Source organism: Cupriavidus nantongensis (genome assembly GCF_041726985.1).
Classification (GTDB): domain Bacteria; phylum Pseudomonadota; class Gammaproteobacteria; order Burkholderiales; family Burkholderiaceae; genus Cupriavidus; species Cupriavidus nantongensis_A.
The window spans coordinates 2086098-2143553 of sequence record NZ_CP168303.1 but is presented as its reverse complement, the minus strand read 5'-3'; the positions used below and the strand labels follow the sequence as shown (position 1 = coordinate 2143553).

The following is a 57456-nucleotide window of genomic DNA, read 5'->3' as shown; positions in this document are numbered from 1 at the left end:
TGCGATGGTCCCAGTATTTCCACGCCGCCAACCACAAGCTCGATACGCTGTGCGAACACCTGCATATCTTCCGTCCCCGGCCTCAGGTGGCTCTGGATGACTGCCTGGCGCTGTCCAAGCTGCTGTTCCGGCCGATCGGCGCCACCCAGCAGGCGACGCCGATGGGCTTCCTGCTGGCAGAAGCCGATTTCGCGATGAGCGCCGCCCCGCACCCGGGCAGCGCGCCGGCTCCGCCGCTCCTGGCGCCGCCGCAGGCCCCGCCTTCCTGGATGCCGCAAGTCGAAGCCAGCCAGCATGGCCCCGGTCGGGGGCTGGTGATGGCGGCCGTGATACTGATGCTGTGCGCCGGCGCGGTGATCTGGCCGGACTTGTTCCCGTGGTGAGAGGCCGTTGCAGGCGCCACATGGGTGCCGTTGCGCAAGCGGGCCGGCAAAGAAAAACGGCCCGGATCTCCCGATCCAGGCCGTTGTTTCCGTTGGGTATTTCTGGTCGGAGCGATAGGATTCGAACCTACGACCCTCTGATCCCAAATCAGATGCGCTACCAGGCTGCGCTACGCTCCGAAGCCGGCCATTGTAGCCGCGTCGGCGAGCCACGGTCAATCGGCGCTGATGTCGCCGGTTCCGAGCCGGGCGGGTGCGCCGCGATGCTCCCCCTTCTGGCGGGGGCGCTTTGTCTTGACTTGGGTTTGCGCGCTGCGATAATCCGCACACCGCTCCAGTCCGACCGGCGTGCTGTTGGGAACGCCCGGTTTCGCGTATTTCCTTCCGGACTGACCTGATCACCACAACAAGAACGGCGCTCCCCGCCCTGGGCGAGCGGCTCGGTCTGTCTGCGTCCGCCCAATGGCGGCACGGGCGGCCTGAAACAGGAAATGCGGCATTCGATCACAACGATCCGGCACAGGATCGGCAAAACATGCAGGGAAGCGCGGTGGCACGCGGAGCGCCGCTGCTTGCCTTGGACGGGAATAAAGATGTTTCAGTCGCACGTGGTTGTGCTCATCGCGGGGCTGTTTGCCTTGCAGATGGCGGTGGTTTGCGTGGTGTTGCGCCGGTCGTCGGGCATGGAGCGCAGCGGCCTGACATCCTGGGCGCTGGGCAGCGTGCTGGCGGCCTTTGCCGCGGCGCTGGCGGCGGTGCAGGCATTGCGGCCGATGTGGCTGGTGCCGGAGTCGACCGACCTGGCGCTGCTCGCCGCGCTGTCGGTGATGGCGGTGGGCGCGCGGCACTTTGCGCAACGGCCCGGCCGCGCCGCGGGCCTGCTGGGGCTGAACCTTGCGGCCGCGGCAGCGGTAGCCTGGGGCGACCTGGCACCGCGCTACCTGGCCACGGCGGTGGCATTGCCCGATCTGGCGCCGGTCCTGAGCGCCTGCCATATCGTGCTGCTGCTGGACCTCGCGCTCAGCGTGGTGCCGTCGGTGCCGGCCACGCGAGGCACCGGCCGGCTGGCGGCGTGGTCGCTGGCGGCGATCACCATCGCCGCGGCGGCCATCAATGCCTGGATCGTGCTGCGGCCGCTGGCAGCGATGGCGCAGGGCGGCGCGTGGCCGCGGCCGATGCCGTGGGACGGCGAGCTGGCCGTGTTCAACGTCTTTGCGCTGGTCGGGGTGTCGGTCAGCTTTGCACTGATGGCGCACGACCGGCTGCGCCGCATGCTGGAGCGGCGCGCGCGCCATGACGACCTGACCGATGTGCTATTGCGCGGCGCTTTCTGGGAGGAACTGGAGGCCGCCTGCCTGCAGGCCGAGCGGCAGCGCAAGCCGATGACGGTCGCGTTTGTCGACCTCGATCACTTCAAGGCCATCAACGATGTCTATGGCCACCTGGCCGGCGACAGCGTGCTGCGGCACTTTGCCGGCCTGCTGCGCAAGACGCTCGGCCATGGCGACCTGGCGGGGCGCCTGGGTGGGGAGGAATTCGCCATCGTGATGCCGGACACCCCGCTGGAGACCGGGCGGCTTGCGTGCCTGCGGCTCGCCACGGCGGTGCGTGCCACGCCGTGCCCGTCGGAACCCGATCCGATTGCCTATACCGTCAGCATCGGCGTGGCCGCGCACCAGCCAGGCGAAGGCGCCGATGCGCTGATGCGTCGTGCGGACCGCGCGCTGTATGACGCCAAGCTGACGGGGCGCAACTGCGTGTCGCTGCACCCGGCCGGCAGCGATGCCGCGGAACCGGCCTCAGACTCTGCCGGCGCCGGCCGCTACGTCACGCGCGGCCAGCCCCGCGCGGCGTCTTGAGGCGCATCGCTTGTCACCGCCTCCGGGCGCTGCGGTAGAATGCACGCCTTCGCGTCCTTAGCTCAGTTGGATAGAGCACTCGCCTTCTAAGCGAGCGGTCAGAGGTTCGAATCCTCTAGGACGCGCCAAAGCCCAGGGATTCGGGTCACCAAATCGTCCCGGATCCAGTCCCTGCCGCTTCGCCGGCATCATCCCGGCGCCATCCTGCGGTTTCCCATGGGTTGTCCAAGGCCAGTCGCCAAGCCATATCGCAACGCATGGATGCCATGTAGCGATAGGCATACCTTTTGAGGTTGTCCGGGCCTCACCCCTCATCTAGACTGGATTTCATTCGTCCAAGCGGTCAGTACTTAACCTGACCTGCCGAATGCGCGGCGGCGAGGTTGCCGGTCCTGGGTCTTGGTGATGATCTGCAGGGAGACAAGCGATGATGCCTACGCCCACTTCGGAACGCATGCTGTCGCGCGGACTACTCGATGTGCTGATCCGCGCGGGGCTGATCGCGGTGCTGGCGATCTTCTGCTTCCAGATATTCCGGCCCTTTCTCGACCTCATTGTCTGGTCGGTGATCCTGGCCGTGACCATCTATCCGCTGCAGCTCAGGCTCAGGCGCAGGCTGGGCAACAAGGACGGACGCGCCGCCACGCTGATTGTCCTGGTCGCCATTGCCATCATCGCGCTGCCGGCATACCTGTTGGGCGCCGCCATGGTCGACTCGATTGCCAGTGCCATGGACATGGTCAAGAAAGAGGGCTTGCATATCCCGCCACCGGCCGAATCCGTCGCCAGCTGGCCGCTGGTAGGTCAGCGCCTCTACGACGTCTGGCTGCAGGCCGCCTCCGATCTGACCGGCGTCATCCAGGCCCATGCGCCCCAGGTCAGGGAAATCAGCCTGGGCGTGCTCGGCGCCGCCGCGGGCGTCGGCAAGGGGCTGCTGATATTCATCTTCGCGTTGATTATCGGGGGCATCTTCATGGCCTACGGCGAGGCCGGCAACCGCAGCGCCGTGCAGATTGCCGCGCGTGTGTTTGGCCCGGAGCGGGGCCAGCGCATTGCCTCGCTGTGCACGGCGACCATACGCGCGGTGGCCCAGGGCGTGGTCGGCATCGCCTTTATCCAGATGCTGCTGATCGGCGTTGCCTTCGTGATCAAGGGCGTCCCGGCCGCGGGCGTGCTGGCCATGGCCGTGCTGCTGCTGGGCATCGCACAGCTGCCGGCCACGCTGATCACCGTGCCGGTGATCATCTATGTATTTGCCAGCGAAGGTGCCAGCGTGGCTACCATCGTCTTCTCCATCTATGTCTTCGTGGCCGGGCTGGCCGATAACGTGCTCAAGCCGCTGTTGCTCGGTCGTGGCGTCGACGTGCCGATGCCGGTGGTGTTGATCGGTGCGCTGGGCGGAATGGTGACCGGCGGCGTGATCGGCCTGTTCATCGGCCCGGTGGTGCTGGCGGTCGGCTATCAGCTGTTCTGGCAATGGGTGGAAGATCCGCCGCCGCAGACCGAGCCTGGCGGCCAGCAACAGATCTGAAGCCATCCGGGCCGCCCATGACGCGCCGGCACCGTCCTCTGCGCGCAATGCTGGTCGCCGCCTGCTGCGTGGGGGGCTGCGCGCGCCTCGGGCCGGATTTCCAGCCACAGCAGCAGCCGTGGACGCAGCAGTGGCGCAGCCCGGCGCTCGAGCAGGCTACGCTGCAGCGAGCCCTGCCCGACGTCCGCGCGTGGTGGCAGGTCTTCGGTGACCCGGCGCTAGAACGGCTGATCGCCGAAGCCGATGCGCACAATGCCGGCCTGAAGATCGCCGGCCTGCGCGTGATGGAAGCGCGGGCCCAACTGGGCATTGCGCGCAGCGGGCGCTTCCCGCAATTGCAGCAGGCGAGCGCCGATGTCCTGTACACGGAGCGCCGGCAGTCCGGTGGCCGCAATCCGCAGAACAGTCGCTTCTGGCAATACAGCGCCGGGTTCGACATCGGCTGGGAGCTGGATTTCTGGGGGCGCTTCGGCCGCGCCATCGAGTCCGCCGATGCCGCTTACTTTGCGGCCCGCGCCAACCGCGAGGATGTGCTGGTGCTGCTGCGCGCCCAGGTGGCGGAGACCTACTTTGCCTTGCGCACGGCCGAGGCGCGCCTGCGCATCGCCCGCGACAACGCGGCGCTGCAGCGGCGCAGCCTTGAAATCACCGAGCGCCTGTTCAAGAGCGGCGAGACCGACGAGCTCGACCTGCAACAAGCGAAGACGCAGTACCTGGGCACCCTCAGCACGATCCCGGAATTTGAAAGCCAGATCACGCGCACCCGCAATGCCCTGGCGGTGCTGATCGGCCACCCGCCGGGAGCCTTGCCGGAATTGCCGGAGTTGGCCGGCCAGGAAGGCGCGATTCCGCTGATCGATCGCGCCGTGCTGCAGGACGTGCCAGCCAGCCTGCTGCAGCGCCGTCCGGATATCCGCGCCGCCGAGCTGCAGATCGCCGCGCAATCGGCGCTGATCGGTGTGGCCGAGGCCGATCTCTATCCGTCGCTGACGCTGCTGGGCAGCATTGTCTGGTCCGCCAGCACACTGGCGGGCACGCCCAACAGCCTGGCGCTGGTCGGCGGGCCGAGCCTGCGCTGGAATGTGTTCGACTATGGCCGCATCAAGAACACCGTGCGCGTGCAGGACGCCAGGCTGCAGCAGCTGATCGTCGCCTACCAGGATGCCGTGCGGCAGGCGGCGCGCGAAGCCGACGACGCCGCGAGCGCGCTGATCAAGGCACTAGAGCGCGAGCAGATCCTGCGCGACAGCGCGCAGGCCGCGAGGCGTTCGCTGACGCTGGCCAACGCGCTTTACCGCGAGGGCTATTCGGACTTCCAGCGCGTGCTGGATGCGCAGCGCGCGCTGGCGGCCCAGCAGGATGCCTACGTGGTCAACCGCAGCAATGCCGTCAGCGACCTGATCGCCGTGTACAAGGCGCTCGGGGGCGGCTGGTCTAGCGAGCAGCCGCTGCTCGACGCCGCCACGCGCGAGCAGATGCGGCAACGTACTGACTGGGGCACCCTGCTGGATGAGCCAGGTCCGGCGCCAGTTTCCCTGTCAGGTAGCAGTAACCCCTGAGCGAGTGCCGATGAACGACACCCCGCAACCCTCCGCAGCGCCCGCGGTCTCGCCCACCCCCGCACCAGCGCCGCCAGCGCCGCCGGCGCCCGCGGCCGACACGTCAAAGAAGGGCGTGCGCTGGGTGCTGCTGGTGATCGTGATCAGTCTCGCCTGGTACCTGCTGGCTGACCGCCTGACCCCGTACACGCAACAAGCGCGGGTGCAGGCCTTCGTGGTGCCGGTGGCCGCGGAAGTGTCCGGCCGCGTGACCAAGGTGCACGTGCGCAACAACCAGGACGTTGCGGCGGGCACGGTGCTGTTCGAGGTGGATGTCCAGCACTACCGCATCGCCGTGGACCGCGCCCGCGCCGAACTGGAGTCGACGCGCCGGCAGATCGGGGCCAGCACGGCAGGCATCGACTCGGCGCAGGCATCGTTGCGCGCGGCCCGTGCCAACGAAGTCAAGGCGCGACAGGATAGCGAGCGCCTCGAGCGGCTGTACCGCGAGGACCCCGGCACCATTTCGCTGCGGCGCCTGGAGGTGGCGCGGGCCAGCCTGGAGCAGGCCGTCAGCCAGGTCGCCGCCGCCAGGGCCGAGGTTCAGCGTGCGCGCGAGCAGGAGGGCGGCAGCGACGCAGACAACGCCAAGCTGCGCAGCGCCGCCTCGGCGCTGGAAAAGGCCGAGCTGGACCTGGCCAATACGCAGGTGCGGGCGCGCGCCGCCGGGCTGGTCACCGACCTGCGCACCGATGTTGGCCAGTTTGCCGCGGCCGGCAATCCGGTCATGACGCTGATCGCCATCCACGATGTGTGGGTCAGCGCCGAAATGACCGAAAACAACCTCGGCCGCGTCGAGCCCGGCACGCCGGTTGCCATCGTGCTGGATGCCTTGCCGGGCAGAGTCTTCGAAGGCCGGGTGCGCAGTGTCGGCTACGGCGTCAATGTCGGGCCGAGCGCACCGCCAGGCAGCTTGCCGACGGTTCAGAACAGTCGTGACTGGCTGCGCCCGGCGCAACGCTTCCCGGTCGTTGTCGAGTTCGACCGCGGCGAGCTTGCCGCGCTGCACGGCATTCGCGTGGGCGGGCAGGCCGAGGTCATGGCGTTTCCCACCGAGGGCAACCCGCTCAATCCGCTTGGTCGGTTGTTCCTGTACCTGATGGGTTGGCTTTCCTATGTCTACTGACAGCCAGGCGCCGCCATGGTCCGCACGCGATCCACGCAGCCGACGTTGCCTGCGCCTGGCCAGCGGCACCGCGCTGTGCCTGGCGACCAGCTTCGGACTGGCCCTGCCGGTCCCCATGGTCGCGCCGGTGCTCGGCGTGTTCCTGCTGGCGACGCTCAACCGGCCGATGTCGCTCGGAGCGGGGCTGGCACTGGCACTGGTGGTGATGCTGACCACCGGCATCGGCCTGCTGCTGATCCCCATGCTGAGCTATTACCCTGCCAGTGGCGTGCTGCTGGTCGGCCTGTGCCTGTTCCTGGCCTTTCGCTACGGATTGCGCGGCGGCAACGGGCTGGTGTCGACGTTCCTGGTGGTGGGCCTGACCATGATTTCGGCGGCAGGGACCTTCGATTTCGGACTGGCGGTCACGGTGATCGAAGCGCTGGTCAAGGGGTTGCTGGTCGCCCTGATGGCGCTGGGGCTTGGCCACTGGCTGTTTCCAGAACCGGCTGGCGCGAGCGCGCCGCCTGCACCGGCGGACCTGCCGGAAGACCAGGCCGCCCGGATCGCGCTGCGCGCCGCGCTGGTGGTCATGCCGGCATTCCTGCTCGCGCTGAACGATCCGGCGGCGTACCTGCCGGTCATCATGAAGGCGGCCACGCTGGGCCGGCAAGCCTGCACCACCTCAGCGCGCGGCGCGGGGCGGGAACTGCTGGGCTCGACCCTGCTTGGCGGTGTGCTGGCGATCCTGTTCTGGAGCGCGCTCAGCCTGTTCGTGCATTTGTGGATGTACTTCCTGTGGATGCTGCTGTTCGGCCTGCTGGTGGGGCGCAAGCTGTATGGCCTGAGCCCGTCGCGGTACTCGCCAGGTTTCTGGGTCAATACCCTCGTGACGCTGATTATCCTGCTGGGGCAGTCCGTGCAGGACAGCGCCGTCGGGAAGGACGTCTATACCGCCTTTGCGGTGCGCATGGGCCTGTTTGTCGGCGTCACGCTGTATGCCTGGCTGATGGTCGCATGGCTCGATCAGCCCCGCGGCGCGCGGCAATTGTCTGGGTGAAGGCGCGATCATGCTGCGCAACCTGGCGGTCGGCCTTCCCGTGATGCTGGTCTGCCTGCTGTTGCAGGCGGTGTTTGTGGCCGTCTGCCTGCGCTACTACGCGCGCTCCAGGCATGGGCGGCACGGGCGCATGTCGCTGGGCCAGGAGATACTGCTGCTGTCGGTGGTGATGGTGCTGACGCTGATCGGCAACTTCGTCCAGATGGCGATCTGGGCCATCCTCTTCATGCTGCTGGGCGAGTTCGCGGATTTCGCCACCGCGCTGTATCACTCGGGCGTCAACTTTGCCACGCTGGGCTATGGGGACATCGTCATGTCGCCCGCATGGCGCCTGCTGGGTCCGCTGGAGGCGGCCAACGGCATCCTGATGTTCGGGGTCTCCAGTTCCGTGATGACGGCGGCGGTGCTGGAGGTGATCAAGCACAACATGGCTAGCCTGGGCGGGGACGCCGAGCCATAGCGCAAGGTTGCCGCGCCCTGGTCCGGGCGCGTCGCGGTGCTGCCATGGTGCCGTGCCGGCGCCGGCAGGATTCGCGGTTTTGCCGCACAATACGGCCTGCGCGCCGCACAGGAGCACGCTGGATCGATCAGAGGCGAGGACTACCTCGCCCGTCAGCGGGCGGCATTTCGTTGAACCCTGCAAATCCTGTACATGGCCGCCCCACATGCACAATCCGCCGCGGATCCCGACCGCGACGCCGACGCTTCCCTGTCTTCCCACGATCCCAAGCCATCCGGCCGGCTGCCACTGCTGGCACTCGGCGTCGGCAGCTTTGCCATCGGCACCGGCGAGTTCGTCATCATGGGCCTGCTGCCCGATGCCGCGACCGACCTCGGCATCTCGATCCCGCAAGCCGGCCACCTGATCAGCGCCTATGCGCTCGGCGTGGTGGTCGGCGCGCCGCTGCTGGCGGTGCTGGGCGCGCGCTGGCCGCGGCGCAACCTGCTGATCGCCCTGATGGCGGTGTTTGCCGCCGGCAATATCGCCAGCGCGCTGGCGCCGTCGTACCTGTCGATGATGGTGGCGCGCCTGCTCACGGGCTTTCCGCATGGCACGTACTTCGGCGTCGCGGCGCTGGTCGCGGCCAGCCTGGTGCCGCGCGAGCGGCGCGCGCAGGCGGTGGGGCTGGTGATGCTGGGCCTGACTACCGCCACGCTGGTCGGCGTGCCGATCGCGGCCGCGGTCGGCACCTGGCTGGGCTGGCGTTCGGCCTTCGTGATCGTGGGCGCGCTCGGCGCGCTGACGGCGCTGCTGGTCTGGCGCTGGGTGCCGTTCGTGCCGGCCGACCGGCGTGCCAGCCCGCTGCGCGAGCTGTCCGCACTCGGGCGCAAGCAAGTGTGGCTGACGCTGGGCATCGGTGCGATCGGGTTTGGCGGCATGTTTTCGGTGTTCAGCTATATCAAGCCGACCATGCTGGAACTGGCGCATATGCCGGCGGCCGGCATCCCGGTGGTGCTGGCGCTGTTCGGCATCGGCATGGTGGCGGGCAACCTGGCCGGCGCCAGGCTCGCCGACAAGGCGCTGATGCCTACGGTGGGCGGCGTGCTGGTCTGGACCGCGCTGGTGCTGGGCGCCTTTACGCTTACCGCGTCGCATGCCTGGCTCGCGGCCTTCAATGTGCTGCTGGTGGGCACCGCCGTGGCGCTCGGCCCGGCGCTTCAGATCCGGCTGATGGACGTTGCCGGCGATGCACAAACGCTGGCGGCGGCGCTCAACCATTCGGCCTTCAACCTGGCCAATGCGCTGGGCGCCTGGCTGGGCGGGCTGACCATTGCCGCCGGCTTCGGCTGGGAATCGACCGGCTGGGTCGGCCTGCTGCTGGCCCTTGGCGGGCTGGTGATCTATGCCTGGTCGATGCTGAGCATGGAGCGGCGCGTACCCGCCGCGGCGTAGCACGCTGGCGTGCGCGCCTCGTCGGAATCCCGAAGCAAAAAAGGGGTGCCAAATCGGCACCCCCTTCTTATTTGCGCATGTTGCCAGCGCCGGATTTACTCCGCGTCGGCCACGCTTGCCCCAACCACGTTGAAGCCGCCGTCGACATAAGTGATCTCACCGGTCACGCCGCTGGCCAGGTCCGACAGCAGGAAGGCGGCGACGTTGCCGACCTCTTCGATGGTGACATTGCGGCGCAGCGGCGCGGCTTGCTCGAAATGGCCGAGCAGCTTGCCAAAGCCCTTGATGCCCGAAGCGGCCAGGGTCTTGATCGGGCCGGCCGAGATGCCGTTGGCACGGATGCCGCGCGGGCCGACCGACGAGGCCAGGTAGCGCACGCTGGCTTCGAGCGATGCCTTGGCCAGGCCCATGGTGTTGTAGTTGGGGACCACGCGCTCGGCGCCGAGGTAAGTCAGCGTCAGCAGCGAGGCCTTGTCCGACAGCAGCGGCAGGGCGGCCTTGGCCAGTGCCGGGAAGCTGTACGCGGAAATGTCGTGGGCGATGCGAAAGCCTTCGCGCGACAGGCCGTCGAGGAAATCGCCGGCGATCGCTTCACGCGGCGCGAAGCCGATAGAATGCACCAGGCCGTCGAACTTTTCCCAGCGCTGGCCCAGCGCGGCGAAGGTGGCGGCAATCTGCTCGTCGCTGCCGACGTCGCATTCGAAAATCAGGTCGCTGCCGAATTCCTTGGCAAAGTCGCTGATCCGGTCCTTGAACCGTTCGCCGACGTAGGTGAAGGCCAGTTCGGCGCCTTCGCGCTTGCACGCCGAGGCAATGCCGTAGGCGATCGAGCGGTTCGAAAGCAAGCCAGTGATCAGGATCCGCTTACCTGCCAGAAATCCCATAAATTCTCCAAGGTGGTGTATCAGGCACGCTTCGTGCGTCCGCCGTGCGGCCGTGCGGGTGCCGGGCTGTCTTGCGGCCCTTTTATTGCGCCGCGCAGAGGGAATGTCCGGATGGCTGGGGCCACCCCGGACGCATGTAAAATTGTCTCATACTTGGCCCGGCCGCAGAACGCCGGGCCTCACAGGTGACAGTGGAGGAATCCAACAGGATGCCTATTCAAGCACGTTGGCCGCTTCAGGCGGCATGGCAGTGCTTCCGGCGGGATGCAGTACTGCGTGGTTGGGCGGCAATGAAGCTGGCGCTGACGCTGGCGGCGGGGGTCTCGCTCTTTTCCGATCCGGCATGGGCGGCGCATGGCTTTGCGCTGCATGGGGACCTGAAGTACCAGCCGAATTTCTCGCACTTCGAATACGCCAATCCCAACGCGCCGGTCGGCGGCACGCTGACGCTCGCCAATCCTGACCGGCGCACCAGTTTCGACAAGTTCAATCCGTTCACGCTGAAGGGGACCTCCGCGCCCGGCCTGAACGCGCTGATGTTCGAGTCGCTGCTGATCAGCAGCGCCGACGAAAGCGCCAGTGCCTACGGCTTGCTGGCCGAGGACGTCACGGTGGCGCCCGACGAGTTGTCGGTCACCTTCACGATCCGTCCGCAGGCGCGCTTTTCCAATGGCGATCCGGTGCTGGCCTCGGACGTCAAGTACTCCTACGACATGCTGATGAGCAAGGCCTCGAGCCCCGGCTATCGCAGCATGTGCACCGACGTGAAGGCGGTGGTCGTGACCGGCGAGCGCACCGTGAAGGCGGCTCGCTGCCGGTGTTCTCGCGCAAGTGGACGTGGTTCCGTTCGACGGCGAGCGCACCGTGCGCTTCGATTTCAAGCAGCGCAACCGCGAGCTGCCGCTGATCGTCGGCTCGCTGCCGGTGTTCTCGCGCAAGTGGACCGCCAAGGTTCCGTTCGAGAAGCTAACCTTCGAGCCGCCGGTGGCCAGCGGTCCCTACCTGATCGAACGCTTCGACGCAGGCCGCGGCATCATCTTCCAGCGCGACCCGAAGTACTGGGGCAGGGATCTCGCGGTGCGGCGCGGCACCTTCAACTTCGCGCGCGTGGTCTACCGCCTGTACAAGGACGAGACCGCCCGGCTCGAGGCCTTCAAGGCCGGCGAGTTCGACGCCATCGTCGAATACAAGGCCAAGAACTGGGCCAAGAGCTACCAGGGCACGCGCTTTCGCAACGGTGAACTGCTCAAGACCGAGTTCCCGCATCGCAACGGCGCCGGCATGCAGGGCTATGTCATGAACCTGCGCAAGCCGGTGTTCCAGGACGTGCGCGTACGCCAGGCGCTGATCCTGGCGCTGGATTTCGAGTGGCTCAATCGGCAGCTGTTCTACGGCGCCTACAAGCGCCTGGACAGCTGGTTCTCCAACAGCGAACTGTCGGCCAGCTCCACCTTCGACGGCCGTCCCGGTCCCGGCGAACTGCTGCTGCTTGAACCGCTGCGCGCGCAGCTGCCGCCGGAGGTGTTCGGCCCGGACGTGGTCCAGCCCAGCACCGCGCCGCCGCGCTCGCTGCGCGACAACCTGCGCCTGGCGCGGCGCTTGCTGGCCCAGGCCGGCTGGACCTATACCGACGGCGCGCTGCGCAACGCCAAGGGCGAGCCGCTGGTGTTCGAGTTCCTCGACGACGGCGGCGCCATGAGCCGGGTGATCACCACCTACGTGCGCAACCTCGAGAAGCTCGGCATCCAGGTGCACCAGCGCACCACGGATTTCGCGCTGTACCAGAAGCGGCTCGAAGACTTCGACTTCGACATGGTGTCGATCCGCTTCCCCGATTCGCAAAGCCCGGGCAATGAACTGCGCGACCGCTTCTCCAGCGAGGCCGCCGGCACGCCGGGCTCGGACAACCTGTTCGGGCTGAAGTCGCCGGTGGTCGACAAGCTGGTGGACAACGTGCTGCGCGCCGATACCCGGCAGGAGCTGATCACCGCCGGCCGCGCGCTCGACAGGGTGCTGATGCATGGCTATTACATCGTGCCGAACTGGTACAGCGCGTCGCACCGGGTCGCCTACCGCAAGACACTGGCGTATCCGGAGCGGCTGCCGTATTTCTACACGGCGGAAGGCTGGATCCTCAGCCACTGGTGGCGCACCGACGTGCAGGCGCAAGCCCGCTGAGGCGCTCAGGCGCTGGCAGCTTCAGCGCGGACAAGAAAAGAGACGGCCCCCATGCTTGCCTATCTGCTCAAACGCATTCTGCTGATGATTCCGACGCTGGTCGGCGTCATCACGCTGACCTTTGTCGTGATCCAGTTCGTGCCGGGCGGTCCGGTCGAACAGATGATGATGGAGTTGAAAGGGCGCGGCGGCGCTGGCGAAGCCAGCGGCGGTGGCGCCGAATACCGCGGGCGGCGCGGCGTCGACCCCGACAAGATCAAGGAGATCCAGGCCCTCTACGGCTTCGACAAGCCGCCGCTGGAGCGCTACTTGCTGATGCTCAAGCGCTTTGCCCAGTTTGACCTGGGGCAGAGCTATTTCCAGCACCGCAGCGTGTGGGAGCTGGTCAAGTCCAAGTTGCCGGTATCGGTCAGCCTCGGCCTGTGGACCTTCTTCCTGACCTACCTGATATCGGTGCCGCTCGGCATCTCCAAGGCGATCCGGGCGGGCAGCCGCTTCGACGTCGTGACCAGCGTCATCGTGCTGGTGGGCTATGCCATTCCCGGCTTCGTGCTCGGGGTGCTGCTGCTGGTGGTGTTCGGCGGCGGCACCTTCGTGCAGTGGTTCCCGCTGCGCGGGCTGACTTCCGACAACTGGGAGCAGCTGTCGCTGATGGGCAAGGTGATGGACTACCTGTGGCACCTGGTGCTGCCGATCACGGCGTCGGTGGTGGGCAGCTTCGCGGTGGTGACCATGCTGACCAAGAACGCCTTCCTCGAGGAAATCCGCAAGCAGTACGTGCTGACCGCGCGCGCCAAGGGCCTGGGCGAGCGCCGCGTGCTGTGGAAGCATGTGTTCCGCAATGCCCTGATTCCGCTGGTGACCGGCTTCCCGGCGGCGTTCATCGGCGCCTTCTTCACCGGCTCGCTGCTGATCGAAACGCTGTTCTCGCTCGACGGGCTGGGCCTGCTGTCATATGAAGCGGTGCTGCGGCGCGACTATCCGGTGGTGCTCGGCACGCTCTACCTGTTCACGCTGATCGGGCTGGTCACGCGCCTGATCTCCGACGTCTGCTACGTGCTGGTGGACCCGCGCATCCATTTCGAGGGCTTGCACCGATGAAACCGTTCTCGCACGCGGCGCCCAATGGCCTGCCGCATTCGCCGTCGCCGCGCCAGCGTGCCTGGCAGCGTTTTCGCCGCAACCGGCGCGGCTACTGGAGCCTGGTGATCTTCGTCGTCATCTTCGTGCTCAGCCTGGGCGCGGAGCTGCTGTCGAGCAACCGGCCGCTGGTGGTGCATTACAAGGGCGAATGGTATTTCCCCATCGTCAAGGTCTATCCGGAAACCACCTTCGACGGCGATTTCGCCACGCCGGCCGATTACCTGGACCCGTATATCCGCGACCGCATCACCACCAATGGCAATTTCGCGGTGTTTCCGCTGAACCGGTATTCCTACGACTCGCTCAACTACTTCGCCAAGGAACCGAACCCGGCGCCGCCCTCGGCCGAGAACTGGCTCGGCACCGACGACCGGGGCCGCGACGTGCTGGCGCGGCTGCTGTATGGCTTCCGCGTGTCGGTGCTGTTCGCGCTGGCGCTGACCGTGATCGGGGTGCTGGTCGGCACGCTGACCGGGGCGCTGATGGGCTTCTTCGGCGGGCGCTTCGACCTGTTCTCGCAACGCGCCATCGAGATCTGGAGCTCGATGCCTGAGCTCTACCTGCTGATCATCTTCGCCTCGATCTTCGAGCCCAGCCTGGCGCTGCTGATCATCCTGCTGTCGCTGTTCGGCTGGATGGGCCTGTCCGACTACGTGCGCGCCGAGTTCTACCGCAACCGCTCGCTCGACTACGTCAAGGCCGCGCGCGCGCTGGGCTTGTCCAACGTGCAGATCATGTGGCGCCATATCCTGCCCAACAGCCTGACCCCGGTGATCACCTTCCTGCCATTCCGCATGAGCGCGGCCATCCTGGCGCTGACCAGCCTCGACTTCCTCGGCCTGGGCGTGCCGCCCACCACGCCGAGCCTGGGCGAGCTGCTGGCGCAGGGCAAGGCCAACCTCGATGCGTGGTGGATTTCGCTGTCGACCTTCGCGGTGCTGGTGGTGACGCTGCTGCTGCTGACCTTCATGGGCGACGCACTGCGCGATGCCTTCGATACCCGGCTGGGCCTGGCCGCGCTGCGCGGCCGCGTCGAGCCCAAGGTGCCCGCAGGCGCGCCCACCGGCGCGGCACCGGAGGCCACGCCATGACCGCGGTGTCGCCGATGACCTTGCCGGACGTGGAGCCGGCGCCGATGCCCGCGCCGGGATCGATGCTGATGTGCGTCGACAAGCTGTCGGTCACCTTCGGCCATGGCGAGCATGCCACCCGTGCCGTGCGCGACGTCAGCTTCGACCTGCGCGCCGGCGAGCGCTATGCGCTGGTGGGCGAGTCGGGTTCGGGCAAGACCGTGACGGCGCTGGCCATGCTGCGGCTGGTGGAAGATGCCTACTACGATGGCGCGATCCGTTTCGAGGGCAAGAACCTGCTCGAGGTCTCCGACCGCGAGATGCGGGCGATCCGCGGCGCCGAGATCGCGATGATCTTCCAGGAGCCGATGACGGCGCTGAACCCGCTGTACACCATCGGCAACCAGATCGTCGAGACCCTGGCGCTGCACGAAGGCCTGGACCGCCGCGCCGCGCGCGAGCGCGCCATCGCGCTGCTGGAGCGCACCGGCATCAGCGACGCCGCGCATCGCTTCGACAGCTTCCCGCACCAGCTGTCAGGCGGCCAGCGCCAGCGCGCCATGATCGCCATGGCGCTGGCGTGCCGGCCCAAGCTGCTGCTGGCCGATGAGCCGACCACGGCGCTGGACGTCACCATCCGCGCCCAGATCCTCGACCTGCTGCGCGACCTGCAGGCCGAGTTCGGCATGGCGGTGATGCTGATCACCCATGACCTCAACCTGGTGCGCGCCTTCGCGCAACGGGTCGGCGTGATGGAGAAGGGCGTGCTGGTGGAAACCGGCGAGACTGCCAGCGTATTCGCGTCGCCGCAGCATCCCTATACCCGCAAGCTGATCGACAGCCGCCCACGGCGCGAGGTGCTGCCGCTGGTGCCGCTGGCGCCGGTGCTGCTCGAGGCGAACAAGCTCGGCGTCAGTTATGCGCGCAAGCGCCGCGGCCTGGCAGGGTGGTTTGGCAAGGACCAGTTCGCGGCGGTCAAGGATGTCGACTTCCAGCTGCGCGAGGGCGAGACCCTGGGCATCGTCGGCGAGTCCGGCTCGGGCAAGACCACGCTGGCGCATACCGTGCTGGCCCTGCAGCGCAAGAGCGCGGGCACCATCCATTTCCTGGGCCGCAGCTTCGACAACGCCACGCGCGAAGACCGCCGCAAGCTGCGCGCGCGCATGCAGGTGGTGTTCCAGGACCCGTTCGGCTCGCTGGCGCCGCGCATGACCATCGAGCAGATCGTCGGCGAAGGCCTGGCGCTGCACCAGCCCGGCCTGTCGCGCGAGGCCACGCGCCAGCGCGTGATCGAGGCGCTGCGCGAGGTCGGCCTCGACCGTACTGCGCTGGGCCGCTATCCGCACGAGTTCTCGGGCGGGCAGCGCCAGCGCATCGCCATCGCCCGCGTGCTGATCCTCAAGCCCCAGATACTGGTGCTGGACGAGCCGACCTCGGCGCTGGACGTGTCTATCCAGCAGCAGGTGCTGGCGCTGCTGTCCCAGCTGCAGCACAAGTACAACCTCAGCTATCTGTTTATCAGCCATGACCTGGCGGTGATCCGCGCCATGGCGCACCGGGTCATCGTGATGAAGGCGGGCGAGGTGGTCGAGGCCGGCGATACCGAAGTGGTGCTCGGCGCACCGCAGCATCCCTATACGCGCAAGCTGATGGCGGCAGCGCAGGTCGGTGCGGCGTGATTCGGCAGGGTTTTCTGTTGCAATGCGATGACAGTGCTGACCGCGCCGGCTAGCATCGAACCATGGGATTAATCCGATAAAGAAGATGCGAAAAACGGTCTATATCGTTGATTCGGAAGCCAAATCCGCCGAATTTGTAACGAACTTTGACATGTGAATGACAACCCTTTACCATCCCGCCAGAACTAGTTTTGGGGGTGGTGCGTCCGGCGCATTTGCGCATGCCGTGCACGCTTGCGGTGCGGCGGTCGAAACAATGGCCTGGCGCGGAGGTTGCGTAAGGTTTCCCCCCTGAGTTCACATGATGATCGCCCGACATCACTGAAATGTTCGCGCGACATCCACCCAATACCCAGCTGCCCCGGACCTTGTGCCGGGGCTTGCTTTGGAACGATCAACAGGAGAGCCAATGCAGCGATCGGTGCTTCATTCCCTGGCGCGCGCCGCCGTCGGATTTGCCCTTGCCTGCGGTGCGACTGTGTCGAATGGAGTGCTGGCGGATACGGTATTCAAGGATCCCGACACCCGTATCGAGTCCGCGGCCCAGGCCGTGGATGCGCATCCGGAAGGCAAGCGCGGCTTGCTGTCGTCGGTGGTGAATTCCACCAGCAACGTTGCCAGCAAGGCTGGCGACCTGGTCATGAATGCGCTGGGCCTGATCGGCGTGCGTTACCGCTTCGGCGGCAACACGCCCGAGTCCGGCCTGGACTGCAGCGGCTTCGTCCGCTACGTGTTCCATGACACCTTCGGCTTCATGCTGCCGCGCCGCTCCGTCGAAATCAGCCGCGTCGGCACCACCGTGGCCACCAGCGACCTGCGTCCGGGCGACCTGGTGTTCTTCAACACCATGCGCCAGACCTTCTCGCATGTCGGCATCTATATCGGCGACAACAAGTTCGTGCATGCGCCGTCCACCGGCAGCAAGATCCGCGTCGACGACATGCGTGCGGCCTATTGGGTGACCCGCTACAACGGTGCCCGCCGCATCGACGAAGGCAAGGAGCGCAGTGCCGAGGGCCTGGGCGACATGGTCGAGACGCTCAAGCGCTACGATCCCAAGGCGGCGCGCGCGTCGATGTACGGCGGCTGATGGCTGGCGACGCGTCAAACAAAAAGGACTGCTGCGGCAGTCCTTTTTGTTTTCCGAGGCAGCTGTGGGTGCGGCTACTGCGCCGCGACCTTGCCGGCCGGCGCCAGCCGGACCTGTTCCAGCCGCTGCCGCAACGTTGCCATGACTGCCGCGGTCGCCTGTTCGCCCGCCAGCACGGCGCGGTTGCGCGCGTTGAAGTCGCTGCCGCCCATGTCGGGCAGCTCCGGCCGGATCACCACGTCGGCGCGCGCCAGCGCCATCTTGTTGATCGACTGGCCCATGATCGCGGTGGTCTGCAGCAGCACGCCGCTCTGGCCGGCGTGCTGCTGCGCCGACGGGTCGGCCGAGATATTGACCGCAATGACAAAGTCCGCGCCCATGCTGCGCGCGGAATCCACCGGCACCGGTTCGACCAGGCCGCCGTCGACATAGTCGTGCCCCTGGATCGATACCGGCTGGAACACGCCTGGCACGCTGCTGGAAGCGCGCACGGCCTGGCCCGTGTTGCCGCGGCGGAACAGGATCTTGTCGCCGCTCTTGAGATCGGTGGCGACAATGCCCAGCGGCAGCTTCATGGCTTCGATGGGGCGGTTCTGCACCAGGCGGTTGACGTAGTTCTGCAGCGCCTCGCCCTTGAGCCAGCCGCCGAAGCGGGTGCCGAACGGTAGCGCCCAGTCGGCAATCGCGGCCTCGTCCATGGTCAAAGCCAGCTTGTTCAGCTCGAAGCCATTGAGCCCGCTCGCGTACAGCGCCGCCACCACCGCGCCGGCGCTGGTGCCGGTGACCAGGTCGGCGCGGATGCCCTGGGCCTCGAGCGCCTTGATCACGCCGATATGGGCAAAGCCGCGCGCGGCGCCGCCGCCCAGCGCCAGGCCGATCTTGACGGGCCGCGGCGTGGGTGGGGAGGGCGGTGTGGTCGCGACCGGTGGCGCGGGGCGCGGGCCGAAGGCGCAGCCAGCCAGCAGGGCGGCGGAGATGCCGAGAAAATGACGTCGTTGCATGCAGCGGGGATACGTAACAAGGTGGGACCGGCGGCGGCGATGTGATGCGGGCGTTTCTCCGTCCATGTTCGCATCGCGGGTGTGTACACCGGCCACACCTCAGACCGGCGCAAGCATAAATGATTCTGCCCGGCGCCGGTGCGCGCAGCGGGGTCGGGCGAGGGCGCTGAGGCCAGGCAATACGCGTTGGTATAATGCAGGGCCTGCACATACACCAGCCTGCGCGCCGCCGCGCGCGGGCTTTCTTGTTTTCCCCTGACCATGACCCAACGCGTCCGCACCCGCTTTGCGCCGAGCCCGACCGGCTTTATCCATCTCGGCAACATCCGCTCCGCGCTCTATCCCTGGGCCTTTGCCCGCCGCATGCAGGGCGACTTCATCCTGCGCATCGAGGACACCGATGTCGAGCGCTCGTCGCAGGAAGCGGTCGACGTGATCCTCGAAAGCATGGCGTGGCTGGAGCTGGATATCGACGAAGGGCCGTTCTACCAGATGCAGCGCATGGACCGCTATCGCGAGGTGGTGGCGCAGATGGTCGAGGCCGGGCTGGCCTACCGCTGCTACATGAGCACGGCAGAACTGGACGCGTTGCGCGAAGCCCAGCGCGAGCGCGGTGAGAAGCCGCGCTACAACGGCTTCTGGCGGCCGGAGCCGGGCAAGGTGCTGCCCGAACCGCCGGCCGGCGTGGACCCGGTGATCCGCTTCAAGAACCCCATCGGCGGCAGCGTGGCGTGGGACGACGCGGTCAAGGGCCGCATCGAGATCGCCAATGACGAACTCGACGACCTGGTGATCGCGCGCCCCGACGGCACGCCCACCTACAACTTCTGCGTGGTGGTGGACGATCTCGACATGCGCATCACCCACGTGATCCGCGGCGACGACCACGTCAACAACACGCCGCGCCAGATCAACATCATCCGCGCGCTGGGCGGCACGCCGCCGGTCTATGCGCACTTGCCTACCGTGCTGAACGAGCAGGGCGAGAAGATGAGCAAGCGCCATGGCGCGATGAGCGTGACCGGATACCGCGACGAAGGCTATTTGCCGGAAGCCGTGCTGAACTACCTGGCGCGGCTGGGCTGGGCCCACGGCGATGCCGAGATCTTCTCGCGCGAGCAGTTCGTCGAATGGTTCGACCTGGAGCACCTCGGCAAGTCGCCGGCCCAATACAACCCCGAGAAGCTCGCCTGGCTCAACAACCACTACATCAAGGTGGGTGACAACCAGCGCCTGGCCACGCTGACGCAGCCCTTTATCGAGGCGCTGGGCGGCAAGGTGGAAGGGGTCGACCTGGTCGGCGTGATCGCGCTGGTGAAGGACCGCGCCAACACGCTGAAGGAAGTCGCGCAGGCCGCGCTGCTGTTCTATCGCGGCGAGCCGCAGGCCGACGCCGCGCTCAAGGCGGAACATCTCACCCCGGAGATCCAGCCCGCGCTGGCGGCACTGTCGGCCCGGCTGGCCGCGCTGCCGGCATGGACCCGCGCAGAGATCAGCGCCGCGTTCAAGGCCGTGCTGGCCGAGTTCGGGCTGAAGATGCCGAAGCTGGCCATGCCGGTACGGCTGTTGGTGGCGGGGCAACTGCAGACGCCGAGCATCGACGCGGTACTCGAACTGTTCGGCCGCGACACGGTGCTGCGCCGCCTGGCCGCCGCGGCCTGAGCGCTGCCTGAAAAGACGCAAAAAAAGTCCGCGCCGGGGCTTGCGCTTCGGCCAGGACTTGCGCATAATCTCGTTCTCCCTGCAGCGCGGCAGCTACAAAGCAACCAAGCGGGCCGGCGGATCCGCAAGGATCTTCGTTATCTCTGGACGGATTATTTGAAGTGCAGAGCAGGCGAAAAAGCTGAAACGGGAACTTGCAAAGATTAATGATTGATATATAATCTTGGCTTCGCTTGAAACGGAGTTAATTCAAGCGAAAATGCAGCAAGTGGCAGTAAATGGAAGTACCATGGGGCTATAGCTCAGCTGGGAGAGCGCTTGCATGGCATGCAAGAGGTCAGCGGTTCGATCCCGCTTAGCTCCACCAAGATTCAGGTTCCAGTCATGCAGTAGCGGTTGGTGCCAGACGGAACGTGTTGAAAGACAAGTTTCTGTCCCCTTCGTCTAGAGGCCTAGGACATCACCCTTTCACGGTGAGTACAGGGGTTCGAATCCCCTAGGGGACGCCAAAACAGCCGGGCGTAATCAGACGTCCAGCATGTCGTCTCAAGCAGTAGCTTGAGCCGGCAGCCGACTAAGGAGTGGTAGTTCAGTCGGTTAGAATACCGGCCTGTCACGCCGGGGGTCGCGGGTTCGAGTCCCGTCCACTCCGCCAAAACTAAACCCGCATGGTGTATCCGCCATGCGGGTTTTTCTTTTGGGTGAGGGATTATGTTTTGAATCGTGGTAAATGCAACAAGATATGTTGCATTCGTTGCCGAAATCGCTATATAATCCTGTCTTCGCTGCAAACGCAGAGCAAGCGGCGGCGAAAGAATCCAGCAGTAACCGTCCAGAATACCGGATACGGGGCTATAGCTCAGCTGGGAGAGCGCTTGCATGGCATGCAAGAGGTCAGCGGTTCGATCCCGCTTAGCTCCACCAGAATCCGGGAAGCGTCTGAAAAGAAGCTTCCCAAGCGCGAAAAAGCCTGCTATGATGGCGGACTTTCCAGCGCAAGACAGAAAACGCGTTGAATAACAAGTTTCTGTCCCCTTCGTCTAGAGGCCTAGGACATCACCCTTTCACGGTGAGTACAGGGGTTCGAATCCCCTAGGGGACGCCAAAACAGCCGGGCGTAATCAGACGTCCAGCATGTCGTCTCAAGCAGTAGCTTGAGCCGGCAGCCGACTAAGGAGTGGTAGTTCAGTCGGTTAGAATACCGGCCTGTCACGCCGGGGGTCGCGGGTTCGAGTCCCGTCCACTCCGCCAATTTGAAAAGCCCGCGCAAGCGGGCTTTTTCTTTTCCACGCCTCGACTCAGCTTTCCGGATCCCTGCTGACCCGGCTGAAATACCGCACCAGCAGCACGCCTGCAATGGCCAGGCTGATGCTGTTGGCGAGCCAGAAGCCGCTTGCACCTCGCGTGAAGGCGGGCATGCCGTCGATCAGGCCAAAGCCCAGCACGTAACCGCCGCCCAGCCCGATGCCCCACAGCGAGCCGGCGTAGATCACGGTCGGGATCAGCGCGATCTTGTACGCGCGCAGGATAAAGGCGGTCATCACCTGCACCGCGTCGAAGGCCTGGTAGAACGCCACGAACAGCACCAGCGGCAGCGCCGCGGCGACCACCGCGGGATCGCTGGCATAGGCGTCCAGCAACGGCTTGCGCAGCAACCACAGCAGGGCGCCGGTCAGCACCGCGAGCAGCACCGCCATGCGGATGCCGCGCCAGGCGAGGCGGCTGGCGCCGGCCCGGTCGCGCGCGCCGAGATGCTGCGCCACCAGCGTCGAGGTGGCAATGCCGAGCGACAGCGGCAGCATATAGGCCACCGCGCCCAGGTTGGCGATGATCTGGTGACCGGCGAGCGTCACCGTGCCCAGGCGCGTGATAAAGATCGACATCAGCGTGAACGACGTGATCTCGATCAGGTAGGTCAGCCCCATTGGCACGCCTAGCCGCAGCAGCGCGCGCAGCGGCGCGGCGGCGGGCCAGCTCCAGGTATCGAAGATGCGCAGCGGGTGATAGGCGCTGCCATGGCGCAGGATCAGCAGCCCGGCGATGCACCAGGCCCAGCTGATCAGCGTCGAGGCCAGGCCGCAGCCGGGACCGCCCATCGCCGGCACGCCCAGGCCGCCGTGGATGAACCAGGCGTTGAGCGGTACCTTCAGCCCCAGCCCCGCGACCTGCAGCACCGTCACCATGATCGGCCGGGACAGCGCATTGTTCAGCGCCGAGTAGATGCGGAAGGCCAGTGCCGCCGGCAAGCCGAAGGCGCCGAAATGCAGGTAGGCGGTGGCCTTCTCGACCAGTTCCGGCGGCGCCTTGGCGAAGGCCAGAAGCGGGCCGGGAAACGCCAGCAGCAGCACCCCGGGCAGTGCCAGCGCCGCGCCCAGCCAGGCGGCCTGCCGTACTTCCGCGCCGATGGCCTCGAGGCGGCCGGCGCCATAGAGCTGGCCGGCGATGGGCGACAGTGCCTGCAGCACGCCCATCAGGCTGATATAGATGGTCACGTAGATCGACCCGCCCAGGCCCACGGCGGCGAGGTCGGTGGCGGACGCGCGTCCGGCCATCACGGTATCGATCACGCCGAAGGCGATCACGGCGAGTTGCCCGGCCAGCACGGGTGCGGCCAGGGCGGCAATGCGGCGAAGGTCTTGGAACAGTGTCATTCAGGGCTCGGCAGGAGCGGGCTGGAAGTCCAGCCCCGCAGCCGCCTGCGGCCGGAATGGTTCATGGGCGCGTCAGGCGCTGCGGTGAAGGGTGGGAGCGGCTACGGCTCAGGGCTGGCGCGGCAGCCGGCGTCGCGGCAGGTCGGGGCGCGGGTGGACCGCGCGGGCGGTATCGACCAGGCGGTACATGCGGAAGCGCTCGTCGCGGTCGGCCGGGCGCCGGCCCTCCCAGATCAGCCGCCACTCGAAGTGCGAGATATTGCCAGGCTCGCCGTAGTCGACCGAATCGTGGCGCAGCAGCACGTCGCAGCCATCGTTGGGTCCGCCGAAGCGGATATGGCCAAAGTAGGCGAACGAAGCCAGCTGCGCATCGCCCATGCGGATCGGCTGCACGCACTGGTAGGCCGGCGGCAGCGCCATCGACGCCGCCTGGGCCACGTCGCGATAGGTCTTGCCGTAGTTGATCGACGGCAGCCACAGCGTCATCGCCATCACCCACATCAGGGTGGTGCCGGCCGCGGAAATCACCACCGGGCGCCAGATCTGCTTGGGCGCGCGCGACAGGCGCCAGCGCACGATCAGCACCCAGGCCACCGTCGCCGCCAGCGCGAACACCACCGCGGCGATGGTGAATTCATGCTGGTAGCCCGGCAGCTGGCGGAACACGTTGCGCGCGATGCGCGGCGGCCAGCCGGTGGTCTTGGCGATCCACATGAACCAGACCGTGCCGCCGAAGATGGTGAAGAACAGCAGCGCGAACCAGTCGATGGCGTTGATCACGCCGCGCGCCAGCGTCGGCAGCGCAAAGGCGGCCAGCACCGCCATCGGCGGCAGTAGCAGGATGAACTGCACGTCGCCGGCACTGCGCTGCAGGAACAGCAGCACCAGCACCGGCAGCAGCAGCGCCAGCGGCGCCGCGACATGGGGTGCCCGGCGCATGCCGGTCCAGGCGATCCAGGCCCAGCCCGCGATCGGCCACACCGGCCACGTGTACAGGAACAGGTTGCGCATATTGAAGCCGAACGTCGCCATATTCGGCGAGCCGTAGCTGCGGCGGTCATAGCGCGACCATTCGCGGATAAAGGTCACGGCCTCGTTGCGGTCGGCGGCGCCGAAATAGGCGGCCGCCAGCCACGCCGCCACGATCAGCAGCGCCAGCGGAATCGCGACCGCGGCAAGGCGCCGCCATGGCAGCGGCTTGCACACCAGCGCGCACACCGCCGTGCCGACCAGCAACGCCAGCGCCAGCAGCGGCCCGCTGGCGAGCGTCAGGCCGCCAAGCGCGGCACCATAGATCAGGCTGCCCTGGGTGGGCTTGTCGAGGCTGCGCACCATGCCGTACAGCGCCAGCGCGATGAACGCGACCTGACCGACCTGCGGCGTGGTTTCGTGCCCGCGCATGGCCAGGCCCACGCAGGCGAGGAAGATCAGCAGCGCGCCGTCGGCCAGCGTGCGGCCGTAGTCGCGCGCATTGGGCTGGCCGCCGAAGGCATAGGCAAAGGGTTGGACCTCATCGCGCCGGCCCAGCAGGTAGGTGGTGTACCAGATGCAGGCGCAGGTGGCGAAGAAGAACAGCGCCGTCGCCAGCCGCGCCGCGTCGGTCGCGCCCAGCCAGCCGCCAAAGCCGCGGATCATCAGAGCGCCGATCCAGAACACCAGCGGACCGTCCTCGCTGTACGGGCGGCCGACGATGTTCGGCATCAGCCAGTCGTGGGTGCTGCCGGTGGCGAGCTGCCACATCACGCCGAAGCCGGCGGCGTCCTCGTTCTTCCACGGGTCGCGCCCGAACAGGCCGACCAGGCCGTAGATGATGCAGATGGCCAGCAGCAGCGCGCGCGGCAGGGCGCCGGTGGCGGCTGCGGTCAACTGGACGGGTGAGGTGTTGGCTTGACGCATCGATGCTCAGGTCGGGCCGTGGCGCCATGGCGCGAAGGCCACAGTATCGCGCATGCGGCGGCCGCGTGGCCGTGGCATGGCGTGGAAGCCGCACGGAATGTGGGGGTAAATCCGAATAGCGGCCAATGCCGGCCGGGCTGCCAGGGCTTGCCCGGGGCGGCGCTCCGGCACAAATGCAAAGAGGCAGCCGATGCTGCCTCTTTGCTGGTTCGCGCGCGCCCGGAACTTGTCCGCGGCTGGCGCGAAGCGGGGTCGCTGAAAGCGATTACTTCGCAGCCTTGCCCAGCTTGTTGCCGAACTTCTGGCGGAACTTTTCCACGCGGCCGGCGGTGTCCATGATCTTCTGGGTGCCGGTGTAGAACGGGTGCGATTCCGACGAGACTTCGATCTTGGCCAGCGGGTATTCCTTGCCGTCCTTCACGATCGTGTCCTTGGTCTGGATGGTCGAGCGGGTGATGAAGCTGAAGTCGCTGGACATGTCCTGGAACACGACTTCGCGGTAATTCGGGTGAATGCCTTCTTTCATGATGAGTCCTTTCTGGTTGGGTAGCCAGTCCGTTGCAATCCGCGGTTCTCCGCCAGCGGAGAAGGCATGGCGCGGCCACGAACGAACCACTTGCCGATTACGGGCAAACCGGGATTATGGCAGAAAAACAAATACTTGGGGAAGGGTGTAGGGGCCCGGCCCAACAAAGTGTTGCGGCCCTAAAGCGACGCGTATTTCACATCGCGGCGGGATCCTGCCGATAGAACGTCGCCAATGACTGGTAAACCGCCGGCCAATGCCGCGCCAGCCCGACCGGCTCGACAAAAAACGACTCCGACGTCACTGCAAAGAATTCGCTGGGCGCCTCGCTAGCATACGGATCGATGACGCGCAAGGCCGCCGGCAAGCGCTCCGGGTACTCCCAGTCGGCCTCGTCGCGCGCGTCCCAGGCTACGGCGAAGCGGTCGTACTCGCTCAGGAAGGTCTCGGCCCAGACCTCGGCGTCGACCTCCGGATGCAGTACGCGCGAGAACGCCGGCACGCCGTCAGGCACGCCGTCGAGCATGTCTAGCTTGTGGGCGAATTCGTGGATGACCACGTTGTAGGTGTCCGCCGGCAGTTCATGGTCGCTGTCGATGCCCGCGCCGGGGCTGTGCACGTCAGGCCAGGACAGGATCACCGGTCCGTGCTCCCACGCTTCGCCGCTGGCTTCCTCGACCACGCCGTGGACCAGGCCGATCTCGTCCTGCACGGTCCGGCGGATGATGAACTCGCCCGGGTAGAGCACGATGCCATGCCAGCCGCGATACCACGGCAGCCCCAGCTTCAGGATCGGCACGCAGGCCTGCACCGCGACGCTGACCACCATGTCGTCGTCCAGCGGCAGGTCGTGCGCGGTGGAGTATTCCTTCTCGGCGATGAACAGCGTGGCCAGTTCGCGCAGCGCCGCCAGGTCGGCGCTGCCGTAGCGCTGCACGAACGGCAGCTTGGCCACGGTGCGCGACCATAGCGCGTCGGGGATGGCGTAGTGTTCCAGCTTGCGGGCGCGTGAGCGGGAGCGCAGGAATGTGGTCAATTTGCCCAGCATGACATCGTCGAAAAACAAAAAAGGCGTGCCGCGGCACGCCTTCCTGTCTGCGTTGCGGCACGGCCGCAGCGAGGCTTAGCCGCCTCGGCGCATCATATCGAAAAACTCTGCGTTGTTCTTGGTGGCCTTCATCTTGTCCATGATGAACTCCATCGCCTGCACTTCGTCCATGTCCGAGATGAACTTGCGCAGCACCCAGATCTTCTGCAGGATGTCCGGCTTGATCAGCAGCTCTTCGCGACGCGTGCCGGACTTGTTCAGGTTGATCGATGGATAGACGCGCTTTTCGGCCAGGCGCCGTTCCAGGTGCACTTCCATGTTGCCGGTGCCCTTGAACTCTTCGTAGATCACGTCGTCCATGCGGCTGCCGGTCTCGATCAGCGCGGTGGCGATGATGGTCAGCGAGCCGCCTTCCTCCAGGTTGCGCGCGGCGCCGAAGAAGCGCTTCGGGCGCTGCAGCGCGTTGGCGTCGACACCGCCGGTCAGCACCTTGCCCGAGGCCGGTACCACCGTGTTGTAGGCGCGCGCCAGGCGGGTGATGGAGTCCAGCAGGATCACCACGTCGCGCTTCAGTTCGACCAGGCGCTTGGCTTTCTCGATCACCATTTCGGCCACCTGCACGTGGCGGATGGCGGGTTCGTCGAAGGTGGAAGCCACCACCTCGCCGCGCACCGAGCGCTGCATCTCGGTCACTTCTTCCGGGCGTTCGTCGATCAGCAGCACGAACAGGTCGGCTTCGGGATGATTGTTGGCGATCGCATGTGCAATGTGTTGCAGCATCACGGTCTTGCCCGACTTGGGCGACGCCACCAGCAGCGCGCGCTGGCCGCGCCCGATCGGCGCGATCATGTCGATGATCCGGCCGGTGATGTTTTCTTCCGCCTTGATGTCGCGTTCGAGCGTGAGCGGCCGGTTCGGATGCAGCGGCGTCAGGTTCTCGAACATGATGCGGTTCTTGACCGCTTCGGGCGCCTGCCCGTTGACCTTGTCCACCTTCACCAGCGCGAAATAGCGTTCGCCATCCTTGGGCGTGCGCACCTCGCCCTCGATCGAATCGCCGGTGTGCAGGTTGAAGCGGCGGATCTGCGACGGGCTGATGTAGATGTCGTCGGTGCTGGCCAGATAGGAGGTCTCGGGCGAGCGCAGGAAACCGAAGCCGTCAGGCAGAACTTCCAGGGTGCCGTCTCCGTAGATGGTTTCGCCCATCTTGGCGCGCTTCTTCAGGATCGCAAACATCAGTTCTTGTTTGCGCATCCGCTGTGCGTTGTCGATCTCGAGCGTAGCCGCCATTTCGAGAAGCGCAGACACGTGAAGCGATTTGAGTTCTGTCAGGTGCATAGACGAGGGGTACAGATGGGCCCGGACGGGCGAGACGTAAAGGAAGGGGGAGAAAATGAGCGAACGCTCGGGGAGTTGTTGGTGGCATCTTAGCACAATCCGACCGGCGCGCCAGGGTGTGGCGCACGCACGTCGGATCGTGACGAAACCGGGACCGCGGGTCGGGTCCCGGCGCGCAGCTTACAGGTTGCCGTCGAGGAAGGCAGTCAGTTGCGACTTGGACAGCGCGCCGACCTTCTGGGCCGCGACCGCGCCGTTCTTGAACAGGATCAGCGTCGGGATGCCGCGGATGCCGAACTTGGCCGGCACCTGCTGGTTTTCATCGACATTGATCTTGGCGACCTGCAGCTTGTCACCGTAGTCCTTGGCGACTTCATCCAGGATCGGCGCGATCATCTTGCAGGGGCCGCACCATTCCGCCCAGAAATCGAGCAGGACGGGCTTGTCGGACTGGAGGACGTCAGCGTCGAACGAGGCGTCGCTCACATACTTGATTTGTTCGCTCATGGCGGAAAACCTCTGGTTTCGCTCTGTTTATGTTGAAGGCTGGACGGCCGAACCGTTACCTTACACGAGATTGCGCGGACCCGTCGGGCCACCTCCTTACGCCTGAAGCAGGCGGTGGAGGCCGCTACCGCGCCCGGTGCTGCCGATATGTTACCAGTTTGCCGATTTTCAAGACCGGCCGCCGGCATCCGGCAAGCTTGCGGCGACGAGGCATAAGGGCCCGCAAACAATGCCGTCATTCTGGTGCAAAGGTTTAATTCATTGAAATGCTTATTTTCAATGGCGGCGAGAGATTTGCCCAATCGGGCGCGGTCGGACGGGTGTCATGGAGCGCACTTGCGCGCGCCGGGTGCCGGATGCGTGCGGGGTGCGCGTAGAATAGAAGCGGTCCGCACGACGCCCGCCGGGCGCGCCGCGGCGAACCATCCATGCACTTGCGCCCCCCTGACTAGGTCATCGACATGAACACCGATCCCCGCAAGCCTTCGCAGTCCGAGCCCGGCCAGGCGCCCGACGTCGACCACCTGAGCGATGCGCTGGACCATCTCAGCAGCGCCGTGGAGACCAACAGCATTGCCAGCGGCGCCGCGCGCGGGCTGGTCTACAGCATCATCGAAACGCTCGGCACGCTGGTGGGCGACCCCGACCTGCCCGAGCATGCGCGCTCCGGCTACGAAGGCCTGCTCGAAACCGCGCGCGAGATCCGCGCCCGCCTGGAAGGCGGATCTGACTGAGGCGGCACGGCTGTCCCCGTACCGCGGTGCCTTCGCCGCCCGGACGTGCCGGTCAGCGGCGCCGCGCCATTGTTGCCATTCGTTGCTTCCTGATTCGCTCCAACCCGACGCCGTTCCCGCATCCTTGCGGCCAACGCCCCAATGACGGTCCATGACGTCGCTAAGCTTTCGCCCCGGTCCTGATTTTCTAGAGCAGGCAGCCACCGCTGCCTGGTATTTCCTCGACCGCTGCGGCGCGCCCGAGGCGGACGCGCACGTGGTGGTGCCAACCGCCGCGCAGATTCCGGGCGTGCGCCAGGCGCTGGACGCCGCGGCGCGTGCGTCCGGACGGCCGCGGCTGTTGCCGCGCGTGCTGACGCTGGGCCACTGGCTGCTCGACCTGCCGCCCGAGGGCGCGCCGGTGCGCAGCCCGGCGGCGCGCCTGCTCGCGGTGCAGCAGGCGGTGCGCGGGCAGGACTGGCTGCGCCGGGCCTTCGGCGCGCAGAACGAAACCGCGGCATGGGGCCTGTCGCAGACGCTGCTGGCAATCTGCGACGAGCTCAGCGCGCGCTGGCTCGAAGACGCCGCCATCCGCGACGACGACGAGGTCGACGGCGACGATCGCGCGGGCCTGCTGCAAGGCGCGCTGGCGCGGACCTATGCGCATCTGTCGGAACGTTTCCTGGGCGAGGAGGCCCGCATCGTGCTGGCGTTCTGGCAGGCGTTGTCCGGGCCCGACGATCCACTGCCGGCGAAGCGTCGCGCGCTGCGCGACCTGTCGCAGCAACTGCGCGGCCCGGTGGTCTGGATTGCGCCGACCCCGCCCACGCCGCTCGAGGCCGCGTTCCTGCGCGATGCCGCGGAGCTGGTGCCGGTGCTGCAGGTGGGCTATGACTGGAGCGGGCAGGATCAAGGCGAGGCCGGCTGGTACCACGCGCTGCTGGCATTGTGGCCGGAAGCCAGGATTGCCGGCGACGACGAGGCCGCGCTCCACGCGACCTCGCCGGCGATGCCCGCGCTGCCGCCGCAGCGCCCGTCGGTGCGCGTGGTCGGGTGTGCCCGCTTCGAGGATGAAGCCGCCGCCGCGGCCGCGCAGCTGGTGCAATGGCTCAATGCGGGCCGGCGCCAGGTGGCGCTGGTCGCGCACGACCGCGTGGTGGCACGCCGCGCGCGCGCGCTGCTTGCGCGCGCCGGCGCACCGGTGCGCGACGAGACCGGGTGGAAGCTCTCGACCACCCGCGCCGCCGCCGCGCTGATGCGCTGGTTCGACCTGCTGGTGCGCGATGGCGATACCGCGGCGCTGCTGGACTTGCTCAAAAGCCCGTTCTGCCTGCCGGATATGGCCGCGCGCGGCGCGGCCATCGCGCTGCTCGAGCGCCAGGTGCGGCGCGAGGGCATTACCGGCGGCTGGGCGCGGCTGCGCCAGATGTTCGCGCACGCACCGGCCAACACGCAGCAGGCCGCCGGGGAAGACGAGGATGCCGAGCAGGCGCCACGCCGCGCGGCCCACGCGCTGATCGCCGTGCTGGCCGACGAAGCCGCGCGCTGGCCGCGCGGTTTCGCCCAGCATCCTCTGGCGACGTGGCTGGAGCGGCTCGACGGCATGCTCGATGGCCTCGGCATGCGGGCCGCGCTGGCCGCGGATGATGCCGGCAGCCAGCTGCTCGATGCACTGGCGCGGCTGCAGGAGCTGCCGCGCGACGAGACCGGCGGCCACGCCACGCTGTCGCAGGGCGAGTTCCGCGCGATGCTGTCGGCGCTGCTGGAATCGGTCGCCTACAAGGAGCCGTCGGCCAGCGGGGCCGCGCGCATCACCATCCTGCCGCTGAACGGCGCGCGCATGCGGCGCTTCGAGGGCGTGGTGATCGTCGGCTGCGATGATGCCCAGCTGCCATCCAGCGCCGCCGAGCTGATGTTCTTCTCCAACCAGATGCGGCGCGAGCTGGACCTGGAAGACCGCGAGGCACGCTTTGCACAGCAGGCGCGCGACCTGGCGGAGGTGCTGCTGAACAACGACGACGTGGTGCTGACCTGGCAGCGCTACGGCAGCCGCGGCGAGCCGCACCACGTGTCGGGCTGGATCGAGCGGCTGGCGGCGTGCTGCGCACGCGCCGGGGTCAGCATCGAAGGCACCGCCGCGCCGCAGGCGCACGAAACCTTCGCCGATGTGCGCGGCATGCCGGCCCCCGCGGCCGAGCCCGCGCTGGTGCCGGTGCGCTGGAGTGCGCAGGCGTACAACGCGCTGCGGCGCTGCCCCTATCAGTTCTTCGCCGGCCGCATGCTGGGCCTGGCCGGGCTGGAAGTAGTCAGCGACGAGCTGGAGAAGCGCGAGATCGGCGAGACCCTGCACCGCGTGCTGCTGACCTACCACAAGGACCTGCAGGCGCGGCGCGAGCGCGGCGAGACGCTGTCCGAGGACCAGCGCCTGGCCCGCCTGGGCGAGATCTCCGACGACGTCTTCGGCGCGCTGATGGCCGAGGACGGCAACGCCATTGCCTACTACCGGCGCTGGCGCGAGGTGCTGCCGTCGTATGTCGCGTGGCAGTCCGCGCGCGAGGCCGAAGGCTGGTTCTGGCGCGGCGGCGAGCTCGATGCCGGCATCGACCTGCCGATGCCCGATGGCCAGCCGCTGCGCCTGACCGGCCGCATCGACCGGCTCGACCAGGGACCTGGCGGCGCGCACGCCGTGCTCGACTACAAGACCCAGAGCGCCACGCGCCTGAAGCGCAAGCTGGCCGAGGTCGAGGAAGACTGCCAGCTGCCGTTCTACGGTCTGCTGCGCGCCGATGCCGCGGCGGGCAGCTGGGTCTCATTGGAAGGCGCACGCGAGGGCGCGCCGGCGGCGCAGCGCGAAGTCGGCCTGCCGGACTTCGAAGCCGCCGTCACCTGGCTGGAACGCCAGATGCGCGACGACGTGATGCGGCTGCGCCAGGGCGCCAGGCTGCCGGCCTTCGGCGATGCCTCGGCGTGCGTGTATTGCACCGCCCGCGGCCTGTGCCGCAAGGGTTTCTGGGACTCCACCGCCGTGCCGGCGCTGACATCATGACGCCTCACGATCTGCACGAGGTGCAGCCTTACCAGCGCGATGGCGCGCCGGTTTCCGAAGCGGAATTCACGCGCGCGGCCTGCGATCCGGCGCGTTCGGTGGTGGTCGAAGCGTGTGCCGGCAGCGGCAAGACCTGGCTGCTGGTGGCGCGCCTGGTGCGCCTGCTGCTGGCCGGCGCGGCGCCGCACGAGATCCTGGCGATCACCTTTACGCGCAAGGCCGCCGAAGAAATGCGCGACCGCCTGCTCGAGGTGCTGGCGCAACTGTCGCGCGACAGCGACGACGACGTGATCGCCGCGCTGGTGCAGCGCGGCCTGTCGGCCGAAGCCGCGCGCGAGGCGCTGCCGCGCGCGCGCCGGCTGCATGCGCAGGTGCTGGCTGCGCCGGGGCGCATGGCGATCGACACCTTCCACGGCTGGTTCGGCACGCTGCTGCGTGGCGCGCCGCTGGCGTCGGGCATCGTGCCGGGCGCGGCGCTGCGCGAGGATGCGCTGCGCATGAAGCGCGAGGCCTGGGCTCCCGTGTGGCGCGCGCTGGCCACGCCGCCCTACGCCGAGCTGCGTGCCGCATGGGAAACGCTGGTCGATACCGTTGGTGACTTCCAGGCGCGCGCGCTGCTCGACGCGATGTTCCATGCCCGCAGCGAATGGTGGGCGATGCAGGAGGGCGGCGATCCACTGCAGGCGCTGTCCGACTGCCTGGGCGAGGACGCGCAGGGCGACGTGCTGCTGCAGGCGCTGGCCGACGAAGGCTGGCGCGATGCCTGCGAAGCGCTCGCGGCGCGCTTGAGCGCGGCCGGCAAAAGCGAGCAGGCCCACGCCGGCCGCATCACCGAGGCGCTGATGGCAATCGCCGCCTGGCGCGAGGCCGGCGCCGCGCCGGGCAAGCCCGCCGAACGCGTGTTCGCGCAGCTGCGCGCGGCGTTCTTCACCACCACGGGCGGGCCGCGCTCGCTGCGGCGCACCGCGGCGCTGGCCAGGGCCGCGGGCGGCGAAGGCATGGTCGATGCGCTGCTGGACGAGCATGCCGCGATCTGCGCGATGCTCGACGACATCAGCGCGCGCTGCTGCGAAGCCGCCGTGCTGGCGATCAACCAGGCCCTGTTCCGCATCGGCGATGCGCTGCTGACGCGCTACCAGCAGCACAAGGACGAGCAGCGCGCGATGGACTTCGCTGACCTCGAATGGCAGGCCGCGCGGCTGATGTCGGACGAGGAGACGGCCACTTACTTGCAGGTGCGGCTCGATGCGCGCTACCGCCACCTGCTGCTCGACGAGTTCCAGGACACCAACCCGCTGCAATGGCGCATCCTGCAGGGCTGGCTGGCCGGCTATGCGGGGCTGGGCGAGCGCCCGACGGTGTTCCTGGTGGGCGATCCCAAGCAATCGATCTACCGTTTCCGCCGCGCCGACGCCAGGCTCTTCGGCGCCGCCGGCGAGATGCTGCGCGACGCCTTCGGCGCCACCGTGCTGCGCACCAACCGCACCCGGCGCAACCGCGCCGAAGTGCTGGACTGGGTCAACGCCGTGTTCGACAGCGCGCGTGCCGAGGGGCGCTATCCGCTGTACTCGACCCAGACCACGGCGCTGGGCGGCTGCGGCGGGCCGGTGTGGCTGCTGCCGCTGGTGGAGCCCGATGAAGCCGGTGAAAGCGCGGCGGAGGATGCGGACGACGCTCCGGCGCAAGCTGTCTCCACGCATCGCGACACGCTGCTGCAGCCGCGGCGGCAGGCCGGCGATTCGCTGCGGCTGGAAGAAGGGCGGCGCGTGGCGGCATGGCTGCGGCTGGTGCGCGATACCGTGCCGGTGCACGAAGGCAACACGCAGCGGCCTGCCCGCTGGAGCGACATGCACCTGCTGGTGCGCCGCAAGACCCATCTGGCCGACTATGAGCGCGCCCTGCGCGAGGCCGGCATCCCGTGCCTGAGCCCGCGCCGCGGCGGCCTGCTGGCCACGCTCGAGGCGCTCGACCTGTCGGCGCTGCTGGCCTTCCTGATGACGCCCGAGTCGGACCTGGACCTGGCACACGTATTGAAAAGTCCGCTGGTGGGCGCCACCGACGACGACTTGCTGGCCCTTGCGCAAATGGAGGGCGAGGGCGGCTGGTGGGCGCGCCTCGAGGCCGGCGGCCTGCCGGCGCAGGTCTCCGATGCGCTGCGCGAAGGCGTGCCGCGGTTGCGGCAGTGGTTGCGCATCGCGCCGCACCAGCCGGTGCATGACCTGATCGACCAGATCTTCCATGGCGGCGAAGTGCGGCGGCGCTACGCCGAGGCCGCGCCGCCGGATATCCGCGAGCAGGTGCTGGCCAACCTAGACGCCTTCCTGAAGCTGTCGCTCGACCTCGACGGCGGGCGCTATCCGAGCCTGCCGAAGTTTATCGACGAGCTGCAGGAAATCCGCCGCGGCGACGAAGGCGAAAGCCCGGACGAAGGCGGCATGGGCGAGCGCGCCGAAGACCTCGAACCGGTCGACGACGATCCGGCCTACGCCGGCCTGGACGCGGTCCATATCCTGACCGTGCATGCCGCCAAGGGACTGGAAGCGCCGTTCGTGGTGCTGCTCGATGCCAACCACAGCGAGCCGGCCGCGGACCGCGGCGGCATCCTGGTCGACTGGCCGCCGTCGTCGCCGGTGCCGCGCCATTTCTCCGCGTACGGCAAGCGCAGCGAGCGCGGGCTGGCGCGCGCGCCGCTGTTCGAAGCCGAGGCGGCGCTGGGCGAGCGCGAAAACTGGAACCTGCTGTACGTCGCCATGACGCGCGCGCAGCAGGGCCTGCTGGTCAGCGGCGTCAAGGGCCGCGCCAGCCGCGCCGGTGCCGGCGACGGCAATGCCGAGATCGCCGGCACCTGGTATGTGCGGCTGCAGGCCGCGGGCGTCGGCGAAATGGTGCCGGCCTACCCCGATGCCCACGGCGATGCGGCCGATGCGCAAGCACTGCTGCCCGCGCGACTGAGCGAGTCGGTGCGCTACACCGATTTCCGGCTGCGCTACCGCGATGCTGTCGATGATCCGCGGCAGGCCGCCCTTGCCGACCACGACGCCGAGGAGGAGGGCGAGTCCGACGGCATCGTCTTCAACGCCGCCGCGGCCCGCCATGGCGAACTGGTGCACGCGCTGCTGGAGCGCCTGACGCGCTATCCCGATGCCTTTGCCGGCGTGCCTGCGCTCGATACGGTATTGCGGTGGTTCCCGCTGACCGGCGCGCACACGGCGGCATCACGGTCGGCCTGGCGGCAGCAGGTGGAAGAGGCGCTCGCTGCAGTGGCCGCGATGCTGCGTGCGCCGGCGCTGGCGCCGCTGCTGGCCGCGGACGAGGCGCGCAGCGCGCGCAACGAGGTCGAACTGTACGACGCGCGTGGCCGGCTGCTGCGTATCGACCGGCTGGTGGAATTCGACGACCGCGTCGTCGTCATCGACTACAAGCTGCGCCTGCTGCCGCAGGAGCACGCCGCCTATCGCGCGCAGTTGGGCCGCTACGCGGCGGCGATCGCGCCGATGTTCCCGGGCAAGCGCATCGAGGCGGGCGTGGCCACCGCGGAAGGCGAATGGATTCCCGCCGAGCACCTGGCGCCGCAGGTTCCGCAACAAGGCTCGCTGTTCTGAGCGCCGGCGCGGCGCGCCGGCAAGGGCAGCGCATGGCTCCAAATGGGCGCAAAATGGGGCGCATGGCGCGCGCGATGGTGGCCCGGCTGTACTAAAGTGACAGGGACTGCGCTGCGTGCCGCGGGCGCGCGATAAACAGGCTGGAGGGAAGGGAAGGGGTACTGCGCGGAAGGGAAGTGTGAGGTGGACGAGCCTGACCCTCGGCACTGGCGGAAAACGGCTGTGGCTGCTTCGTTCCCGACCTGACCAGGTTGACCGCGCCACCATGCGAGGAGGCCCGTCCGAGCGGCATTGTACCCCAGAGCGCGGGCGCGCGCAGAATTTGCATCGAATGCCCTTGGCGGGCGCGGGTCATTGCCCGCGCCATGGCGCCGGGTTGATCTGGCGCAGGCAATGCATGCCGCGCTGGCCCGACCATTCACCGACCCGCACACGAGGTGAGCCAATACATGAACGCAAACGACCAGATCATTCGCGGCGCGCTGGCGCCGCAGGAAATCTCCACCGAAGTCCTGCTCGAGAAATACGCCAAGGGCGAAGAGCGCAGCATCGCTGATGTCAGGCAGCGCGTGGCGCGCGCGCTGGCGCAGGCCGAGCCCGAGGACCAGCGCGACGCCTGGAGCGCGCGCTTCCTGTGGGCGCAGGAAAACGGCTTCGTGCCGGCCGGCCGCATCAATTCGGCGGCTGGCACCGGCATCCAGGCCACGCTGATCAACTGCTTCGTGCAGCCGGTGGGCGATTCGGTGTCGGAGCCGCGCGACGGCCGCCCCAGCATCTACACCGCGGTGGCACAGGCCGCCGAAACCATGCGCCGCGGCGGCGGCGTGGGCTATGACTTCTCCGCGATCCGTCCGGCCGGCGCGCTGGTACGCGCCACGCATTCGCGCGCCTCGGGGCCGGTATCGTTCATGAAGGTGTTCGACGCCTCGTGCGCGACGGTGGAATCGGCCGGCGCCCGCCGCGGTGCGCAGATGGGCGTGCTGCGCTGCGACCATCCCGATATCGAAAGCTTTATCCACGCCAAGGACAAGGGCGAGCTCAGCAACTTCAATATCTCCATCGGCGTCACCGACGACTTCATGCAGGCGGTGCAGGCCGATGCCGAGGTCGAGCTGGTGCACGAGGCCGAGCCGGGCGCCGACATGATCGCCGCCGGCGCGTACCGCCGCGACGACGGGCAGTGGGTCTACCGGCGCGTGCCGGCGCGCAACCTGTGGGACCAGGTCATGCAGGCCACCTACGACCATGCCGAGCCGGGCATCCTGTTCCTGTCGCAGATCAACGCCGACAACAACCTCTATTACTGCGAGCGCATCGAGGCCACCAACCCCTGCGCCGAGCAGCCGCTGCCGTCCTATGGCTGCTGTTGCCTGGGCTCGATCAACCTGACCCGCTTCGTGCGCCAGCCGTTCACGCCGCAGGCCGCGTTCGATTTCGATGCCTTCGCGGAGGTGGTGCGCGTGGCCACGCGCATGCTCGACAACGTGCTCGATGTGACCTTCTGGCCGTTGCCCGAACAGCAGGCCGAGGCCCACGCCAAGCGCCGCGTCGGTCTGGGCTTCCTCGGGCTGGGCAGCGCGCTGGTGATGCTCGGCCTGCGCTACGACACCGAGCCGGCGCGGCAGCTGGCGGCTCGGATCTCGGAACGCATGCGCGACGAGGCCTACCTGGCATCGACCGAACTGGCGGCGCAGAAGGGCGCCTTTCCCCTGTTCGATGCCGGTGCCTACCTGCAGAGCGGCTTCGGCAGCCGGCTGCCGGAGCCGGTGCGCGAGGCCATCGGCCGCCATGGGCTGCGCAATTCGCACCTGCTGTCGATCGCGCCGACCGGCACCATCACGCTGGCTTTTGCCGACAATGCGTCGAATGGCATCGAGCCGGCCTTCTCGTGGACCTACAACCGCAAGAAGCGCATGCCGGACAACAGCTATCGCAGCTTCGAGGTGGCGGACCATGCGTGGCGGCTCTACCGTCACATGGGGGCCGACATGGCGCAGTTGCCGGACGCGTTCGTCACTGCACTGCAGATGTCGGCGCTGGACCATATGCGGATGCTGGAAGCGGTGCAGCCGTATATCGACACCAGCATCAGCAAGACCGTCAACGTGCCGGAGGACTATCCGTACGAAGCCTTCCGCAACCTCTACCTCGAGGCCTGGAAGGCCGGGCTCAAGGGGCTGGCGACCTATCGGCCGAATTCCGTGCTGGGCGCGGTGCTGTCGGTCGACGCGCCCGCCGCGCCGGCCGCGCCCGCGGCCGACGACAACCCGCTGGTGCGCCCGTTTGGCAGCCGGCCGGTGGGCGACCTGGAAGGCGTGACGTCCAAGGTCGAATACCTGACTTACGAGGGCCACAAGACCGTCTACCTGACCGTCAACTTCATGCGCGTGGCCGGCGTCGCCGACGGCAAGCCGGTGGAGATCGAGCGCCCGGTGGAGTTCTTCATGCCGGCGGGCCAGCGCAGCGAGGGCCAGCAATGGATCACCTCGACCATGCGGCTGCTGTCGATGGTGGCGCGCTCGGGCGGCTCGGTGGCCAAGGCGCTGGCCGACATGCGCAACGTGGTGTGGGACAAGGGCACGGTGCGCTACGGCACGCTGGTGCGCCAGGACGGCACCGAGGTGCCGCGCTTCCATGACTCCGAGGTCGCGGCGCTGGGCTATGCGCTGCAGCGCATCCTGATCAAGCGGGGCTTCCTCGATGCCGACGGCGGCCAGGTGCCGGTGGCGGCGCTGGCGGCGCGGCTGGCGCAGCGCGATGGCGGGCAGGCGCTGGGCGCCGAGACGGGACTTGCCAGCCTGGCCAGCGCGGCGCCGGGTATGCCCGGCGTCGGCACCGGCAAGCCTTGCCCGGAGTGTGGCGCGCACGCCTTGCACAAGGTCGACGGCTGCGCCAAATGCGCCAATTGCGGCTACGTCGGCGAGTGCGGCTGAGCCCCGCCGCTGGCGGCTGGCGGGCGCCGGCACCGGCCGCTGGCGCCGGGGCCCGGTAAAGACTGACGGGCCCGCGCCGCGGCGGCCGGTCGGGGGCCGCCTTTTGCTACAATCGCCGCCATGAGTTATCAAGTTCTAGCGCGCAAATGGCGCCCCAGGGATTTCACCACGCTGGTCGGCCAGGAGCACGTGGTCCGCGCGCTCACGCACGCGCTGGAACAACAGCGGCTGCACCACGCCTACCTGTTCACCGGCACGCGCGGGGTCGGCAAGACCACGCTGTCGCGGATCCTGGCCAAGGCGCTGAACTGCACCGGCCCTGACGGCAGCGGCGGCATCACCGCCGAGCCGTGCGGGCAGTGCAAGGCCTGCCAGGAAATCGACAGCGGCCGCTTCGTCGACTACATCGAGATGGACGCCGCGTCCAACCGCGGTGTCGACGAGATGGCGCAGCTGCTCGACAAGGCCGTCTATGCACCCTCTGCCGGGCGCTTCAAGGTCTACATGATCGACGAAGTGCACATGCTGACCAACCACGCCTTCAACGCCATGCTGAAGACGCTGGAGGAGCCGCCCGGGCACGTCAAGTTCATCCTCGCCACCACCGACCCGCAGAAGATCCCGGTCACGGTACTGTCGCGCTGCCTGCAGTTCAACCTGAAGCAGATGCCGCCGGGACATATCGTCTCGCACCTGGACCATATCCTGGCGCAGGAAGGCATCGCCCACGACGGCAACGCGCTGCGGCTGCTGGCCCAGGCCGCGCATGGCTCGATGCGCGACGCGCTGTCGCTGACCGACCAGGCCATCGCCTACAGCGCGGGGCAGGTGTCCGAGGAAGCCGTGCGTGGCATGCTGGGCGCGATCGACCAGGGTTACCTGGTGCAGCTGCTCGACGCGCTGGCCGCCGAGGACGGCGCCGCCATGCTGGCGATCGCCGATGCCATGGCCGACCGCAGCCTGTCGTTCGCCGGCGCGCTGCAAGACCTGGGTTCGCTGCTGCACAAGGTGGCGCTGGCGCAGGCCGTGCCGGCGTCGGTGCAGGACGAATGGCCCGAAGCCGACGAGGTGCGGCGCCTGGCCGGCGTGTTCGACGCGCAGGAAGTGCAGCTGTTCTACCAGATCGCCAACCTGGGCCGCAGCGAACTGGCGCTGGCCCCGGACGAATACGCCGGCTTCACCATGACGCTGCTGCGCATGCTGGCATTCCGGCCGTCGTCCGAACCGGCCGCCACGGCCGGGCAGGGCGGCGGCGCAGCGCCCGCACGACCGCGCAATGCCGGCATGCCGACGGCGCCGCGACCGGCCGAGACACGCCAGGCGGCGACTGCCGCCGCTGCACCGGCTGCCTCCGCGGCACCCGCTGCACCCACTGCATCCATTGTCGAATCCACCCCAGTGCCGCCCATGGCTGCGCCAGCCGCACCCGTGGCCGAGCCTGCCGCTGCGCCAGCCGCGCCTGCCGTCGTCGAGCCCGCGCCGGCGCGTGCGGCAGGCGGGGCCATGTCGCCTGCGGCCGCGGCGCTGGCCGCCGTGCGCCAGGCTTCCGCTGCCCGCGGCGGCGCCCGCAAGGCGCCCGCACCGGCCATGCCCGCCGCGCCGGCCGCCGCGCAGCGGCCGCCGGCACAACCGTTGCGCGCCCCCGCGGCCGTAGCCGCGAGCCGTCCCGCTGCGGCACCGGCACCGGCTGCTGTTTCGCGGCCGGCGGCGCCGCAGCCACCCGCACCGGCGGCAGCGCCCGCGGCACGCCCTGTGGCCGCCAAACCGCAACCAGAATCCGTGCCGCCATGGGAAGTCGCCGGGGGCAGCGATGTGCCGCCGTGGGAAGAACTGCCACCCGACCTGCCCGTGCTCGGGCCCTATGACAGCGATCCGGGCTACAACGACTACGGTTTCAGCGAACCCGCAGCGCGCGCCGCGGCACCGCGCCACAGTGCCGCCCGCCCGGCGTCGGTCCCGGCTCGCGAGGCCGAGCCGGCGCGCGAGGCCGCTGCCGTGCCGTCGGTGCCGGCGGAGTCCGCCAAATTCGTCGCGCCGCGCCCGCCCGCCGCGGGCGAGGACGGCACCCCGCCGGTCTTCACCGGCGACTGGCCGGTGCTGGCCGCCGGCCTGCCGCTGAAGGGCCTGGCGCAGCAGCTGGCGTACCAGAGCGAACTGACGCAGGTGGTGGGGCGCACGTTCCACCTGCGCATCCCGGTCGCGGCACTGGGCGAGAACGGCGTCGCCGAGCGGCTGCAGCAGGCGCTGGGCGACCACTTCGGCGAGCCGGTGCGCGTGGTCTGCGAAGTCGGCGGGGTCACGGTCACCGCCGCCGCAGCCGACGCCGAGGCCCGTGCCGAGCGCCAGCGCCAGGCCGAGGCCGCGATCGAGGCCGATCCCTTCGTGCAGGGGCTGCTGCGCGACTTCGGCGGCCAGATCGTGCCAGGCTCGATCCAGCCGCGCGCCGCCTGACCGGCGGCCGGGCTGGCGTTACCGAATTTCCGTCACCGAACTCTTACCGAATCCAGGAGCATTCCATCATGATGAAAGGTCAACTCGCCGGGCTGATGAAGCAGGCCCAGCAGATGCAGGAAAACATGAAGAAGATGCAGGAGCAGCTGGCCCTGATCGAGGTCGAGGGCCAGTCCGGCGCCGGTCTCGTCAAGGTGGTCATGACCTGCAAGAACGACGTCAAGCGCGTCACCATCGACCCCAGCCTGCTGGCCGAGGGCGAGGACAAGGACCTGCTGGAAGACCTGGTCGCCGCGGCTTTCAACGACGCCGTGCGCAAGGCCGAGGCCACCACGCAGGAAAAGATGGGATCGATGACCTCGGGCCTGCCGCTGCCCCCGGGCTTCAAGCTGCCGTTCTAAGGCCATTGTGAAAGCGTCGTCGCCGACTTCGCTGCAGGCGCTGGTCGAGGCGCTGCGGGTGCTGCCCGGCGTCGGGCCCAAGTCCGCCCAGCGCATGGCCTACCACCTGCTGCAGCACGACCGCGAGGGCGCGCGCAAGCTCGGCGATGCGCTGCGCGGCGCGGCGGACCATATCCGGCACTGCCAGCGCTGCAACACCTTCACCGAGCAGGAGATCTGCGAGACCTGCCTGGACGACCGCCGCGACGCCTCGGTGCTGTGCGTGGTGGAAACGCCGGCCGACCAGGTCATGATCGAGCAGACCCTGACTTACCGCGGCAAGTATTTCGTGCTGATGGGCCGGCTCTCGCCGCTGGATGGCATCGGCCCGCGCGAGATCCACCTGGACCGGCTGCTGGCGCGCGCCACCGAGCCCGAGCTGGGCGGCCCGGTCGGCGAGGTCATCGTCGCCACCAATTTCACCAGCGAAGGCGAGGCCACCGCGCACTACATCGGCGAGATGCTCAAGGCGCGCGGCCTCAAGGTATCGCGCCTGGCGCGCGGCGTGCCGGTGGGCGGCGAGCTGGAGTATGTCGATGCCAGCACCATTGCCCGCGCGGTGATGGACCGCCGCAACCTCTGAGCGCCGTCGCGCCGGCCGGCATGCCTGTCACAGGCACTGCCACCGGCGCGCCCGCTTTCATTTCCCGTCCGCTCCCATGAATCTGGCCCGCTTCGATCTCGTCACGCTCGGCTTGTTCGTTGCCGTGGCCCGGCAGGGCAGCATCTCGGCCGGCGCGCGCCAGTCGCACCTGGCGGTGGCGGCGGCGAGCAAGCGCATCTCGGACCTCGAGACCGCGGTGGGCGCGCCGCTGTTCTTTCGCCATGCCGCCGGCGTGCAGCTGACCGAGGCCGGCCAGGCCTGCTTCCACCATGCACTGACCATCCTGCAGGACGTCGAGCGCATGGCCGGCGTGATGTCGGACTATGCCTCCGGCGTGCGCGGCCAGGTGCGGGTGTGTGCCAACACCTCGGCGATCACGCAGTTCCTGCCCGATGACCTGGCCTCGTTCATGCAGCGCCATCCGACCATCCGCATCGAGCTGGAAGAGCAGAACTCCCGCGACATCGTTGCCGCGCTGGTCGAGAACCGTGCCGACGTCGGCATCTTCGCCGATCGCACTCCGGCCGCCGGGCTGATGACGGTCGAATACCGCCAGGACGAACTGGTCATCATTACCCCGCCCAACCATCCGCTGGCCGCGCGCGGCCCGGTGCACTACGCCGACACGCTCGAATTCGATTTCGTCAGCCTGCCGCAGGAAACCTCGCTGGCGGCGCGCCTGCTGGAGGAAAGCAGCCGGCTGGACCGGCCGTTCCGGCTGCGGATCCAGGTGCGCAGCTTCGACGCCATGTGCCGCATGGTGATGGCCGGGCTGGGCGTGGGCGTGCTGCCGCGCATCGCGGCCGAGCCACACGTCAAGTCGATGGGGCTGTCGCTGGTGACGCTGCAGGACGCCTGGGCGCGCCGCTCGCTGCTGATCGGGCTGCGCGACCCGGCCGGCCTGACGGTCTCGGCGCGGCTGCTGATCACCCACCTGTGCGGGGACCGGGCGCCGTTCTAGCTCGTCCGTGCGGAGGCTCCATACAGCCTTTCGCGTTCCGAGAAAGCCCGCTTCTCCGATTGCCGATTCCTGGCCGGCCCCGCGCTGGGGCAAACTCCGTCCGAACGCAATGTATGGCATGCCAGTCAATGGCGCTGCCGCACTGCAACAAGACTGCCGCATCGCACGGAGACACCCATGGCGCAACAGATCCTTGAGGGCATTCGCGTCCTCGAACTCGGACAACTTATCGCCGGCCCCTTTGCTGCCAAGACCCTGGCCGACTTTGGCGCCCACATCATCAAGGTCGAGCCGCCCGGGCAGGGCGACCCGCTGCGCAAATGGCGCATGCTGCATGAGGGCACCTCAGTGTGGTGGGAGGCGCAGTCGCGCAACAAGGAGTCGGTCTGCATCGACCTGCGCCAGCCGGAAGGTCAGGCGCTGGTGCGCAAGCTGGCCGCCGAGGCCGATGTGCTGATCGAGAATTTCCGCCCCGGCACCATGGAGAAGTGGGGCCTGGGCTGGGACGTGCTGCATGCCGACAACCCGCGCCTGATCATGCTGCGTGTGTCGGGCTACGGCCAGACCGGCCCGAAGAAGGACGAGCCCGGCTTTGCCGCGGTGGCCGAGGCCATGGCCGGCCTGCGCCACCTGACCGGCGAGCCCGGCCGCGCGCCGGTCCGCGCCGGCCTGTCGCTGGGCGACACCATCGCCGGCCTGCACGGCGCCATGGGCGTGCTGCTGGCGCTGTACCAGCGCGATGCGCGCGGCGGCGAGGGGCAGGTGATCGACGTGGCGCTGTACGAGTCGCTGTTCAACCTGAGCGAAAGCCTGCTGCCGGAATACTCGGCCTTCGGCGCGGTGCGCCAGCCCGCCGGCGGCGCGCTGCCGGGGATCGCGCCGTCCAATGCCTATCCGTGCGCCAGCGGCGAATACGTGCTGGTGGCGGCCAATGGCGATGCCATCTTCAAGCGCATGATGCTCGCCATCGGCCGCGCCGACCTGGCCGACGATCCCGCGCTGGAGCGCAACGACGGCCGCGTCGCGCGCGTCGACGAGATCGATGCCGCGATCGCTGACTGGACCCGTACGCAGACGGTGGAGTCGGCGCTGGCGGTGCTGCGCGACGCGCAGGTGCCGTCGGGCCGCATCTATACCGTCAAGGACATCGCCGAAGACCCGCACTACCGCGCCCGCGGCGTGATCGAGTCGGTGACTTCGGCCGGCGGCCTGACCGTGGAGGTGCCGGGCGTGGTGCCCAAGCTGTCGGCCAGCCCCGGCGCCATCCATGACCGCGCGCCGGCGCTGGGCGAGCATACCGATGCGGTGCTGAAGCAGGCTGGCTTCGACGACGCCGCCATCGCCGACCTGCGCGCGCGCAAGGTGATCGCATGAGCGCCGCCGCCAACCCGTTGCGCGGCCCGGCCCGCGTCGAGATCAACGAAGTCGCGCCGCGCGACGGCCTGCAGATCGAGCCGGTGGTGGTGCCGACCGATGCCAAGGTCGCCTTCGTCGATGCGCTCTCGGCCTGCGGCTTCACGCGCATCGAGGCCACCTCGTTCACCTCGGCCCGCGCCATTCCCGCGCTGGCCGATGCCGAGGCGCTGATGCACCGCATGCGGCGCCAGCCGGGCGTGCGCTACACCGCGCTGGTGCCCAACCTGCGCGGGCTCGAGCGCGCGCTGTCGTGCCGGCCCGACGAGGTCAACCTGGTGATGTCGGCCAGCGAAACCCACAACCGCGCCAACCTGCGCATGACGCGCGCGCAGTCGCGGCAACAGCTGCTGGCGATGATTGCCGAGGCGGGCGCGGCCGGCGTGCCGGTCAACGTGTCGCTGTCGACGGTATTCGGCTGCCCGTTCGAGGGCGAGGTCGATGTCGCCGAGGTGATGGCGCTGGCCAGCGCCTTCGCCGACGCGGGCGCGGCCGGCATCACGCTGTGCGACACCACCGGCATGGCCTATCCGAACCAGGTCGCGGCGCTGTGCCAGGCCTTCCAGGCCGCGCTGCCCGCCACCGGCCTGACCATCCACCTGCACAACACCCGCGGCATGGGCCTGGCCAATGCCGCAGCGGCCTGGCAGACCGGCGTGACGCGCTTCGACGCGGCCGCCGGCGGCCTGGGCGGGTGCCCCTACGCGCCTGGTGCCAGCGGCAACGTCAGCACCGAAGACCTGGTCCACATGTTCGATTGCATGGGCGTGCAGACCGGCGTCGACCTGGGCGCGCTGCTCGACGTGGTCGCCGGCATGCCGGAACTGGTCGGGCGCGACCTCAATAGCCAGCTGCTGAGCGCAGGGCCGCGCCTGCGCACGCACCAGCCGCCGGCCTGGCTGGCCGAGCATTTTGCCGGGCAGGCGTAGCCCTGCACGCGCACCACAACAACGTATCCACAAGACCAGACGGAGACCCTCATGAAGCAAGCCCCTCAACACCAGCCAGCCATGTCCGCACGGCGCAAGGCGATTGTCTCGACGCTGGCGGCAATTGGCGCGGCGTGGTTCGCCCCCGCCGCACTGGCACAGGACGGCAGCTATCCCGCCCGGCCGGTAACGCTGGTGGTATCGGCCGCGGCCGGCGGCACCACCGACCTCGCCGCACGGATGATTGCCGAGCCGCTGTCCAAGGCGCTCGGCCAGCCGGTGGTGGTCGACAACCGTCCCGGCGGCAACGGCGGCATCGCCGCGAACCTGGTCGCGCGCGCCAAGCCCGATGGCTACACGCTGATGCTGCAGTACTCGGGCTTCCACGTGATCACGCCGCTGCTGGTGAAGAACCTGTCGTGGGATCCGGTCAAGGACTTTGCGCCGGTGGCCAATATCCTGTCGGCGCCGCAGGTGCTGGTGGTGCGCCCGAGCCTGCCGGTCAAGTCGCTGAAGGAACTGGTGACCTACGCCAAGGCCAACCCGGACAAGCTCAACTACGCCTCGTCGGGCAACGGCTCGCTGCAGCACGTGTCAACCGAGCTGCTGAACCAGATGGCCGGCACCAAGATCACCCACGTGCCGTACAAGGGCACCGGCCCGGCCATGACCGATCTGCTGGGCGGCTCGGTCGACCTGACCATCACCACGCCGCCGCCGCTGATGGGCCATATCGCCGCCGGCAAGCTGCGCCCGCTGGTGGTGACCAGCAAGACCCGCCTGCCCAGCCTGAAGGACGTGCCGTCGGCGCCCGAGGCCGGCTACCCGGACCTGGACGTGTCGTCGTGGTTTGCGATGTACGCGCCGGCGGGCACGCCCAAGCCGGTGGTCGACAAGCTGACCGGCGAGATCGACAAGATCATGCGCACCGAGGCCTTCCGCAAGAAGGCCGAGGAACTGGGCGCCGAGGCCAAATACATGAACCCGCAGCAGCTGGCGCAATACCAGAAGTCCGAGCTCGCGCGCTGGGCCAAGGTGATCAAGTCCGCCGACATCCACGCCGAATGACGCCGGTGGCCGTGGCAAGGTGATCGAAAGGTAAGGGCGCTAAGCTGGCCGGCTTGCTAGGTGTAGATACCGATGCGGTGCGCCGCACCGTCCGGTAGCATCGCAACTTGCCGCACCGCGGCGCGCCCCCCTTGCCATCGCATCTGCCGCGGCGCCAGTCCACACGGGTAGGAGATCTCGCATGTATAACAAGAAATTCTGGAAGCAATTCCTGATCGCGCTGGCGCTGTTCCTGGCCGGCTGGTTCACCTTCGGCCATGCCCTGGCCCAGGGCAAGCCCGAGAAGACCAAGGTCACCATCGCGGTGGGTGGCAAGAACCTGTTCTACTACCTGCCGCTGACCATCGCCGAGCGCCTCGGCTACTTCAAGGAAGAAGGCCTGGACGTCGAGATCGTCGACTTCGCCGGCGGCGCCAAGGCGCTGCAGGCGGTGGTGGGCGGCAGCGCCGACGTGGTCTCGGGGGCCTACGAGCACACCATCAACCTGCAGGCCAAGGGCCAGCGCTACCAGGAATTCGTGCTGCAGGGCCGCGCCCCGCAGATCGTGCTGGTGGTGTCGAACAAGACCATGCCCAACTTCAAGTCGGTCGCCGACCTGAAGGGCAAGAAGATCGGCGTGACCGCGCCGGGCTCGTCGACCAACATGATGGCCAACTTCGTACTGGCCAAGCATGGCCTGAAGCCGTCGGACGTGTCGTTTATCGGCGTCGGTGCCAGCGCCGGCGCGGTGGCGGCGATGCGTTCGGGCCAGATCGATGCCATGGCCAACCTCGACCCGGTGGTGTCGATGCTGACGCAGAAGAACGAAGTGCGCATCGCCTCGGACACCCGCACGCTCAAGGATACCCAGGCGGTGTTCGGCGGCAACATGCCGTCGGGCTGCCTGTATGCATCGCAGGCCTTCATCCAGCAGAACCCGAACACCACGCAGGCGCTCACCAACGCCATGGTGCGCGCGCTCAAGTGGCTGCAGAAGGCGGGCCCGTCCGACATCGTCAAGACCGTGCCGGAAAGCTACCTGCTGGGCGACCGCGCGCTGTACCTGGCCGCGTGGGACAAGGTCAAGGAAGCGATCTCGCCGGACGGCACCATGCCGGCCGACGGCCCGCGCACCGCGCTCAACGCGCTGGGCCAGTTCGACGCCGAACTGAAGGGCAAGTCGATCAAGCTGGAAGAAACCTATACCAACGCGTTCGTGCAGAAGGCCAACGCCAAGTACAAGTAATTTTCCTGCCGTCGACGCCATCGGCCCGCTGCCCGCAGCGGGCCTTTGCTTTGCGGCAGCGACGGCTTATCCATCATCACTCGCCCGCGCCGCGCTCTGCGCCACGGCGGGTACGAGACGGTTCATCATGAGCATTCCCGCACTTTCACTCGACCAGGTCACCTGCACCTTTGTCTCGCGCGATGACCGCAGCCAGCGCTATACCGCGGTCAAGGACGTCACGCTGTCGATCCAGCCCGGCGAATTCGTATCGGTGGTGGGTCCCACCGGCTGTGGCAAGTCGACGCTGCTGAATGTCGGCGCCGGCCTGCTGGAGCCTTCCAGCGGCGAGGTGCGCGTCTTCGGCGAGCCGCTGCGCGGCATCAACCGGCGCGCCGGCTACATGTTCCAGACCGAGGCGCTGATGCCGTGGCGCAGCGCGCTCGACAACGTCGTCGCCGGCCTGGAGTTCCGCGGCACCGGGCGCGCCGAGGCAGTGCAGCAGGGCGAGGAATGGCTGCGCCGCGTGGGCCTGGGCGGTTTCGGCGACCGCTACCCGCACCAGCTCTCGGGCGGCATGCGCAAGCGCGTGGCCCTGGCGCAGACGCTGGTGCTGGACCCGGACATCATCCTGATGGACGAGCCGTTTTCGGCGCTGGATATCCAGACCCGCCAGCTGATGGAGAACGAAGTGCTGGAGCTGTGGGCCGCCAAGCGCAAGGCGGTGCTCTTCATCACCCACGACCTGGACGAGGCCATCGCCATGAGCGACCGCGTGGTGGTGCTGTCGGCCGGTCCCGGCACGCATCCGATCGGCGAGTTCGCGATCGACCTGCCGCGCCCGCGCGACGTCGCCGAGATCCGTAACCATCCGCGCTTTGTCGAGCTGCACGCCGCGATCTGGGACGTGCTGCGCGAGGAAGTGCTCAAGGGCTACGCCCAGCAGCGCAAGGTCGCCTGAACGGTTTCGACCTGCGTCCCCATTCAAAACAAGAACTGAATCCCGATGGCATTCCGTACTGATTCCAAGGGCATGCTGCGCGTGTGGCAGCTGCTCGTGCTGGTGGTGATCCTCGGCGTGTGGCACGTGGCCACGCGCTCGCAGCAGGTCGCCTTTTTCTTTGGCGAGCCGCTGATGGTGGCGCAACGCATCTGGAACTGGTTTATCGTCGAGCGCGATATCTACCTGCACCTGGGCGTGACCCTGATCGAGACCGTGCTGGCGTTCGGCATCGGCACGGTGGCGGGGCTGGGCGTCGGCCTGTGGCTGGCGCTGAGCCCGCTGACCTCGGCCATCCTCGATCCCTACGTCAAGGCCATGAATTCGATGCCGCGCGTGATCCTGGCGCCGATCTTCGCAGTCTGGTTCGGCCTGGGCATCTGGTCGAAGGTGGCACTGGCGGTGACGCTGGTGTTCTTCATCGTCTTCTTCAACGTCTACCAGGGCGTCAAGGAAGTGAGCCCGGTGGTGCTGGCCAATGCGCGCATGCTGGGTGCCAGCCAGAAGCAGTTGCTGCGCCATGTCTACCTGCCGAGCGCGACCAGCTGGGTGTTCTCGTCGCTGCATACCTCGGTAGGCCTGGCCTTTGTCGGCGCGGTGGTGGGCGAATACCTGGGCTCGGCGCGTGGCGTGGGCTACCTGATCCTGCAGGCCGAGGGCACCTTCGACATCAATACCGTGTTCGCCGGCATCGTGGTGCTGACCGCGTTTGCGCTGGTGCTGGACTGGATGGTCGGCATCGGCGAGAAGCGGCTGATGAAGTGGCAGCCGCAGAGCGGGGAGACGGAGAAGCTGTGGCCCTCACCCCAACCCTCTCCCGCAAGCGGGAGAGGGAGTACGCAGTCGGTCAAGGAAACGCCCTGGGTCGAACCTGACCGACACCGTCAGGCCCCCTCCCGGCGCTTCAGCGCCGGTTCATAGCCGGCATCGGGCTCCAGCCGCGACAGCGACAGCAACTGCTGCACGCCCTTGGACGCGTGCCGCACGGTCCCGTGCAGCACGCGCATATGCTCGCGCACACGCTCGCCGTCGCGTTCGCGCAGCGCCAGTTCGGACTGCGCCTGGATGATGGCCAGCGGGGTCTTGAGCTGGTGCGCGGCATCGGCAAAGAAGCGCTTGCGCGCCAGCACCATGGCTTGCAGCCGCTCCATGTACTGGTTCAGCGCCCGCACCAGCGGCTTCATCTCGGCGGGCAGGTCTTGCTGCTCGATCGGGTCGAGCTGCGTGCCGCGCCGCGCTACCGTGTCGGAGAGCCGGTGCAGTGGCCGCAGTCCGCGCCGCACGCCGAGCCAGACGATGCCGAGCGCCAGCGTCACCAGCATCAGCTCCTGCAGCAGCGAGCCGATCAGGATCTCGCGCGCCAGCAGCTGGCGCGGCTCGATGGTCTCGCCCACCAGCACCCACACCAGCCGCGTGCGTGCCGCGCCGACGTCGCGCACCGGCAGTGGCTGCGCCGCCATGCGCAGTGGCTGGTCTCGGAACCAGGTGTCGTAGAACACGGTGCGGTACAGCTGCAGGCGGCGTCGGCCGGCATTGGCAGATCGTCGTAGCCGGTGACGGTGCCTGCAGCATCGCTTCTGACAGGGGGAATTCCGGAAAGCGGCCCGGCCGGGGGCTGGCTGTTTTGGGAACTGCCTGTTGACCCGCGCCGGGGTGTGCGCAATCGGGACAACAGGCAGCTTGGGGCGGTTTGCCTCGCAGGGCGCAGGGTGTAGCCGCACTTCCTGCGCCTTACTTTTTTGGGTCAGCGCGAAGACGTCAGCCGACGCTTCGTTGGCTGACCGCGGTCACGGCACGATCACGATCTTGCCGGTGACCTTGCGCGCCTCCATGTCCTTGAGCGCCTGCGCGGCCTGCTCCAGCGGATAGCGCGCCGAGATATGCGGGCGGATCTTGCCTTCCTTCATCCAGCCCAGCATCTGCGCCATATTGGCCTGGTTGGCCTTGGGCTCGCGCCGCACGAAATCGCCCCAGAACACGCCTACCAGCGACGCCCCCTTGAGCAGCGCCAGGTTCAGCGGCAGCCGGGGAATCTCGCCGTTGGCGAAGCCCACCACCAGATAGCGGCCGCGCCAGCCGATCGAGCGGAACGCCGGCTCGGCATAGATGCCGCCGACCGGGTCGTAGATCACGTCGGGGCCCTTGCCGTCGGTCAGCGCCTTGATGCGCTCGCGCAGGTCTTCGGTGCTGTAGTTGATCAAGGCGTCGGCGCCGTGCTGCTTGCACACCTCCAGCTTTTCGTCGGTCGACGCCGCTGCGATCACGCGCGCCCCGATGGCCTTGCCGATCTCGATCGCCGCCAGGCCGACGCCGCCGGCCGCGCCCAGCACCAGCATGGTCTGGCCGGCCTTCAGTTCGCCGCGGTCGATCACCGCATGGTGCGAGGTGCCGTAGGTCAGCGTGAAGGCCGCCGCGATCTCGAAGTCGATGCCGGGCGGCATCGGCACCACCGACGCCGCCGGCGCCCTGGCCTGGCTGGCGAAAGCGCCATTGCCCAGGTAGGCGATGACCTTGTCGCCGGGCTTGACGTGGGTGACGCCTTCGCCCACCGCGTTGACCACGCCGGCGAGTTCCGAACCCGGGGTGAACGGCAGTTCGGGCTTGGCCTGGTACTTGTTCTGGATGATCAGCACATCCGGGAAGTTGACCGCGGCCGCCTTGACGTCGATGACCACTTCGCCCTTGCCGGGCACCAGGTCGGGCAGGGTTTCGAGGGTCAGCGAATCGGGCGGACCCCAGGCTTTGCACAGTACGGCTTTCATCTTGTCTCCGGTGGTGTGGTTGGCATGCCGCGCCAGTCAAGCTTACGCGGGCCGGCGGGGCAAGTGTAGCGCAGGAATAGCACGGTCGTTCTGTTTCATGCCGAAGCCGTGGAGGCGGTCATTTGCGGCCTGCATACAGTGCCGGTGCCGCCGCCGCGGATGGCCAGATCGGGCGGCGCGCGGGCCGCTTGCGCGCCTGCGCTCAGGTACAATCGCGGCATGCATATCCTTCTCGCCAACGACGACGGTTATCTCGCGCCGGGACTGGCCGTTTTGCATGCTGCGCTCGCGCCGCTGGGCCGGATCACGGTCATCGCGCCGGAGCAGAACCATAGCGGCGCTTCCAATTCCCTGACCCTGCAGCGTCCGCTGTCGATCTACGAGGCGCGCGAAGGCGTGCAAAAAGGTTTTCGCTTCGTCAACGGCACGCCCACCGACTGCGTGCATATCGCGCTGACCGGGCTGCTCGACGAAAAGCCCGACCTGGTGGTGTCCGGCATCAACCAGGGCCAGAACATGGGCGAAGACGTGCTGTACTCCGGCACCGTCGCCGCAGCGATCGAGGGCTACCTGCTGGGGATTCCCTCGGTGGCCTTCTCGCAGGTGGACAAGGGCTGGGAACACCTCGATGCCGCCGCGCGCGTCGCGCGCACCGTGGTGGAGCGCATCATCGGCACGCCGCCGGCAGAGCCGTTCCTGCTCAACGTCAATATCCCGAACCTGCCGTTCGAACATATCCAGGGCTATCGCGCCACGCGTCTGGGCAAGCGCCATCCGTCGCAGCCGGTGATCACGCAGGTCAACCCGCGCGGCGACACCAATTACTGGATCGGTCCGGCCGGCGACGCGCGCGATGCCAGCGAGGGCACCGATTTCCACGCGACCGCGCAGGGCTATGTCTCGCTCACGCCGTTGCAGCTGGACCTGACCCACCGCGGGCAGCTCGACGCGCTCGACCAGTGGCTGAAGTAGGGCCGCTGGTCCCGAGCCGCAGAATCGCCGCGCCGCGCCCCCGATGAGTTCCACGCCCCCTCGCAAGTTTCCGCTGCCGCTGGATGCGGTGGTCGAGCGCAAGCCCGCGCCCGCGCGCACCGCCGGCATCCCCGCCGTGGGCGCGCCGCGCCCGGCCGCGCCCGTGCCTCCGCCCGCGACGCCAGCCAAGCCGCGCCTGCCGCGCACCGCAGCGCCGGCACCTGCGCCGGTGCCTGCCAGCGCGGTCGAGCAGCGCGCCTCCGCGGCCACCGCGGGCGGCGGCGGCATGGCCTCGGCGCGTGCGCGCGTGGCACTGGCGGCGCGGCTGCGCGCCGCGGGCATTCGCGACGAGCGCGTGCTGTCGGCCATCGCCACGGTGCCGCGCCACCTGTTCGTCGAGCCGGGACTGGCGTCGCAGGCGTATGAAGACGCGGCGCTGCCGATCGGCCACCAGCAGACCATCTCCAAGCCGTCGGTGGTCGCGCGCATGATCGAACTGCTGCGCGAGGGCCTGGGCGCCGAGGCGCCGCTGGAGCGTGTGCTGGAGATCGGCACCGGCTGCGGCTATCAGGCCGCGGTGCTGGCCCAGGTGGCGCGCGAAGTCTTCTCGATCGAGCGCATCCGGCCGCTGCACGAGCAGGCCAAGGCGAACCTGCGGCCCTTGCGCGTGCCCAACCTGCGCCTGCATTACGGCGACGGCATGCTGGGCCTGCCGCAGGCCGCGCCGTTCTCGGCCATCATCCTCGCCGCGGCCGGCATGGAGGTGCCCGAGGCGCTGCTGGAGCAGCTGGCCATCGGCGGGCGCCTGATCGCTCCGGTCGCGGTGATGCCGCCGGCTGGCGTGCCCGGCCAGACCGTGACACAGCAGCTGCTGCTGATCGAGCGGCGCAACCGCCATCGCTTTCACCGAACCGCGCTTGAAGCCGTTTTCTTTGTGCCCTTAAAATCGGGCACCATCTGAGTCGAACTATGCACAACATCGTGAAATCGCAAAATTTCGCACGCGCCGGACAACTTCTTGCGGCGACGTCGCTCGCGGCCCTGCTGGCCGCCTGCGCCAATTCGCCGATGCCGGCGCCGGTCGTCGACCGTACCTCCACCTCCGGTACCACCGCGGCGACGCTGGAACCGGCGCCGCCCGGGTACTATCGGGTCAAGCGAGGCGATACCCTTTACCGTATCGCGCTGGAGAACGGCCAGTCGTATCGCGATGTGGCAACGTGGAACAACCTGACCAATGTGAACCAGATCGAGGTCGGCCAGCTGCTGCGCATCGTGCCACCGGGTGCCGACGTCAACACTGCGCCGGGCGTGGCCACCATGCCGGTGGCGCCGGGCACGGTGCAGGCCCAGCCGATCGACCAGGCGCGTCCGAACGGCACGCCGGTGCCGCCGCCGGCCGCGCCTGCGGCTGCGGCCTCGGCGCCAGCGGCAGTCCCCGCCGCGACCGCGCCGGCCTCGGCGCCGATGGCCGATGGTTCGATGAAGCTGAGCTGGCCGGCGACCGGCCAGATGGTCGGTAAATTCGACGACAAGGGCAATAAAGGCATCGATATTGCGGGCAAGAAGGGCGATTCGGTGCTGGCCGCGGATGACGGTCGGGTGATTCACGTAGGCCCCTTGCGCGGCTACGGGAATCTTGTCATCATCAAACACAACGAGACATTTCTTACCGCTTACGGGCACAACGACAAGGTGCTCGTCGCTGAGCAATCCACGGTCCGGAAAGGCCAGAAGATTGCAGAGATGGGCAACAGTGATACCGACCGGGTGAAGCTTCACTTCGAAGTTCGCAAGAACGGAAAACCGGTTGATCCGATGCGGTACCTGCCGCCACAGTGAGGGTTCATGCCACGCCAGAAAACCGTCTCCTCCGGAACCGTCAGCAGGGCTCGCCGTCCCAAGCAGCCGGAAGTGAAGGCTGGTGTGGCGCATCCCGACGAACGCGCCGATGCAGAGGGCTTCGAGCCCGACCTCGCCGCCGAGATGCTTCCCGTGACCGACGAGCCCATCGCCACGTCCGCTTCGGTGGGCCTGCGCGAGGCCGACCTGCTCGGCGACGACAATGATCGCAACGAGCGCCATCTGCGCGACGACGACGAGGACGAGTCGGAAGACGAGGAAGACGATGGCGCGGAAAACGGCACCGAGAGCGCCACCGCCGAGCATGACGATTTCCGCACGGTGCTGCATACCGAGCTGGCCGCAGACACCGTCCAGCACTACCTGAACCGCATCAGCATCAAGCCCCTGCTGTCGGCGCCGGAAGAACTGCATTTCTCCACGCTGGCCAAGGACGGCGACTTTGCCGCGCGCCAGGTCATGATCGAGCGCAACCTGCGGCTGGTGGTCAGCATCGCCAAGGGCTATCTCAATCGCGGCGTGCCGCTGCTCGACCTGATCGAGGAGGGCAACCTGGGCCTGATGCACGCGATCGAGAAGTTCGATCCGTCGCGCGGTTTCCGCTTCTCGACTTACGCAACGTGGTGGATCCGCCAGAGCATCGAGCGCGCCATCATGAACCAGGCCCGCACGGTCCGCTTGCCGGTGCACGTGATCCGCGAACTCAACCAGGTGCTGCGCGCCAAGCGCCATCTGGAGAAGGGCGGCACCGACGGGCGCGACGCCAGCCTGGAAGACATCGCCCACCTGCTGGGCAAGACGCCGGACGAAGTGCAGGACGTCCTGGCACTCAATGAACACACCACCTCGCTCGATACGCCGTTCGATCTCGATCCCGGCTCGAGCCTCCTGGATTTCCTCTCCGACGAGCACAACGCCGCCCCAGACCAGGAGGTGGCGCACCGCGAGCTGGAAGGGCTGATGAAGCTCTGGCTGGCGCGCCTGTCGGAAAAGCATCGCTATGTGGTGGAGCGCCGCTTCGGCCTCAACCACATCGAGCCCGCCACGCTGGAAGAGCTTGCCGAGGAGATGGGCCTGACGCGCGAGCGCGTGCGCCAGATCCAGCAGGAGGCCCTGGTCAAGCTCAAGCGGCATTTCGCTTCGCAAGGTGTCAGGAAGGACGCCGTTCTATGACCCCTGTGCTGGTATTCGACATCGAGACCATTCCCGATGTCGCCGGCCTGCGCCGTTTGCATGACCATCCCGATGCGATGAGCGACGCCGAAGTCGCCGAGCATGCGTTCTCCGCCCGCCGGGAAAAGACCGGCAGCGATTTCCTCCCGCACTACCTGCAGCGTGTCGCCGCGATTTCCTGCGTGCTGCGGCGCACGCACCGCGACGGCTCCGCGGTGTTCCATGTCGGCTCGCTCGGCACGCCGCAGGACGGCGAGGCCACGCTGATCCAGAAGTTCTATGAACTGATCGCGCGCTACAGCCCGCAGCTGGTGTCATGGAATGGCGGCGGCTTCGACCTGCCGGTGCTGCACTACCGCGGCCTGGTCAACGGCATCACCGCGCCGCGCTACTGGGAGATGGGCGAGGGCCGCGACGAGGACAGCCGCGACTTCAAGTGGAACAACTACATCAGCCGCTACCACATGCGGCACCTGGACCTGATGGACCTGCTGGCGATGTACCAGCCGCGCGCCAGCGCCCCGCTCGATGACCTGGCCAAGCTGTGCGGCTTTCCCGGCAAGATGGGGATGGACGGCAGCAAGGTGTGGCAGGCCTTCCAGGCCGGGCAGCTCGACGAGATCCGCGCCTATTGCGAGACCGACGTCGTCAACACCTACCTGATGTACTGCCGCTTCCAGCTGATGCGCGGCGGGCTGTCGCCGCGCGAGTTCGACGTCGAGATGGAATTCGTCCAGGAATCGCTGGCCGAGTTGCCGGGCGAACAGTGGATGGAATACCTGCAGGCCTTCCGCCTGCAGCGGCTGACGCCCGAAGCCGAAGACCTCGAAGACTGACGACGACAGCCGCTGGCCCGGCCTGGACCGGCCTAGAGATCCAGCGACAGCAGGATCGGCTGGTGGTCCGAGGCATCGGTGTCGGCGTTGACCTCGCAGCGCCGGATGCGGGCCACGAGCGGCTCGGTCACCAGCATGAAGTCACAGGCGAAGGGCGGCTCGGGCCATTGTTCCTTGTCGTGCAGCGCGCAGGTCGGGGCATGCGGCTGGCCAGGGTGCGCATGCAGCCAGGCGTCGCGCCAGGCCGGGGTGCCGTCATCGAATGGTTCCAGCATGCGCCGATAGGCAACATCGTCGGGTTTGCTGTTGAAGTCGCCGCACAGGATGGCTTCGGCGGGCCGCGGCTCCGGCGTGAACGGGCCCGGCCACTGCTCGCTGCGGCCGGGGCGGCGTGCGTGGGCGCAAGCCTCGGCATGCCAGTCGCGCAGGGCTTCGGCCTGTGCCGTGCGCTGGGTCGCCGAATAATATTCCAGGTGGGTGCAGATCACGCGCAGCCGCGCGCTGCCAGCCTCCACCGTGGCTTCCAATGCCACCCGCGGCATCGACGCGACCTCGGGATCCGCCGGCCAGGGCAATGCATGGCGGAACACCTCGCGCACCGGCAGTCGGGTGGCGATCAGGTTGCCGAACTGCTTGAGCGCGCCGGTGCGCCCACGCCGCTCGACCGCCGGCGCATAGAGCAGGTGATAGCCGGGCAGCAGCGCGGTCAGCTCGGACACCTGGTCGGCGCCGGGTTCGCCGCGCAGTTCGCCAAAGCCGCGCGTCACTTCCTGCAGGCACAGCACATCCGCGTCGGCCATGGCGCGCAGGACCTGTACCTGCCGCGCCAGGTCGACGCGGCCGTCGGCGCCGCGGCCCCACTGGATGTTCCACGAAATCAGTTCCATGCCTGCTCTCCGTCGTTTGCCGGGACGTACGCCAACGGAGCCGGGCCGGTCTGGCATACAATCGCGCTTTCGTAAAACAATACGTCAGGTTTGATCTGGTGTCCCAAGCCGTGTCCTCCCCACAAGAAACGCCGGCCGTGCCGGCTGCTGCGGCCGTCGAAGGTGCTGCCCCCGTCACAAAGAGCTCCCGTGGCCGTGGTGCCGCACAGGGCGGTGCGCCCGCGGACGACCCCGTGGTGACGATCGACAGCCTCGACATGGAGGCGCGCGGCGTCGGCCGGCTGGTCAACGAGGACGGCACGCCGGGCAAGGTCATCTTCGTCGAAGGCGCACTGCCGGGCGAGACCGTCAGCTACCGCAGCTATCGCCGCAAGCCCAGCTACGAGCAGGCGCACCTGGGCGAAGTACGGCAGGCCTCCGTGATGCGCGTGGAACCGGGCTGCCAGCACTTTGGCGTCTGCGGCGGGTGCTCGATGCAGCATCTGGATTCGCGCGC

At 68.0% G+C, this 57456-nt stretch carries 42 protein-coding genes, 8 tRNA genes, 1 other RNA gene and 3 pseudogenes (2 of these 54 running past the window's edge); 41 read left to right on the top strand and 13 right to left on the bottom strand.

Annotated features, from left to right (window positions below):
- A protein-coding gene (locus tag ACEI37_RS21090) for a DNA polymerase III subunit epsilon (RefSeq protein ID WP_373378021.1) crosses the window boundary here: on the top strand, nt 1–383 show its 3' portion. 355 nt of this gene lie to the left of the window's left edge; 383 of the gene's 738 nt are visible here — the last part of the coding sequence; the start codon falls outside the window, past its left edge; its stop codon occupies nt 381–383.
- A 103-nt stretch (nt 384–486) separates the two neighbouring features.
- On the opposite strand, the gene ACEI37_RS21085 is transcribed toward ACEI37_RS21090, so the two are convergent.
- Nucleotides 487–563, bottom strand: a tRNA-Pro gene (locus ACEI37_RS21085).
- A gap of 413 nt (nt 564–976) precedes the next feature.
- On the opposite strand from ACEI37_RS21085, the gene ACEI37_RS21080 reads away from it, so the two are divergent.
- The 8 genes from ACEI37_RS21080 (at nt 977) to ACEI37_RS21045 (ending at nt 9430) form a co-directional block, all read left to right on the top strand.
- Nucleotides 977–2242 carry a GGDEF domain-containing protein gene (locus ACEI37_RS21080; RefSeq protein ID WP_373378020.1) on the top strand — a complete coding sequence of 422 codons (1266 nt, stop codon included), beginning with the start codon at nt 977–979 and terminating at the stop codon, nt 2240–2242.
- 51 nt (nt 2243–2293) lie between these two features.
- A tRNA-Arg gene (locus ACEI37_RS21075) sits at nt 2294–2370 on the top strand.
- Between the two features lie 299 nt (nt 2371–2669).
- Nucleotides 2670–3773, top strand: coding sequence for an AI-2E family transporter (locus ACEI37_RS21070; protein WP_373378019.1), 1104 nt, complete (start codon nt 2670–2672; stop codon nt 3771–3773).
- Nucleotides 3774–3790: 17 nt separating this feature from the next.
- A complete protein-coding gene (locus ACEI37_RS21065) occupies nt 3791–5332 on the top strand; it encodes an efflux transporter outer membrane subunit (protein WP_373378018.1) in 1542 nt (513 codons plus the stop codon).
- A gap of 10 nt (nt 5333–5342) precedes the next feature.
- Nucleotides 5343–6497 carry an HlyD family secretion protein gene (locus tag ACEI37_RS21060; protein WP_373378017.1) on the top strand — a complete coding sequence of 385 codons (1155 nt, stop codon included), beginning with the start codon at nt 5343–5345 and terminating at the stop codon, nt 6495–6497.
- Nucleotides 6487–7536, top strand: a complete 1050-nt coding sequence (locus ACEI37_RS21055; protein ID WP_373378016.1) for a DUF2955 domain-containing protein — start codon at nt 6487–6489, stop codon at nt 7534–7536. Before ACEI37_RS21060 ends, ACEI37_RS21055 begins: the two co-directional genes overlap by 11 nt.
- Before the next feature lie 10 nt (nt 7537–7546).
- Nucleotides 7547–7996, top strand: coding sequence for a potassium channel family protein (locus tag ACEI37_RS21050; RefSeq protein WP_373378015.1), 450 nt, complete (start codon nt 7547–7549; stop codon nt 7994–7996).
- Between the two features lie 192 nt (nt 7997–8188).
- Nucleotides 8189–9430: an MFS transporter gene (locus ACEI37_RS21045; protein WP_373378014.1), complete on the top strand. Its 1242-nt coding sequence runs from the start codon at nt 8189–8191 to the stop codon at nt 9428–9430.
- Between the two features lie 95 nt (nt 9431–9525).
- On the opposite strand, the gene fabI is transcribed toward ACEI37_RS21045, so the two are convergent.
- Nucleotides 9526–10314 carry an enoyl-ACP reductase FabI gene (gene fabI, locus ACEI37_RS21040; RefSeq protein WP_115703742.1) on the bottom strand — a complete coding sequence of 263 codons (789 nt, stop codon included), beginning with the start codon at nt 10312–10314 and terminating at the stop codon, nt 9526–9528.
- 209 nt (nt 10315–10523) lie between these two features.
- Here fabI and ACEI37_RS21035 point away from each other — a divergent pair.
- From ACEI37_RS21035 to ACEI37_RS21015, 5 genes and pseudogenes are all read left to right on the top strand, one after another.
- Nucleotides 10524–12492, top strand: a pseudogene (locus ACEI37_RS21035) (extracellular solute-binding protein).
- 51 nt (nt 12493–12543) lie between these two features.
- Nucleotides 12544–13593: a microcin C ABC transporter permease YejB gene (locus ACEI37_RS21030; RefSeq protein ID WP_092309346.1), complete on the top strand. Its 1050-nt coding sequence runs from the start codon at nt 12544–12546 to the stop codon at nt 13591–13593.
- Nucleotides 13590–14726 (top strand): ABC transporter permease, encoded by a 1137-nt coding sequence (locus ACEI37_RS21025; RefSeq protein ID WP_062800670.1) that lies wholly within the window; start codon nt 13590–13592, stop codon nt 14724–14726. Before ACEI37_RS21030 ends, ACEI37_RS21025 begins: the two co-directional genes overlap by 4 nt.
- On the top strand, nt 14723–16384 hold the full coding sequence (locus tag ACEI37_RS21020; protein WP_373378013.1) for an ABC transporter ATP-binding protein: 1662 nt from the start codon (nt 14723–14725) through the stop codon (nt 16382–16384). Before ACEI37_RS21025 ends, ACEI37_RS21020 begins: the two co-directional genes overlap by 4 nt.
- 409 nt (nt 16385–16793) lie before the next feature.
- Nucleotides 16794–17474, top strand: coding sequence for a C40 family peptidase (locus ACEI37_RS21015; protein WP_373378012.1), 681 nt, complete (start codon nt 16794–16796; stop codon nt 17472–17474).
- Nucleotides 17475–17548: 74 nt separating this feature from the next.
- Here the strand turns inward: ACEI37_RS21015 and ACEI37_RS21010 are convergent, their stop codons facing one another.
- Nucleotides 17549–18475, bottom strand: coding sequence for a patatin-like phospholipase family protein (locus tag ACEI37_RS21010; protein ID WP_373378011.1), 927 nt, complete (start codon nt 18473–18475; stop codon nt 17549–17551).
- A gap of 261 nt (nt 18476–18736) precedes the next feature.
- Here ACEI37_RS21010 and gltX point away from each other — a divergent pair, with 261 nt between their 5' ends.
- From gltX to ACEI37_RS20975, 7 genes are all read left to right on the top strand, one after another.
- Complete coding sequence (gltX, locus tag ACEI37_RS21005) at nt 18737–20137, top strand: glutamate--tRNA ligase (protein WP_373378010.1); 1401 nt, start codon at nt 18737–18739, stop codon at nt 20135–20137.
- A gap of 291 nt (nt 20138–20428) precedes the next feature.
- Nucleotides 20429–20504, top strand: a tRNA-Ala gene (locus ACEI37_RS21000).
- Between the two features lie 66 nt (nt 20505–20570).
- Nucleotides 20571–20646 (top strand) — tRNA-Glu (locus tag ACEI37_RS20995).
- A 69-nt stretch (nt 20647–20715) separates the two neighbouring features.
- A tRNA-Asp gene (locus ACEI37_RS20990) sits at nt 20716–20792 on the top strand.
- Between the two features lie 193 nt (nt 20793–20985).
- Nucleotides 20986–21061, top strand: a tRNA-Ala gene (locus ACEI37_RS20985).
- A 105-nt stretch (nt 21062–21166) separates the two neighbouring features.
- Nucleotides 21167–21242, top strand: a tRNA-Glu gene (locus ACEI37_RS20980).
- 69 nt (nt 21243–21311) lie between these two features.
- Nucleotides 21312–21388, top strand: a tRNA-Asp gene (locus tag ACEI37_RS20975).
- Nucleotides 21389–21435: 47 nt separating this feature from the next.
- Here ACEI37_RS20975 and ACEI37_RS20970 read toward each other — a convergent pair.
- The 6 genes from ACEI37_RS20970 to trxA form a co-directional block, all read right to left on the bottom strand.
- Complete coding sequence (locus tag ACEI37_RS20970; RefSeq protein ID WP_373378009.1) at nt 21436–22788, bottom strand: MATE family efflux transporter; 1353 nt, start codon at nt 22786–22788, stop codon at nt 21436–21438.
- Nucleotides 22789–22896: 108 nt separating this feature from the next.
- Complete coding sequence (locus ACEI37_RS20965; protein ID WP_373378008.1) at nt 22897–24684, bottom strand: ArnT family glycosyltransferase; 1788 nt, start codon at nt 24682–24684, stop codon at nt 22897–22899.
- A 265-nt stretch (nt 24685–24949) separates the two neighbouring features.
- Entirely contained in the window at nt 24950–25210 is a 261-nt protein-coding gene (locus ACEI37_RS20960; RefSeq protein WP_012353195.1) for a type B 50S ribosomal protein L31, read from the bottom strand.
- Between the two features lie 196 nt (nt 25211–25406).
- Nucleotides 25407–26258: a M90 family metallopeptidase gene (locus ACEI37_RS20955; RefSeq protein ID WP_373378007.1), complete on the bottom strand. Its 852-nt coding sequence runs from the start codon at nt 26256–26258 to the stop codon at nt 25407–25409.
- Nucleotides 26259–26333: 75 nt separating this feature from the next.
- Entirely contained in the window at nt 26334–27596 is a 1263-nt protein-coding gene (gene rho / locus ACEI37_RS20950) for a transcription termination factor Rho (RefSeq protein WP_012353193.1), read from the bottom strand.
- Nucleotides 27597–27776: 180 nt separating this feature from the next.
- Nucleotides 27777–28103, bottom strand: a complete 327-nt coding sequence (gene trxA / locus ACEI37_RS20945; RefSeq protein ID WP_029046118.1) for a thioredoxin TrxA — start codon at nt 28101–28103, stop codon at nt 27777–27779.
- A 461-nt stretch (nt 28104–28564) separates the two neighbouring features.
- On the opposite strand from trxA, the gene ACEI37_RS20940 reads away from it, so the two are divergent.
- From ACEI37_RS20940 to ACEI37_RS20930, 3 genes are all read left to right on the top strand, one after another.
- Complete coding sequence (locus ACEI37_RS20940; RefSeq protein ID WP_111517692.1) at nt 28565–28837, top strand: hypothetical protein; 273 nt, start codon at nt 28565–28567, stop codon at nt 28835–28837.
- Nucleotides 28838–28988: 151 nt separating this feature from the next.
- A complete protein-coding gene (locus tag ACEI37_RS20935) occupies nt 28989–31862 on the top strand; it encodes a PD-(D/E)XK nuclease family protein (protein ID WP_373378006.1) in 2874 nt (957 codons plus the stop codon).
- A complete protein-coding gene (locus ACEI37_RS20930; RefSeq protein ID WP_373378005.1) occupies nt 31859–35464 on the top strand; it encodes a UvrD-helicase domain-containing protein in 3606 nt (1201 codons plus the stop codon). The genes ACEI37_RS20935 and ACEI37_RS20930 overlap by 4 nt, the downstream gene beginning before the upstream one ends.
- A 183-nt stretch (nt 35465–35647) precedes the next feature.
- Here the strand turns inward: ACEI37_RS20930 and ffs are convergent.
- Nucleotides 35648–35746, bottom strand: an RNA gene (ffs, locus tag ACEI37_RS20925) — signal recognition particle sRNA small type.
- 167 nt (nt 35747–35913) lie between these two features.
- Between ffs and ACEI37_RS20920 the strand changes: the two genes are divergently transcribed.
- From ACEI37_RS20920 to ACEI37_RS20870, 11 genes and pseudogenes are all read left to right on the top strand, one after another.
- On the top strand, nt 35914–38397 hold the full coding sequence (locus ACEI37_RS20920; protein ID WP_373378004.1) for an adenosylcobalamin-dependent ribonucleoside-diphosphate reductase: 2484 nt from the start codon (nt 35914–35916) through the stop codon (nt 38395–38397).
- A 120-nt stretch (nt 38398–38517) separates the two neighbouring features.
- On the top strand, nt 38518–40848 hold the full coding sequence (locus ACEI37_RS20915; protein WP_373378003.1) for a DNA polymerase III subunit gamma/tau: 2331 nt from the start codon (nt 38518–38520) through the stop codon (nt 40846–40848).
- 68 nt (nt 40849–40916) lie between these two features.
- Nucleotides 40917–41249 (top strand): YbaB/EbfC family nucleoid-associated protein, encoded by a 333-nt coding sequence (locus ACEI37_RS20910; protein ID WP_062800650.1) that lies wholly within the window; start codon nt 40917–40919, stop codon nt 41247–41249.
- Nucleotides 41250–41256: 7 nt separating this feature from the next.
- The gene (gene recR / locus ACEI37_RS20905; RefSeq protein ID WP_373378002.1) at nt 41257–41871 is read left to right on the top strand and encodes a recombination mediator RecR; all 615 of its coding nucleotides are present in this window, start codon (nt 41257–41259) and stop codon (nt 41869–41871) included.
- Between the two features lie 76 nt (nt 41872–41947).
- Nucleotides 41948–42853 (top strand): LysR substrate-binding domain-containing protein, encoded by a 906-nt coding sequence (locus ACEI37_RS20900; protein WP_012353186.1) that lies wholly within the window; start codon nt 41948–41950, stop codon nt 42851–42853.
- A 177-nt stretch (nt 42854–43030) separates the two neighbouring features.
- Nucleotides 43031–44227: a CaiB/BaiF CoA-transferase family protein gene (locus ACEI37_RS20895; RefSeq protein ID WP_012353185.1), complete on the top strand. Its 1197-nt coding sequence runs from the start codon at nt 43031–43033 to the stop codon at nt 44225–44227.
- Nucleotides 44224–45195 (top strand): hydroxymethylglutaryl-CoA lyase, encoded by a 972-nt coding sequence (locus ACEI37_RS20890; RefSeq protein WP_373378001.1) that lies wholly within the window; start codon nt 44224–44226, stop codon nt 45193–45195. The genes ACEI37_RS20895 and ACEI37_RS20890 overlap by 4 nt, the downstream gene beginning before the upstream one ends.
- A gap of 51 nt (nt 45196–45246) precedes the next feature.
- Nucleotides 45247–46263 carry a Bug family tripartite tricarboxylate transporter substrate binding protein gene (locus tag ACEI37_RS20885; protein WP_373378000.1) on the top strand — a complete coding sequence of 339 codons (1017 nt, stop codon included), beginning with the start codon at nt 45247–45249 and terminating at the stop codon, nt 46261–46263.
- Between the two features lie 181 nt (nt 46264–46444).
- On the top strand, nt 46445–47488 hold the full coding sequence (locus ACEI37_RS20880) for an ABC transporter substrate-binding protein (RefSeq protein ID WP_111517699.1): 1044 nt from the start codon (nt 46445–46447) through the stop codon (nt 47486–47488).
- 127 nt (nt 47489–47615) lie between these two features.
- Nucleotides 47616–48428: an ABC transporter ATP-binding protein gene (locus tag ACEI37_RS20875; protein WP_115703710.1), complete on the top strand. Its 813-nt coding sequence runs from the start codon at nt 47616–47618 to the stop codon at nt 48426–48428.
- Between the two features lie 45 nt (nt 48429–48473).
- Nucleotides 48474–49262: pseudogene (locus ACEI37_RS20870) on the top strand (ABC transporter permease); the annotation flags it as partial.
- A 107-nt stretch (nt 49263–49369) separates the two neighbouring features.
- Here ACEI37_RS20870 and ACEI37_RS20865 read toward each other — a convergent pair.
- Together ACEI37_RS20865 and ACEI37_RS20860 are read right to left on the bottom strand one after the other, a co-directional pair.
- A pseudogene (locus ACEI37_RS20865) lies at nt 49370–50031 on the bottom strand (sensor histidine kinase N-terminal domain-containing protein); the annotation flags it as partial.
- A gap of 223 nt (nt 50032–50254) precedes the next feature.
- Nucleotides 50255–51229 carry an NADPH:quinone oxidoreductase family protein gene (locus ACEI37_RS20860; protein WP_373377999.1) on the bottom strand — a complete coding sequence of 325 codons (975 nt, stop codon included), beginning with the start codon at nt 51227–51229 and terminating at the stop codon, nt 50255–50257.
- A gap of 219 nt (nt 51230–51448) precedes the next feature.
- Here ACEI37_RS20860 and surE point away from each other — a divergent pair, with 219 nt between their 5' ends.
- The 5 genes from surE to ACEI37_RS20835 are packed head-to-tail and all read left to right on the top strand — an operon-like array spanning nt 51449 to nt 56073.
- Entirely contained in the window at nt 51449–52201 is a 753-nt protein-coding gene (surE, locus tag ACEI37_RS20855; RefSeq protein ID WP_018007785.1) for a 5'/3'-nucleotidase SurE, read from the top strand.
- 43 nt (nt 52202–52244) lie between these two features.
- Complete coding sequence (locus tag ACEI37_RS20850; protein ID WP_373377998.1) at nt 52245–53162, top strand: protein-L-isoaspartate(D-aspartate) O-methyltransferase; 918 nt, start codon at nt 52245–52247, stop codon at nt 53160–53162.
- Nucleotides 53163–53170: 8 nt separating this feature from the next.
- Entirely contained in the window at nt 53171–54043 is an 873-nt protein-coding gene (locus ACEI37_RS20845) for a peptidoglycan DD-metalloendopeptidase family protein (RefSeq protein WP_373377997.1), read from the top strand.
- 6 nt (nt 54044–54049) lie between these two features.
- Nucleotides 54050–55237, top strand: a complete 1188-nt coding sequence (rpoS, locus tag ACEI37_RS20840) for an RNA polymerase sigma factor RpoS (protein WP_373377996.1) — start codon at nt 54050–54052, stop codon at nt 55235–55237.
- Nucleotides 55234–56073 (top strand): 3'-5' exonuclease, encoded by an 840-nt coding sequence (locus ACEI37_RS20835; RefSeq protein ID WP_115680534.1) that lies wholly within the window; start codon nt 55234–55236, stop codon nt 56071–56073. Before rpoS ends, ACEI37_RS20835 begins: the two co-directional genes overlap by 4 nt.
- A gap of 32 nt (nt 56074–56105) precedes the next feature.
- On the opposite strand, the gene ACEI37_RS20830 is transcribed toward ACEI37_RS20835, so the two are convergent.
- The gene (locus ACEI37_RS20830) at nt 56106–56960 is read right to left on the bottom strand and encodes an endonuclease/exonuclease/phosphatase family protein (RefSeq protein WP_373377995.1); all 855 of its coding nucleotides are present in this window, start codon (nt 56958–56960) and stop codon (nt 56106–56108) included.
- A 257-nt stretch (nt 56961–57217) separates the two neighbouring features.
- Between ACEI37_RS20830 and rlmD the strand changes: the two genes are divergently transcribed.
- A protein-coding gene (gene rlmD / locus ACEI37_RS20825) for a 23S rRNA (uracil(1939)-C(5))-methyltransferase RlmD (protein ID WP_373380291.1) crosses the window boundary here: on the top strand, nt 57218–57456 show its 5' portion. Its footprint extends 1066 nt past the window's final position; 239 of the gene's 1305 nt are visible here — the first part of the coding sequence; the start codon lies at nt 57218–57220; the stop codon falls past the right edge of the window.

Bases quoted from the DNA above. Each gene is read 5' to 3' on its own strand.
- ACEI37_RS21080 (WP_373378020.1), top strand. From the start codon at position 977: ATGTTTCAGTCGCACGTGGTTGTGCTCATCGCGGGGCTGTTTGCCTTG.
- ACEI37_RS21070 (WP_373378019.1), top strand. From the start codon at position 2,670: ATGATGCCTACGCCCACTTCGGAACGCATGCTGTCGCGCGGACTACTC.
- ACEI37_RS21065 (WP_373378018.1), top strand. From the start codon at position 3,791: ATGACGCGCCGGCACCGTCCTCTGCGCGCAATGCTGGTCGCCGCCTGC.
- ACEI37_RS21060 (WP_373378017.1), top strand. From the start codon at position 5,343: ATGAACGACACCCCGCAACCCTCCGCAGCGCCCGCGGTCTCGCCCACC.
- ACEI37_RS21055 (WP_373378016.1), top strand. From the start codon at position 6,487: ATGTCTACTGACAGCCAGGCGCCGCCATGGTCCGCACGCGATCCACGC.
- ACEI37_RS21050 (WP_373378015.1), top strand. From the start codon at position 7,547: ATGCTGCGCAACCTGGCGGTCGGCCTTCCCGTGATGCTGGTCTGCCTG.
- ACEI37_RS21045 (WP_373378014.1), top strand. From the start codon at position 8,189: ATGGCCGCCCCACATGCACAATCCGCCGCGGATCCCGACCGCGACGCC.
- fabI (WP_115703742.1), bottom strand. From the start codon at position 10,314: ATGGGATTTCTGGCAGGTAAGCGGATCCTGATCACTGGCTTGCTTTCG.
- ACEI37_RS21030 (WP_092309346.1), top strand. From the start codon at position 12,544: ATGCTTGCCTATCTGCTCAAACGCATTCTGCTGATGATTCCGACGCTG.
- ACEI37_RS21025 (WP_062800670.1), top strand. From the start codon at position 13,590: ATGAAACCGTTCTCGCACGCGGCGCCCAATGGCCTGCCGCATTCGCCG.
- ACEI37_RS21020 (WP_373378013.1), top strand. From the start codon at position 14,723: ATGACCGCGGTGTCGCCGATGACCTTGCCGGACGTGGAGCCGGCGCCG.
- ACEI37_RS21015 (WP_373378012.1), top strand. From the start codon at position 16,794: ATGCAGCGATCGGTGCTTCATTCCCTGGCGCGCGCCGCCGTCGGATTT.
- ACEI37_RS21010 (WP_373378011.1), bottom strand. From the start codon at position 18,475: ATGCAACGACGTCATTTTCTCGGCATCTCCGCCGCCCTGCTGGCTGGC.
- gltX (WP_373378010.1), top strand. From the start codon at position 18,737: ATGACCCAACGCGTCCGCACCCGCTTTGCGCCGAGCCCGACCGGCTTT.
- ACEI37_RS20970 (WP_373378009.1), bottom strand. From the start codon at position 22,788: ATGACACTGTTCCAAGACCTTCGCCGCATTGCCGCCCTGGCCGCACCC.
- ACEI37_RS20965 (WP_373378008.1), bottom strand. From the start codon at position 24,684: ATGCGTCAAGCCAACACCTCACCCGTCCAGTTGACCGCAGCCGCCACC.
- ACEI37_RS20960 (WP_012353195.1), bottom strand. From the start codon at position 25,210: ATGAAAGAAGGCATTCACCCGAATTACCGCGAAGTCGTGTTCCAGGAC.
- ACEI37_RS20955 (WP_373378007.1), bottom strand. From the start codon at position 26,258: ATGCTGGGCAAATTGACCACATTCCTGCGCTCCCGCTCACGCGCCCGC.
- rho (WP_012353193.1), bottom strand. From the start codon at position 27,596: ATGCACCTGACAGAACTCAAATCGCTTCACGTGTCTGCGCTTCTCGAA.
- trxA (WP_029046118.1), bottom strand. From the start codon at position 28,103: ATGAGCGAACAAATCAAGTATGTGAGCGACGCCTCGTTCGACGCTGAC.
- ACEI37_RS20940 (WP_111517692.1), top strand. From the start codon at position 28,565: ATGAACACCGATCCCCGCAAGCCTTCGCAGTCCGAGCCCGGCCAGGCG.
- ACEI37_RS20935 (WP_373378006.1), top strand. From the start codon at position 28,989: ATGACGTCGCTAAGCTTTCGCCCCGGTCCTGATTTTCTAGAGCAGGCA.
- ACEI37_RS20930 (WP_373378005.1), top strand. From the start codon at position 31,859: ATGACGCCTCACGATCTGCACGAGGTGCAGCCTTACCAGCGCGATGGC.
- ACEI37_RS20920 (WP_373378004.1), top strand. From the start codon at position 35,914: ATGAACGCAAACGACCAGATCATTCGCGGCGCGCTGGCGCCGCAGGAA.
- ACEI37_RS20915 (WP_373378003.1), top strand. From the start codon at position 38,518: ATGAGTTATCAAGTTCTAGCGCGCAAATGGCGCCCCAGGGATTTCACC.
- ACEI37_RS20910 (WP_062800650.1), top strand. From the start codon at position 40,917: ATGATGAAAGGTCAACTCGCCGGGCTGATGAAGCAGGCCCAGCAGATG.
- ACEI37_RS20900 (WP_012353186.1), top strand. From the start codon at position 41,948: ATGAATCTGGCCCGCTTCGATCTCGTCACGCTCGGCTTGTTCGTTGCC.
- ACEI37_RS20895 (WP_012353185.1), top strand. From the start codon at position 43,031: ATGGCGCAACAGATCCTTGAGGGCATTCGCGTCCTCGAACTCGGACAA.
- ACEI37_RS20890 (WP_373378001.1), top strand. From the start codon at position 44,224: ATGAGCGCCGCCGCCAACCCGTTGCGCGGCCCGGCCCGCGTCGAGATC.
- ACEI37_RS20885 (WP_373378000.1), top strand. From the start codon at position 45,247: ATGAAGCAAGCCCCTCAACACCAGCCAGCCATGTCCGCACGGCGCAAG.
- ACEI37_RS20880 (WP_111517699.1), top strand. From the start codon at position 46,445: ATGTATAACAAGAAATTCTGGAAGCAATTCCTGATCGCGCTGGCGCTG.
- ACEI37_RS20875 (WP_115703710.1), top strand. From the start codon at position 47,616: ATGAGCATTCCCGCACTTTCACTCGACCAGGTCACCTGCACCTTTGTC.
- ACEI37_RS20860 (WP_373377999.1), bottom strand. From the start codon at position 51,229: ATGAAAGCCGTACTGTGCAAAGCCTGGGGTCCGCCCGATTCGCTGACC.
- surE (WP_018007785.1), top strand. From the start codon at position 51,449: ATGCATATCCTTCTCGCCAACGACGACGGTTATCTCGCGCCGGGACTG.
- ACEI37_RS20850 (WP_373377998.1), top strand. From the start codon at position 52,245: ATGAGTTCCACGCCCCCTCGCAAGTTTCCGCTGCCGCTGGATGCGGTG.
- ACEI37_RS20845 (WP_373377997.1), top strand. From the start codon at position 53,171: ATGCACAACATCGTGAAATCGCAAAATTTCGCACGCGCCGGACAACTT.
- rpoS (WP_373377996.1), top strand. From the start codon at position 54,050: ATGCCACGCCAGAAAACCGTCTCCTCCGGAACCGTCAGCAGGGCTCGC.
- ACEI37_RS20835 (WP_115680534.1), top strand. From the start codon at position 55,234: ATGACCCCTGTGCTGGTATTCGACATCGAGACCATTCCCGATGTCGCC.
- ACEI37_RS20830 (WP_373377995.1), bottom strand. From the start codon at position 56,960: ATGGAACTGATTTCGTGGAACATCCAGTGGGGCCGCGGCGCCGACGGC.